The organism is Hydrogenophaga sp. (assembly GCF_030651625.1).
Classification (GTDB): Bacteria; Pseudomonadota; Gammaproteobacteria; order Burkholderiales; family Burkholderiaceae_C; genus Hydrogenophaga.
Map to the genome: position 1 here is coordinate 280,521 of NZ_JAUSCF010000039.1, position 56,586 is coordinate 337,106.

The 56,586-nt window shown below is 63.6% G+C and carries 52 protein-coding genes and 1 tRNA gene (2 of these 53 running past the window's edge); 13 read left to right on the forward strand and 40 right to left on the reverse strand.

Translation table 11 applies throughout. The features are described 5' to 3' along the window. The 14 genes from Q7V46_RS19680 to bchF form a co-directional block, all read right to left on the reverse strand. On the reverse strand, positions 1-787 hold the 5' portion of the coding sequence (locus Q7V46_RS19680) for a phytoene/squalene synthase family protein (RefSeq protein WP_304915262.1). Its footprint begins 395 nt before the window's first position; only the first 787 of its 1,182 coding nucleotides appear in the window; it begins with the start codon at positions 785-787; its stop codon lies off the left edge, out of view. Next, positions 780-2,363 carry a phytoene desaturase gene (locus Q7V46_RS19685; protein ID WP_304915263.1) on the reverse strand — a complete coding sequence of 528 codons (1,584 nt, stop codon included), beginning with the start codon at positions 2,361-2,363 and terminating at the stop codon, positions 780-782. Before Q7V46_RS19685 ends, Q7V46_RS19680 begins: the two co-directional genes overlap by 8 nt. Continuing rightward, the gene (puhE, locus tag Q7V46_RS19690) at positions 2,360-3,196 is read right to left on the reverse strand and encodes a putative photosynthetic complex assembly protein PuhE (RefSeq protein WP_304915264.1); all 837 of its coding nucleotides are present in this window, start codon (positions 3,194-3,196) and stop codon (positions 2,360-2,362) included. The genes Q7V46_RS19685 and puhE overlap by 4 nt, the downstream gene beginning before the upstream one ends. A gap of 223 nt (positions 3,197-3,419) precedes the next feature. Next, complete coding sequence (gene acsF, locus Q7V46_RS19695; RefSeq protein WP_304915265.1) at positions 3,420-4,535, reverse strand: magnesium-protoporphyrin IX monomethyl ester (oxidative) cyclase; 1,116 nt, start codon at positions 4,533-4,535, stop codon at positions 3,420-3,422. Between the two features lie 27 nt (positions 4,536-4,562). Beyond that, complete coding sequence (gene puhC, locus Q7V46_RS19700; RefSeq protein ID WP_304915266.1) at positions 4,563-5,018, reverse strand: photosynthetic complex assembly protein PuhC; 456 nt, start codon at positions 5,016-5,018, stop codon at positions 4,563-4,565. After that, positions 5,015-5,725 carry a photosynthetic complex putative assembly protein PuhB gene (puhB, locus tag Q7V46_RS19705; RefSeq protein WP_304915267.1) on the reverse strand — a complete coding sequence of 237 codons (711 nt, stop codon included), beginning with the start codon at positions 5,723-5,725 and terminating at the stop codon, positions 5,015-5,017. Before puhB ends, puhC begins: the two co-directional genes overlap by 4 nt. Then, positions 5,722-6,483, reverse strand: coding sequence for a photosynthetic reaction center subunit H (puhA, locus tag Q7V46_RS19710; protein WP_304915268.1), 762 nt, complete (start codon positions 6,481-6,483; stop codon positions 5,722-5,724). The genes puhB and puhA overlap by 4 nt, the downstream gene beginning before the upstream one ends. 46 nt (positions 6,484-6,529) lie before the next feature. Continuing rightward, the gene (locus Q7V46_RS19715; protein ID WP_370690395.1) at positions 6,530-7,960 is read right to left on the reverse strand and encodes a BCD family MFS transporter; all 1,431 of its coding nucleotides are present in this window, start codon (positions 7,958-7,960) and stop codon (positions 6,530-6,532) included. Then, positions 7,957-8,670 carry a magnesium protoporphyrin IX methyltransferase gene (bchM, locus tag Q7V46_RS19720; protein WP_304915269.1) on the reverse strand — a complete coding sequence of 238 codons (714 nt, stop codon included), beginning with the start codon at positions 8,668-8,670 and terminating at the stop codon, positions 7,957-7,959. Before bchM ends, Q7V46_RS19715 begins: the two co-directional genes overlap by 4 nt. Positions 8,671-8,684: 14 nt before the next feature. After that, positions 8,685-9,602, reverse strand: coding sequence for a ferredoxin:protochlorophyllide reductase (ATP-dependent) iron-sulfur ATP-binding protein (bchL, locus tag Q7V46_RS19725; protein ID WP_304915270.1), 918 nt, complete (start codon positions 9,600-9,602; stop codon positions 8,685-8,687). Continuing rightward, complete coding sequence (locus tag Q7V46_RS19730; RefSeq protein ID WP_304915271.1) at positions 9,599-13,453, reverse strand: magnesium chelatase subunit H; 3,855 nt, start codon at positions 13,451-13,453, stop codon at positions 9,599-9,601. Before Q7V46_RS19730 ends, bchL begins: the two co-directional genes overlap by 4 nt. Beyond that, positions 13,428-15,062 (reverse strand): ferredoxin:protochlorophyllide reductase (ATP-dependent) subunit B, encoded by a 1,635-nt coding sequence (gene bchB / locus Q7V46_RS19735; protein WP_304915272.1) that lies wholly within the window; start codon positions 15,060-15,062, stop codon positions 13,428-13,430. Before bchB ends, Q7V46_RS19730 begins: the two co-directional genes overlap by 26 nt. Further along, positions 15,062-16,405: a ferredoxin:protochlorophyllide reductase (ATP-dependent) subunit N gene (locus Q7V46_RS19740; RefSeq protein WP_304915273.1), complete on the reverse strand. Its 1,344-nt coding sequence runs from the start codon at positions 16,403-16,405 to the stop codon at positions 15,062-15,064. Before Q7V46_RS19740 ends, bchB begins: the two co-directional genes overlap by 1 nt. Next, a complete protein-coding gene (bchF, locus tag Q7V46_RS19745) occupies positions 16,402-16,911 on the reverse strand; it encodes a 2-vinyl bacteriochlorophyllide hydratase (protein WP_304915274.1) in 510 nt (169 codons plus the stop codon). The genes Q7V46_RS19740 and bchF overlap by 4 nt, the downstream gene beginning before the upstream one ends. Before the next feature lie 318 nt (positions 16,912-17,229). Here bchF and Q7V46_RS19750 point away from each other — a divergent pair, with 318 nt between their 5' ends. The 6 genes from Q7V46_RS19750 (at position 17,230) to Q7V46_RS19775 (ending at position 23,840) form a co-directional block, all read left to right on the forward strand. Beyond that, positions 17,230-18,171, forward strand: coding sequence for a B12-binding domain-containing protein (locus Q7V46_RS19750; protein ID WP_304915275.1), 942 nt, complete (start codon positions 17,230-17,232; stop codon positions 18,169-18,171). Positions 18,172-18,232: 61 nt separating this feature from the next. Continuing rightward, positions 18,233-19,693 (forward strand): transcriptional regulator PpsR, encoded by a 1,461-nt coding sequence (gene ppsR, locus Q7V46_RS19755; protein WP_304915276.1) that lies wholly within the window; start codon positions 18,233-18,235, stop codon positions 19,691-19,693. A 168-nt stretch (positions 19,694-19,861) separates the two neighbouring features. Beyond that, on the forward strand, positions 19,862-20,737 hold the full coding sequence (gene chlG / locus Q7V46_RS19760) for a chlorophyll synthase ChlG (RefSeq protein WP_304915277.1): 876 nt from the start codon (positions 19,862-19,864) through the stop codon (positions 20,735-20,737). Between the two features lie 133 nt (positions 20,738-20,870). Further along, a complete protein-coding gene (locus tag Q7V46_RS19765) occupies positions 20,871-22,304 on the forward strand; it encodes a BCD family MFS transporter (protein ID WP_304915278.1) in 1,434 nt (477 codons plus the stop codon). Then, entirely contained in the window at positions 22,301-23,515 is a 1,215-nt protein-coding gene (locus Q7V46_RS19770) for a geranylgeranyl diphosphate reductase (RefSeq protein WP_304915279.1), read from the forward strand. The genes Q7V46_RS19765 and Q7V46_RS19770 overlap by 4 nt, the downstream gene beginning before the upstream one ends. A gap of 34 nt (positions 23,516-23,549) precedes the next feature. Next, positions 23,550-23,840 (forward strand): hypothetical protein, encoded by a 291-nt coding sequence (locus Q7V46_RS19775; protein WP_304915280.1) that lies wholly within the window; start codon positions 23,550-23,552, stop codon positions 23,838-23,840. Here the strand turns inward: Q7V46_RS19775 and Q7V46_RS19780 are convergent. Next, positions 23,827-24,081: a high-potential iron-sulfur protein gene (locus Q7V46_RS19780; protein WP_370690402.1), complete on the reverse strand. Its 255-nt coding sequence runs from the start codon at positions 24,079-24,081 to the stop codon at positions 23,827-23,829. The genes Q7V46_RS19775 and Q7V46_RS19780 overlap by 14 nt on opposite strands. Positions 24,082-24,313: 232 nt before the next feature. Here Q7V46_RS19780 and hpnD point away from each other — a divergent pair, with 232 nt between their 5' ends. The 3 genes from hpnD (at position 24,314) to Q7V46_RS19795 (ending at position 27,345) form a co-directional block, all read left to right on the forward strand. Then, a complete protein-coding gene (gene hpnD / locus Q7V46_RS19785; RefSeq protein WP_304915281.1) occupies positions 24,314-25,180 on the forward strand; it encodes a presqualene diphosphate synthase HpnD in 867 nt (288 codons plus the stop codon). A gap of 150 nt (positions 25,181-25,330) precedes the next feature. Then, positions 25,331-26,710: a hydroxysqualene dehydroxylase HpnE gene (gene hpnE, locus Q7V46_RS19790; RefSeq protein ID WP_304915282.1), complete on the forward strand. Its 1,380-nt coding sequence runs from the start codon at positions 25,331-25,333 to the stop codon at positions 26,708-26,710. Between the two features lie 179 nt (positions 26,711-26,889). Further along, positions 26,890-27,345, forward strand: a complete 456-nt coding sequence (locus Q7V46_RS19795; protein WP_304915283.1) for an SH3 domain-containing protein — start codon at positions 26,890-26,892, stop codon at positions 27,343-27,345. A gap of 63 nt (positions 27,346-27,408) precedes the next feature. Here the strand turns inward: Q7V46_RS19795 and Q7V46_RS19800 are convergent, their stop codons facing one another. The 4 genes from Q7V46_RS19800 to Q7V46_RS19815 form a co-directional block, all read right to left on the reverse strand. Then, positions 27,409-28,455, reverse strand: coding sequence for a glycine betaine ABC transporter substrate-binding protein (locus Q7V46_RS19800; RefSeq protein WP_304915284.1), 1,047 nt, complete (start codon positions 28,453-28,455; stop codon positions 27,409-27,411). A gap of 216 nt (positions 28,456-28,671) precedes the next feature. After that, complete coding sequence (locus Q7V46_RS19805) at positions 28,672-29,007, reverse strand: glutathione S-transferase family protein (protein WP_304915285.1); 336 nt, start codon at positions 29,005-29,007, stop codon at positions 28,672-28,674. A gap of 12 nt (positions 29,008-29,019) precedes the next feature. Continuing rightward, positions 29,020-29,337, reverse strand: a complete 318-nt coding sequence (locus tag Q7V46_RS19810; RefSeq protein WP_304915286.1) for a glutathione S-transferase N-terminal domain-containing protein — start codon at positions 29,335-29,337, stop codon at positions 29,020-29,022. 41 nt (positions 29,338-29,378) lie between these two features. Further along, on the reverse strand, positions 29,379-30,122 hold the full coding sequence (locus tag Q7V46_RS19815) for an HAD family hydrolase (RefSeq protein ID WP_304915287.1): 744 nt from the start codon (positions 30,120-30,122) through the stop codon (positions 29,379-29,381). Positions 30,123-30,141: 19 nt separating this feature from the next. Here Q7V46_RS19815 and hemH point away from each other — a divergent pair, with 19 nt between their 5' ends. Continuing rightward, entirely contained in the window at positions 30,142-31,233 is a 1,092-nt protein-coding gene (hemH, locus tag Q7V46_RS19820; RefSeq protein WP_304915288.1) for a ferrochelatase, read from the forward strand. Between the two features lie 55 nt (positions 31,234-31,288). On the opposite strand, the gene Q7V46_RS19825 is transcribed toward hemH, so the two are convergent. The 8 genes from Q7V46_RS19825 to Q7V46_RS19860 all read right to left on the reverse strand — a co-directional run bounded on the left by Q7V46_RS19825 (position 31,289) and on the right by Q7V46_RS19860 (position 40,672). Further along, the gene (locus Q7V46_RS19825; protein WP_304915289.1) at positions 31,289-32,155 is read right to left on the reverse strand and encodes an alpha/beta fold hydrolase; all 867 of its coding nucleotides are present in this window, start codon (positions 32,153-32,155) and stop codon (positions 31,289-31,291) included. A gap of 49 nt (positions 32,156-32,204) precedes the next feature. Next, positions 32,205-33,356 carry a branched-chain amino acid ABC transporter permease gene (locus Q7V46_RS19830; protein WP_304915290.1) on the reverse strand — a complete coding sequence of 384 codons (1,152 nt, stop codon included), beginning with the start codon at positions 33,354-33,356 and terminating at the stop codon, positions 32,205-32,207. 135 nt (positions 33,357-33,491) lie between these two features. Then, the gene (locus Q7V46_RS19835; RefSeq protein WP_304915291.1) at positions 33,492-34,478 is read right to left on the reverse strand and encodes a branched-chain amino acid ABC transporter permease; all 987 of its coding nucleotides are present in this window, start codon (positions 34,476-34,478) and stop codon (positions 33,492-33,494) included. 70 nt (positions 34,479-34,548) lie between these two features. Then, positions 34,549-35,283 carry an ABC transporter ATP-binding protein gene (locus tag Q7V46_RS19840; RefSeq protein WP_304915292.1) on the reverse strand — a complete coding sequence of 245 codons (735 nt, stop codon included), beginning with the start codon at positions 35,281-35,283 and terminating at the stop codon, positions 34,549-34,551. Further along, on the reverse strand, positions 35,280-36,047 hold the full coding sequence (locus Q7V46_RS19845; protein ID WP_304915293.1) for an ABC transporter ATP-binding protein: 768 nt from the start codon (positions 36,045-36,047) through the stop codon (positions 35,280-35,282). Before Q7V46_RS19845 ends, Q7V46_RS19840 begins: the two co-directional genes overlap by 4 nt. 32 nt (positions 36,048-36,079) lie before the next feature. Next, positions 36,080-37,594, reverse strand: coding sequence for a PHB depolymerase family esterase (locus Q7V46_RS19850; protein WP_304915294.1), 1,515 nt, complete (start codon positions 37,592-37,594; stop codon positions 36,080-36,082). Positions 37,595-37,819: 225 nt separating this feature from the next. Then, the gene (locus Q7V46_RS19855) at positions 37,820-39,022 is read right to left on the reverse strand and encodes a substrate-binding domain-containing protein (RefSeq protein WP_304915295.1); all 1,203 of its coding nucleotides are present in this window, start codon (positions 39,020-39,022) and stop codon (positions 37,820-37,822) included. A 183-nt stretch (positions 39,023-39,205) separates the two neighbouring features. Continuing rightward, positions 39,206-40,672, reverse strand: a complete 1,467-nt coding sequence (locus tag Q7V46_RS19860) for a sigma-54-dependent Fis family transcriptional regulator (protein ID WP_304915296.1) — start codon at positions 40,670-40,672, stop codon at positions 39,206-39,208. Between the two features lie 372 nt (positions 40,673-41,044). On the opposite strand from Q7V46_RS19860, the gene Q7V46_RS19865 reads away from it, so the two are divergent. Continuing rightward, complete coding sequence (locus Q7V46_RS19865; RefSeq protein WP_304915332.1) at positions 41,045-41,503, forward strand: RNA-binding S4 domain-containing protein; 459 nt, start codon at positions 41,045-41,047, stop codon at positions 41,501-41,503. A 29-nt stretch (positions 41,504-41,532) separates the two neighbouring features. Here the strand turns inward: Q7V46_RS19865 and Q7V46_RS19870 are convergent, their stop codons facing one another. Next, positions 41,533-42,444 (reverse strand): DMT family transporter, encoded by a 912-nt coding sequence (locus Q7V46_RS19870; protein WP_304915297.1) that lies wholly within the window; start codon positions 42,442-42,444, stop codon positions 41,533-41,535. A gap of 467 nt (positions 42,445-42,911) precedes the next feature. Further along, entirely contained in the window at positions 42,912-43,223 is a 312-nt protein-coding gene (locus Q7V46_RS19875) for a hypothetical protein (RefSeq protein ID WP_304915298.1), read from the reverse strand. A gap of 992 nt (positions 43,224-44,215) precedes the next feature. Between Q7V46_RS19875 and Q7V46_RS19880 the strand changes: the two genes are divergently transcribed. Together Q7V46_RS19880 and Q7V46_RS19885 are read left to right on the forward strand one after the other, a co-directional pair. After that, a complete protein-coding gene (locus tag Q7V46_RS19880) occupies positions 44,216-44,548 on the forward strand; it encodes a hypothetical protein (protein ID WP_304915299.1) in 333 nt (110 codons plus the stop codon). Positions 44,549-44,572: 24 nt separating this feature from the next. Then, positions 44,573-45,043: a hypothetical protein gene (locus tag Q7V46_RS19885; protein ID WP_304915300.1), complete on the forward strand. Its 471-nt coding sequence runs from the start codon at positions 44,573-44,575 to the stop codon at positions 45,041-45,043. An 896-nt stretch (positions 45,044-45,939) separates the two neighbouring features. On the opposite strand, the gene Q7V46_RS19890 is transcribed toward Q7V46_RS19885, so the two are convergent. The 11 genes from Q7V46_RS19890 to cysS form a co-directional block, all read right to left on the reverse strand. Further along, a complete protein-coding gene (locus Q7V46_RS19890; protein ID WP_304915301.1) occupies positions 45,940-48,483 on the reverse strand; it encodes a primase-helicase family protein in 2,544 nt (847 codons plus the stop codon). Beyond that, the gene (locus Q7V46_RS19895) at positions 48,440-48,715 is read right to left on the reverse strand and encodes a hypothetical protein (RefSeq protein ID WP_304915302.1); all 276 of its coding nucleotides are present in this window, start codon (positions 48,713-48,715) and stop codon (positions 48,440-48,442) included. The genes Q7V46_RS19890 and Q7V46_RS19895 overlap by 44 nt, the downstream gene beginning before the upstream one ends. Then, the gene (locus Q7V46_RS20050; protein WP_370690397.1) at positions 48,712-48,960 is read right to left on the reverse strand and encodes a helix-turn-helix transcriptional regulator; all 249 of its coding nucleotides are present in this window, start codon (positions 48,958-48,960) and stop codon (positions 48,712-48,714) included. Before Q7V46_RS20050 ends, Q7V46_RS19895 begins: the two co-directional genes overlap by 4 nt. A 52-nt stretch (positions 48,961-49,012) precedes the next feature. Then, positions 49,013-49,477, reverse strand: a complete 465-nt coding sequence (locus Q7V46_RS19900) for a hypothetical protein (RefSeq protein WP_304915303.1) — start codon at positions 49,475-49,477, stop codon at positions 49,013-49,015. An 86-nt stretch (positions 49,478-49,563) separates the two neighbouring features. Beyond that, positions 49,564-50,781 (reverse strand): integrase arm-type DNA-binding domain-containing protein, encoded by a 1,218-nt coding sequence (locus Q7V46_RS19905; RefSeq protein WP_304915304.1) that lies wholly within the window; start codon positions 50,779-50,781, stop codon positions 49,564-49,566. Between the two features lie 232 nt (positions 50,782-51,013). Beyond that, positions 51,014-51,106, reverse strand: a tRNA-Ser gene (locus Q7V46_RS19910). Between the two features lie 57 nt (positions 51,107-51,163). Beyond that, positions 51,164-52,444 (reverse strand): aspartate kinase, encoded by a 1,281-nt coding sequence (locus Q7V46_RS19915; RefSeq protein ID WP_304915305.1) that lies wholly within the window; start codon positions 52,442-52,444, stop codon positions 51,164-51,166. A 57-nt stretch (positions 52,445-52,501) separates the two neighbouring features. Next, on the reverse strand, positions 52,502-53,497 hold the full coding sequence (gene tilS / locus Q7V46_RS19920; RefSeq protein ID WP_370690398.1) for a tRNA lysidine(34) synthetase TilS: 996 nt from the start codon (positions 53,495-53,497) through the stop codon (positions 52,502-52,504). A 9-nt stretch (positions 53,498-53,506) separates the two neighbouring features. After that, positions 53,507-54,496 carry an acetyl-CoA carboxylase carboxyltransferase subunit alpha gene (locus Q7V46_RS19925; protein ID WP_304915306.1) on the reverse strand — a complete coding sequence of 330 codons (990 nt, stop codon included), beginning with the start codon at positions 54,494-54,496 and terminating at the stop codon, positions 53,507-53,509. Positions 54,497-54,591: 95 nt separating this feature from the next. Continuing rightward, positions 54,592-55,242 carry a DNA-3-methyladenine glycosylase gene (locus Q7V46_RS19930; RefSeq protein ID WP_304915307.1) on the reverse strand — a complete coding sequence of 217 codons (651 nt, stop codon included), beginning with the start codon at positions 55,240-55,242 and terminating at the stop codon, positions 54,592-54,594. Beyond that, positions 55,242-56,586 carry the 3' portion of a cysteine--tRNA ligase gene (cysS, locus tag Q7V46_RS19935; RefSeq protein ID WP_304915308.1) on the reverse strand. It continues 53 nt past the right edge of the window, so 1,345 of the gene's 1,398 nt are visible here — the last part of the coding sequence; its start codon lies off the right edge, out of view; it ends in the stop codon at positions 55,242-55,244. Before cysS ends, Q7V46_RS19930 begins: the two co-directional genes overlap by 1 nt.

Here is a 56,586-nt window from a genome sequence, read left to right on the forward strand (position 1 = left end):
CTTCGGTGGAGCGGGCGTAGAGGCGGTCGGCCTCTGCCAGCAGGCGGGCCACCACGGTTTGCAGTGCAGGGGTGCATTGCGGGTTGCGCAACCAGGCTTCGGGCTCCATGCCGGCGGCCAGCAGCCACTGGCGCGGCAGGTACAGGCGGCCGTTGCGGGCATCTTCGCCCACGTCGCGGGCGATGTTGGTGAGCTGCATGGCCACGCCCAGCTCGCAGGCACGCGCCAGGGCCTGGGGGTGACGCACGCCCATGATCCAGCACATCATGGCCCCCACACTGCCGGCCACGCGAGCGCCATAGTCGTGCAGGACTTCCAGGGTCTCGTAGCGGCGGCCCTGGGCGTCCCAGGCGAAGCCGTCAAGCAAGGCGTCCAGCAAGGCGCGGGGCAGTTCATGCTGCTGCACCACGATGGCCAGGGCCCGGTCCTCCACGTGGGGCAGCGGCTGGCCTGCGTAGATGCGGTCCAGCCGGTGGTGCAGCAGGGCCATGGCCTCGGTGATGCACATGCCGCCGTCGTCCACCAGGTCGTCGGCCACGCGGCAGAAGGCGTACAGCGCGATGCTGGACGCGCGCACCCGCGCGGGCAGCAGGCGGCTGGCAGCAAAGAAGGTTTTGGAGCCGGTGCGCATGAGCGCCACGCAAGCGTCGAGATCGTGCTGTCGGTGCGGCGGCTGCCGTGTTGGCTTGGCGGGAAACGAGGGCGAGGCGCTGGGCAATGACGCAACGACAGGCTTGGCCGCACGGGTAGCGACCTGAGGGCGGGCGGCGGTAAGGGCTTCAGGCATGACGGGCAGATCTGGCAACGAACTGGTTCGCGTGGGGCACCACCGAATCCAGCGCCTTGGCCGACATGAGCACACCCGGCACACCCGCGCCCGGGTGCGTGCTGGCGCCCACCATGTAGAGGCATTCCACGTCTTCGCTGCGGTTGTGCGGGCGGAACCAGGCGCTCTGCAACAGCAGCGGCTCCAGCCCGAAGGCCGCACCCTTGAAGCTGAGCAGGCGATCGTGAAAGTCTTGCGGGGTGGTGATGAGCGACGCACTGATGTGCTTCTGGAAGCCGGGCAGCAGGGTGCGTTCCAGCACCTCGGCCACAGCGCGGCGCATGGGTTCGGCCTGGGCGCGCCAGTCGGTGCCGCTGTCCAGGTGGCTCACCGGGGCCAGGGCATAGAACGTGTCGTGACCTTCGGGCGCCATGGAAGCGTCGGTCGCGGTGGGCCGGTGCAGGTAGAGGCTGAAATCTTCGGCCAGCTTGTGGCGCTTGAAGATATCTTTCAGCAGTTCCTTGTAGCGTGGGCCCAGCAGCATGGTGTGGTGCGGCACATCGTTGTACTGCCGGTTGGTGCCGAAGTACCAGACGAACAGGCTCATGGAATAGCGGCCGTTGTCAATGCGACGATCGGTCCAGTGGCGGCGGTGTTGCGGCTCCACCAGGTGGCGGTAGGTCCAGGCGGTGTCGGCGTTGGAGACCACGATGTCGGCGGGAACGAATTCGCCGCTGGCCAGCGTCACCCCTTCGGTGCGGCCGTTGCTGATTTCAATGCGGCGCACCTCGGCGCGGCAGCGCAGTTGGCCGCCCTGCCCGGTCAACAGCTTCACCAGGCCCTGCACCAGCTGCCCGGTACCGCCCACGGCCCAGTGCACGCCCCACTGGCGTTCCAGCGCGTTGATGAGGCTGTAGATGCATGTGACTGAAAACGGGTTGCCGCCGATGAGCAGGCTCTGCAGGCTCATGGCGGTGCGCAGCTTGGGGTGCTTGAGGTGGCTGGCCACCATCTGGTGCAGGCTGCGCCAGCCCCGCATCTTGAAGATGGCTGGGCTGGCTTTGATGAGGTCACCCACGGTATCAAAGGCCTGGGCACCCAGGGCCTCGAAGCCCAGCTGGTAGCAACGGTCGGCCTCGGCCATGAAGCGCTCGTAGCCGGCCGCGTCGCCAGGACTGATGCGGCGCACTTCGGCACGTTGCTTGTCGGGGTCGCCGCTGTAGTTGAAGTGGTCACCGTCGTTGAAACGGATGCGGTAGAACGGGTCGAGCGACTTCAATTCGATGTCGTTCGACAGCTTCTGCCCGGCCAGCGCCCACAACTCTTCAAACAGGAAGGGCACCGTGATGATGGTGGGGCCAGCGTCGAACACGTGCCCGTTCTGGTGGTGCACATAGGCGCGGCCACCCGGTGCGTCCAGCTTTTCCAGCACGGTCACGCGCCAGCCTTTGGCGCTCAGGCGAACGGCCGACGCCAGCCCGCCAAAACCGCTGCCGATGATCACCGCGTGCGGTGTGCCGGGCGGGTGGCGCTCGCTGGGTGGCTGGCTGGAAGGCGGCAGTTGCCACCGGTCTTCAGGGGTGCGGAAGGCGTTCATGGGCTGTCCGGTTTGATGGCCGCACCCAGGGCTGAAGGGGTGCGACCAGGCATGACCGGAACGTCCCGGTGAACATCGGTTTTTCCTTGCGACATGGCCCAGCCCCAGAGCTTCTGCATGGGGGTGGGAAACGCCATGATCACGTGCTCCACGATGGCCAGACCCAGCAGGGCCGCCAGCAGCACCCAGCCGGTGGAAATGGCGGTGCTGCCAGCAGCCACCTGCCACACCAGCCAACCCCAGGTGGCACAGGCCAGCGCCACGGTGACGTAGAAGAAGGCCGTGAGTGGACCGCGCTTGAAATAGCTGCCCAGGTAGACGAGGTGGCGCGGCAGGTACTGCTCGCCGGTTTCGGGGACGCCAAAAAACAGGTTGAGCTTGGCGGAGGCCCGCATGCACCACAGCAAGGCGTAAGTGCAGATGGCCACATGACCGGGTTGCCCTTGCTGCATCCACATCAGCACGCCGAAGTTGGCCAGCAGGGCCAGTTCGTGCCATAGCACCGCGCCCAGCGACTGCCGAAAACGCAGCCAGCCTCTGGCCCCGGGCTGCAGCGGCACGCGGCGCGGGCCGGCGAGCCAGCCGGTGAGAAACGCCATCTCGTGCCAGCTCCACATCACGATCACGCTGGCGAACGCCAGGTAGGCGCTGCCAACGGTGTGGTCCTGCATGCTGAGCCAGGTGGTCCACAGGCTGCCCAGCAGCAGCAGACTGAGCGCACCCATGCTCCATGGGAAGGTGCGGGGCGCGCGCCGCACCAGCCACAAAATGGCACCCGTGCCGAACCACCAGCACAACAAGGCAAACAGGGCGGGTGCGAGCAGTTCGCTCATCCGTGCACCCAGGGTCCGTGAATGGGTTCTGGCCGGGTTCTGGGTGAAGGCTTCGACGAGCTCAGCCCGAACGGGGATTTCGTGTGCGCGAACCACCCCCCTCCGTTCGCCCTGAGCCTGTCGAAGGGCTCATGCGTAGTCTCAGGTGAAGGCTTCGACAAGCTCAGCCCGAACGGGAACGGGGTTCGCGACATGGTGTTTGCCTGTGTGATTTTTATGCTGGTCACCACACCGGCTGCATACGGATGTCTTTGGGCAGCTCGCGCTTGATCACGGGCAACAGGAACAGGCGACCGAAGGTGAGCGCGGCCTTGGCACCACAGAGCCCCACCTGCAATTTACCCACCAGACCACCGCGCTTCCTGGCGCGATCAGCCGCCAGCGAAATCGCCAGCATCCGCTCCATGCATTGGCGGAACACCGGGTTATCGATGTCCACCTCCACCGGGAACACCTGGCGGCAAATGTCGTTGGTGATGCGGAACACCTCGTAGTCGTAGGTGGTGGACTCGAGACCCATGGCTTCGTGCAGCAGCGGGCGCGTGTGGTCGCGCACGTACATGGTGGCGTAGACGGCCAGGATGAAGAAGCGGATCCAGAGCTTGTTCACGCCCTTGAGCAGTTCAGGCTGCGAACGCATGATGAGCGCGAAGGATTCGCCGTGGCGGAATTCGTCGTTGCACCAGCGTTCGAACCAGCGAAAGATGGGGTGAAAGCGCTTGTCGGGGTTGCGTTCAAGCTGGCGGAAGATGGTGATGTAGCGCGCGTAACCGATCTTCTCGCTCAGGTAGGTGGCGTAGAAGATGTACTTGGGCTTGAAGTAGGTGTAGGCCTTGGTGCGCTTCAAGCTGCCCAGATCAATGCCCAGGTTGAAGTCCTTGAGCGACTGGTTGATGAAGCCGGCGTGGCGCGATTCGTCGCGCGCCATGTAGGTCATCAACTGCTTGATGTCGGGGTTGCTGACGTTCTTGCGGATCTCGTTGTACAGGATGCAGCCGGAAAACTCCGACGTGAGCGAACTGATGAGAAAGTCCAGAAATTCCTGGCGCATGGCGGGCGAGAGCTGCGGCATGAGGGTGCGCACTTCTTCGACAAAGGCGGCATCGCGCTGGAAGTGGTCGTGGTTGTTGTCGCCTTCGTACTCCTTCATCATCACGTCCCATTCCGTGCGCACGCTGGACACATCCAGGGCGTCCATGGCCTTGAAGTCGGTGGTGTAGAAGCGTGGCGACAGCACGGTGCTTTTCACGGCCTTGGCGTTGGCGTCTTCGGCGCTCTCCACGTTGTCCATCAGGAGGGCCACATGGTCGATGTCGGCGCTGGCGGTCTGGGTGTTCATGGGTTGCTCCTGGGGATCGGGAAAATTTCAAAGAACGGGCTTGGCCCACTGCAACTGCGAAAACACGCCCGAGTTGGTGGGACCGAAAGATTCGAGGCTGATGCGCTGACCGGTGGCCCGGTCCAGCAAGGTGAGGCGCCCGTCCACATGGCCAAGCAGGTGAAACGGTGCTTGTGGACCCAGGCCACTCAGCTTGCGTTCGCGGGCCAGGGCGCGCAGGCTGCCGCGCAGGAAGCCTTGTTCGCCCTGGAAGCGCGCCACTTCTTTCTGGGTGCTGGCGTCGAGCACGGCAATGTCGCCATTGGGGCGGTCTTCAAAGCGCAGTTCGCGCTCCCACTGCACGGCGGGCAGGTCTTCCACCGTGATGCCGGAGCGGTCCACCTTGGTGCTGGCCACCCACATCAGGGTGCCCAGCAGCACCGCACCCAGCAGCCAGAGCGGCCAGGGCGATGTGCCCAGCGGGGATGGGGCGACAACTCTCATGCAACCACCGTGGGCGACAAAGCGCGATCGCGCGAGCGGCCCGATGGCGCTGGGTACTGAGGGGGCTGGACCGGTTGCGGCATGGCCACAGGGCTGTCTGCGGCACCCACCACAGCCTGTGCTTCCGGATTGGCGGCGCGCCAGGCGCGCAAGACGCGTTCGCTCACCTGCTGCGCCTGCGGCAGGCAACGCAGGCTGGGCTGCGGCTGCTTGAGTTGCCAGGCGCGTGCGTGTGGCCACAGGTTCAGGTAGGCAATGCGGTCCGGTCCCTTGAGGCTGAGTGCGATGTCGCCGTGGCCCTTGGCCTGCGGACGCAGCGCGGCTGCGCTGATCTGCTTCAGCGGCAGATTGAAGGTGAGTGTGAGCACAATGCCAACGCGCATGATCACGCGCCGGTCGGTCAATGTGTACAGCGTGGTACGGGCCGAAAACCAGGCGATCGCAGCCAGCAAGGTCAACGCCAGTGCGGCCAGGCCGCCACTCATGAGCAGCGGCTGCAGCACGGCGGCACCGGGCTGGCCCGTCAGGTACAGGGCCTGCAACAGGAGCATGGCAGTGAAATAGATGGCCAGCTTGCGCACATGGAAGGCGTGGATGGCCAGCGTGCGCCAGTCCGGGCTGCCCTGCCACAGCAGTTGCTCACCGCGGGGCAAAGGCTCAGGCAGGCCCGGCGCGGCCTCGAATTCGTGTTCGTGGTGCGCGTTCACAGCAGCGGCTCCTGGCGATCAGGCGTGGCGTACAGGGTGCCCGCGCCATAGTAGGCGGTGATCTTTTCTTCTTCCAGCAAGGTGATCTGGTCTGGCACCTTCGTGGTGGGCACATTGACGAACTGTTCGGCCAGCAGCGCATGCACGTACACGCCATCGCGTCGGATGCGCGAGAAGGTCATGGGCAACAGCACCGTGTTGCCTGAAGGCAGTTGCACTTCGATGTAGCGGAACATCATTTCGGAGCGGTCCACCCACATGTCCTTGACTGTTCCGGCCTGCTCGCCGTCGGCACCGAACACGGGCAGCCCGCGCGGGTCGGTGTCCTGGATCGCCACGCCGTGGTCATCGGCCACGCGCAGGGGCACGATCTTCACGTGGCCTTCGAAGGTCATGTCGGGGTGGTCGGCGCGTGCAGCCCAGGCGCCCGGACCCACACCCGCCAGCAGCGGATCTCCCACCGGCTCAAGCGGTGCACCAATGCCCCGGCGGCTGGGCTGGGCACTGTAGGCGCCATCTGGCCGGTTGTGGTCGGGGCTGAGGAATTCACGGCCGTCGGCGAGCTTGTAGGTCTTGGATGGCGGCACCTTGGGCCAGCCACCGGTGACCGGACCGTTCTCTCGACCGGGGTCCATCGGGTAGCCCTCGCGGTGGCTTTCTCGCAGCAGGTAATAAACCAGCCCGAAGAAAAACAGCCAGAAGGCGTAAAGCACGAGTTGTGCAACGTCAACGTACTGGGTAATGGCGCCTGTTTCCATGGTGGATCTCCTTCGGTGGGTGCGGGCTCGGGTGTGCGGGTGCAGTTCAGCTGGGCATTTCTGCCAGGCCAATGGGACGTGGGGTGTGGTTCTGCTGGCCACTGCGCCGGACCAGCGGGCCCAGTGCGATCAGGACCACGAAGAGCAGATAGATTTCCAGATGGAAGACGAAGCTGTAGCCGGTGGCCGGCGTGTTGAGGGCGGTACCCAGCCAGCCGCTGCTGGCCAGGCTGGAAACCACGTCGCGCAACACGCCACCAATGGCCATGGACACACCGGCCGCCGTGGCCTGCACGGCACCCCAGGCGCCCAGCACCAGGCCAGTGAGTTCACGCTCGGGCAGGTCCATGGCGGTGAGCAACATGCCCACCGAGAACAAGCCACCGGAAAACCCGATGAGCGCGGCGCCCACCTGGAACAGCAACGGGGATTCCATCGGGGCAGAAAAGATCACGCAGGCGAATGCCGGCAAGCCCAGCAAGGCACCCAGGGCCGACATGCGGATGGTGTCCAGCCCGCGCTTCATGAACCGGGCCGACAAAACAAAAGCCAGCAAGGCACCACCGGCACTCATGGCGGTGAGCGTGCTGGTCAGGCTCACATCCATGCCCAGCACCTCGCCGCCAAAGGGTTCGAGCACGATGTCCTGCATGCTGAAGGCCACGGTACCGAGGCCCACGGTCCACAGGAAGCGGCGGATCTTCGGGATCGCCATGAGGCGCTTCCAGCTGCGCGAGAAACCATCGGCCTCTCGCGCGCCACGGCGCGCCGAACGCGGCTCCTGCTTCCATAGCGAGATGATGTTCAGCACCGCCACCAGCACCGCCGCGCCCTGCACCACCTGCACCAGGCGTGTGGGGCTGAAGTCGGTCAGCACCCAGCCCAGCAGGCCGCTGCCCAGGATCATGCCCACCAGCAGCATGCTGTACAGCAACGCCACCACACGGGGGCGCTTGTCTTCAGGGGCGATGTCGCTGGCCAGTGCCAGACCGGCGGTCTGCGAGATCTGCATGCCCGCGCCCACCAGCAGGAAGGCCAGCGCCGCGCCAATGCGACCGGCCCACACCTCTTTCCATAACGTGGCGTCGACCGACAGCAGCAACAGGGCGAACGGCATGATGGCCAGCCCGCCAAACATCAGGATGGTGCCGATCCACATGTACGGCAGGCGCTTGAGGCCGAGCGCCGAAGGATGCGTGTCGCTGCGGTAGCCAATGAGCGCGCGCAGCGGTGCAAACACCAGCGGCAGCGCCACCGAGAACGCGACCCACCACGCCGGCACGCCGAGTTCCACGATCATCACCCGGTTCAGCGTGCCCACCAGCAGCGCCAAGGTCATGCCGATGGAGAGCTGGAACAGCGAGAGGCGGAACAGCCGCGCCAGCGGCAGGTCGGCCGACGCTGCGTCGGCGAACGGCACGTACTTCTGCGTGAGCCGCATGGCCCAGGCAGGAGACAGCAGCCGGTTCAGGTTCACCGCGTCCACTCCCAGGCTTGTGAAGTGTAGAAGCCGCCGGACACGCGCTGGGTGCGCCCCTCGATCCAGCCGGTGTCGCCGATGCCCTTCACCAGCAGCGTGCGCAGCCTGGCCTGCGACACGGGGGTGAGCGCGGGCGAGCGGTCGCTGCTCGGGAAGAAGCGGCCCATGGTGTGGGCCACGCTCAGCAGCGGGCTGCTGGGCGCAATGGTGAAGAGCACGCTGCCGCGGGTACGCGCGGCCAGGCGCTGGATCGCGTGGGCAATGTCGGGCGTGTCGTAGTGGATGACGGAGTCCATCGCCACCACATGGTCGAACTGGCCCAGCGCGTCATCGAGCATGTCGCCCGAGCGGTATTCGATGCTGCCGCCGCGCCCGTTGGGTTGCAGCGTGGCATTGCGTTCCCGGCCCAGTTGCACCAGCGTGGGTGACAGGTCGATGGCCACCACCTCGGCGCCGCGCTGCATGGCTTCCAGGGCCAGCGCTCCGGTGCCGCAACCGGCATCGAGCAGGCGCAGACCCTGCATGTCCGCTGGCAACCAGCTCAGCAGCGTGTGGCGCATCTGGTCGCGCCCGGCACGCACCGACGCGCGGATGCGTCCCACAGGTGCGGTGGAGGTCAGGCGTTCCCAGGCCTTGGCAGCCTTGCGATCGAAGTAGTTTTCAATCTCGGACCGGCGTTCGATGTAGTTGGCGTTGGAGGTTTTCATGGGGGTACCTCGATTCAGTCGAACCCGAGCAGGTCAAAGATGTCGCGGTCCTTCATGGGCACCGCCGCCAGCGGCTCCACGCCCAGCCACAGCGACGCCGCCAGTCGCATGTATTCGGCCTTCACCGCTTCCAGCTCGGGCGAGGTTTCCATCTCGAACAGCGTGCACTTCTTGAGCCGGCTGCGGCGAATCACGTCCAGGTCGGGGAAGTGCGCGGCCAGCTTCAGGCCGATCTGGTTGTTGTACTTGTCGATCTGGTCGGTGGCGGCGCTGCGGTTGGCGATCACCCCGCCCAGGCGCACGTTGTAGTTCTTCGCCTTGGCGCCGATCGCCTGCACGATGCGGTTCATCGCGAAGATGGAATCGAAGTCGTTGGCGGTGACGATGAGCGCGCGGTCGGCGTGCTGCAGCGGGGCGGCAAAACCACCGCACACCACGTCACCGAGTACGTCGAAGATCACCACGTCGGTGTCTTCCAGAAGGTGGTGCTCTTTCAGCAGCTTCACGGTCTGCCCCACCACATAGCCGCCGCAACCGGTACCGGCTGGCGGGCCACCGGCTTCCACGCACATCACGCCGTTGTAGCCGGGAAACACAAAGTCTTCCACGCGCAGTTCCTCGGCGTGGAAGTCCACCGTTTCCAGCACGTCGATCACGGTGGGCAGCATCTTCTTGGTCAGGGTGAAAGTGCTGTCGTGCTTGGGGTCGCAGCCGATCTGCAGCACACGTTTGCCCAGGTGCGAAAACGCGGCCGACAGGTTGGAGCTGGTGGTGCTCTTGCCGATGCCGCCCTTGCCATAAATGGCAAATACCTTGGCGTTGCCGATCTTCAGCGACGGGTCGAGCTGCACCTGCAGGCTGCCCTCGCCGTCTTCGCGGCCACGGCCACTGGCGCGCCTCAGGTCGGTCAGGGGAATGGTGGTTTCCATCATGCGGGGACTCCTTCAAATACGCCTTCGAGCCGGTCTTCCAGCTCTTCGCTGGCCTGTCGGAGCGCCTGCAGAACATGGGGGTCGGGTTGCCAGAATTGGCGATCGCTGGCTTCAAGCAGCCGGCTGGCCACCCTTGCCGATGCGGTGGGATTGAGCTGTGCCAGCCGGGCACGCATCTCGGGATCGAGCATGAACGCCTGGGTGAGCTGCTCGTACACCCAAGGCTGCACCTGCCCTGTGGTGGCCGACCAGCCCATGGTGTTGGTGAGGTGCACCTCGATCTGGCGCACGCCTTCGTAGCCGTGCTTGAGCATGCCTTCGGTCCACTTGGGGTTGAGCATGCGGGTGCGGGTTTCCAGGGCCACCTGTTCGGTGAGCGTGCGCACCGCGCCGCCGCCGTGGGCGTCGCGCGTCTGATCGCCGATGTAGACCGGGGCCACCTGGGCACCCTGCCCGTCGCGCTTGGTCTTGGCACTCTGGATGGCGCGGCTCACGCCACCAAGGGTGTCGAAATAGGTGTCCACCGTGGTCACGCCCAGCTCCACCGAATCCAGGTTCTGGTAGGCCAGTTGCACATCGGCCAGCACGCTGCTGAGCAGCTGCGCGTGCTGCACCGGCTGCCCGGCGCGGCCGTAGGCAAACCCCTTGCGACGGCTGTAGGTTTCGGCCAGCTCATCGGGGTCTTCCCAGCGGCTGTTGTCGACCAGGCTGTTCACATTGGAACCGTAGGCGCCTTCGGCGTTGCCGAACACGCGCAGCGAAGCGGTTTCCAGGTCCACCCCATGCAGCGTCTGGTAGGCCAGCGCGTGGCGGCGCACCGCATTGAGCTCCAGCGGCTCGTCGGCGCTGGCGGCCAGGAAGGCGGCTTCGGCCAGCAGGCGAATCTGCAGTGGCAGCAAGTCGCGAAAGATGCCGGAGAGCGAGATCACCACGTCCACCCGAGCCCGGCCCAGTTCGACCAGCGAGAGCAGCTCGGCACCGGCCAGTCGGCCATAGCTGTCGAAGCGCGGGCGCGCACCCATCAGGGCCAGGGCCTGGCCGATGGGCCCGCCTTCGCTCTTGAGGTTGTCGGTGCCCCAGAGCACCATGGCAATGGACTCGGGGAAAGCGTTGCCGTCGGCCATGTGCCGCTCGATCAGGCGCTCGGCCTGACGCGCGCCGTCTTTCACCGCGTAGGCGCTGGGAATGCGGAACGGATCAAACCCATGCACATTGCGGCCGGTGGGCAGGATGGCCGGCGTGCGCAGCAGGTCGCCGCCGGGTGCCGGGCGCAGGAAGCGGCCATCCAGGGCGCGCAGCATGCCTTCGATTTCATGGTCATCTGCCAGCAGCGCATCGGTGGCGGCCAGTTGCTGAAGCTGGGCCAGCAGCTTGGCAGCTTCCTCGGCGTCGGGCGCTTGGCCGGCCACACTGAGCAGTGCGCCCTCGGGCAGTGCGCCGTCCACCAGGGCCTGAATGGCCGGGCGCAGGCGCTGCTGCGCGGCACCGGGTTCACCCATGGACGCATCGGCACACGACAACAACAGGTCCACCCGTTCGGCCACAGTGGGGGCCTGTCCCACCACGTGCAGGCCGTAAGGGATGAGCGTGTATTCGAGTTCCAGCACCGCGTCGTTCAGCGCGGCGATGCGGGCATCGGCTGTAGTACCCCAGGCGGCTTCGTCGGCACACAGATCCAGTTCGATGGCCTGGGCCTGCACCATGGTGGCGATCTCCTCGCGCTCGGCCTGCGCTTCGGGCTCCAGGGTGCGAAAACGCTCCAGCAGGTCCTTCAGCTCCATCAGGCCCTTGTACAGACCGGCCTGCGCCACCGGCGGCGTGAGGTAGCTGATGAGCGTGGCCGCAGCCCGGCGCTTGGCGATGGTGCCTTCGGACGGGTTGTTCGAGGCGTACAGGTACATGTTCGGCAGGTCACCGATCAGGCGGTCTGGCCAGCAGTGGGCGGTGAGACCGTTCTGCTTGCCGGGCATGAACTCCAGTGCGCCGTGGGTGCCGAAATGCAGCGCGGCGTGGGCGCCAAAGTCTTCGCGGATCCAGCGGTAGAAGGCTGAGAACGCGTGTGTGGGCGCAAAGCCGTGTTCGAACAGCAGGCGCATCGGGTCGCCTTCGTAGCCGAAGGCGGGCTGGATGCCCACGAACACGTTGCCGAAGCGTTCACCCAGCACAAAGATGCGGCTGCCGTCGCTCTGCTGCTGGCCGGGAGCCGTGCCCCACTGGGCCTCGATCTGCTTGAGGTGCTTCTCGCGCCGCACATGGTCGTCGGCGTCGATGAAGGCATGCACGTTGGCTGCCGCACCGTAGGTCTGCGCGTTGCCATTGATCAGGCGTTCGCGCAGTTCGTCCACGCTGCCGGGCATGTCCACCGTGTAGCCCTGGGCCTTCATGGCCTGCAGGGTGTTGAACAGCGACTCGAACACCGCCAGAAAGGCAGCGGTGCCGGTGTTGCCCGCGTTGGGCGGGAAGTTGAAGATGACGGCCGCCACCTTGCGCTGGGCACGTTCGCTCTTGCGCAGGTCGATCAGCTTGCCCACCCGCGCGGCCAGCGCGTCGGCGCGTTCGCTGCAGGTCTGCATGTCGTGCGCGCCTTCCAGCGCTTCGAAGCTGCAGTGCTTGTCGCAACCGGTGCAGCTCACGTGCGCCGCGCTGCCGCGACCGCCGTACACCATGGAGCCGGTGGCACCGTCCAGCTCGGGAATCGCCACCATCATGGTGGATTCCACCGGCAGCAGGCCACGGGCCGATGCACCCCAGTGGTCCAGCGTCTGGAACTCCACCGGCGTCACCGCCAGGTAGGGCACGTCCAGCCGGGCCAGGATGTTCTCGGCCGCGTGGGCGTCGTTGTACGCTGGGCCGCCGATCAGCGAGAAGCCGGTGAGCGACACCAGCGCGTCGATCGCTGGCTGCCCGTCCTTGAAGAAAAAGCCGTCGATGGCGGGCCGGTTGTCCAGCCCGGTGGCAAACGCGGGAACCACCCGCATGCCGCGCGCTTCCAGGGCGGTGATCACGCCGTCGTAATGGCCGGTGTTGCCCGCCAGCAGGTAGGAACGCATCACCAGCAAACCCACGGTACCGCGCTTGCCGGTGATCGCCACCTTGGGCAGGTCGGCCACGGTTGTGCTCATTCGGGCCGGCATGCGCGGGTGGTACACACCCACCTCCGGGTACTCCAGCGGCGCACCCACCTTGAGCGCGCCGCGCAGCGCCCGGCGCGGGCCGTTGGCGTAGCGGTCCACCAGGAACTGCACCAGGTTCACCATGTTCTGCTCGGAACCGGCCAGCCAGTACTGCATGGTCAGGAAATACGCACGCACGTCCTGGGCGGTGCCGGGAATGAAGCGCAGGATCTTGGGCAGGCGGCGCAGCATCTTCATCTGGCGCGCGCCGGCGGTGCTTTTGTCTTCGGGCGATGTGGAGCTGTCGGCGGTGGACTTGCCACGCAGCTTTTTCAGGAAGGCCATCGGGCCGCTGGTGGGGCCGCTCATGTCGAACTTGCCCATGCGGGTGAGCTTGGTCACTTCGGCGGCCGACATCAGGCACACCATGGCGTCGCATCGGTCGCGCCTGGCCTGCAGCGCGGGCAGCACCGGCAGAAAGTGGTCCTCCATGAACAGCATGCTGCCGATCACGATGTCGCCCCGGCCGATGTCGTCGATGCAGTTCTTCAGTTTGGCCGGGTCGTCGCTCCATTCGGCCGCCGCGTGCACGGTGAGCGAAAGCCCCGGCACCGACTTCGACAAGCTGCGGTGGGCGCGCTCGGCCGCACTGGCCAGGTGGCTGTCCATCGTCACCAGCACGACCCGCAGGCCGGGTGACATGACCTGACCTTCAGCGGCTGAAATGGGCTTTGGCATCGTAGAGCGTCTCCAGGGTGATCACGGGCAGGCCTTTGTCCCTGGCATACAGTTCGGTGTTGCGACGGGCCTTGCCGCGAACGAAAAATGGAATCTTCTTGAGCTCTTTTTCAGCCTCGGCACCCCAGGTGGCCACAGCGGCCTGTCCTGTGCCACCGGCTGCCACGGCGATGGCCTGTTCGGCAGCGGCACTGGCGGCCAGCAGGGCGGTGGCTTCTGCCCCCATGGGTTCGACCGGCTCAGCCATTTCGGCTTCTTTGACCATGGCCCTTGGGGCGCCATGACCCAGGTGCGAAGGCGCTGCGTCCTCATGGAATTCGGCGTCGCCGCGGAACATGCCGATCAGGTGCTCTTCCAGCCCCATCATCAGCGGGTGCACCCAGGTGTCGAACAGCACGTTCGCACCTTCAAAACCCATTTGTGGCGAATAGCGCGCGGGGAAGTCCTGCACATGCACCGGCGCGGAGATCACCGCACACGGCACGCCCAGGCGCTTGGCGATGTGGCGCTCCATCTGCGAACCCAGCACCAGTTCGGGCTGCAGTTCGGCGATGCGGGCTTCCACGTCCAGGTAATCGTCGCTGATGAGCGCGTCCACGCCATAGAGCGCAGCGGCTTCGCGCACCTCGCGGGCAAATTCGCGGCTGTAGGTGCCCAGGCCGACCACGGTAAAGCCCATCTCGTCTTGCGCGATGCGCGCGGCGGCCACCACGTGGGTGGCATCGCCAAACACGAACACGCGCTTGCCGGTCAGGTAAGTGGAGTCGACCGACTTCGCGTACCAGGGGGCGCGTGCTTCGGCGTTGGCCACCACGGCCGTTGGGTCCACCCCCGCCAGCGCGGCCACTTCGGCGATGAAGTCGCGCGTGGCACCGGATCCAATGGGCACCACCAGCGTGGCGGGCTGACCAAACGTGCGTTTGAGCCAGCCTGCGGCAATCGATGCGATTTCGGGGTACAGCACCACGTTGAAATCGGCATCACCCAGGCGGGCCATGTCGGCAGGTGAAGCACCCAGCGGCGCGGTCACGTTGATGTCGATGCCCAGATCGGTCAGCAGACCGCTGATCTCGCGCAGGTCGTCGCGGTGGCGAAAGCCCAGCGCGGCCGGGCCGAGGATGTTGCAACGGGCACGTTGACCGGCCACTCGGGGCGCGCGGCGCACCGACGTGTCGGCCAGGTGGCGCACCATCTGATAGAAGGTTTCAGCGGCACCCCAGTTTTCCTTGCGCTGGTACGAAGGCAGTTCCAGCGCCACCACCGGCACCGGCAGGTCCAGCGCCTTGCACAGACCGCCAGGATCGTCCTGAATCAGCTCAGCAGTACACGAAGACCCCACCATCATGGCTTTGGGCTGGAAGCGCGCAAAGGCTTCGCGCGCCGCGTTCTTGAACAGCTCTGCGGTGTCGCCGCCCAGATCGCGCGCCTGGAAGGTGGTGTAGGTCACCGGGGGGCGCTTGGCATCGCGCTCGATCATGGTGAACAGCAGGTCGGCGTAGGTGTCGCCCTGAGGGGCGTGCAGCACGTAGTGCACGTCCTTCATGGCGGTGGCGATCCGCATGGCACCCACATGGGGTGGGCCTTCGTAGGTCCAGAGCGTGAGCTGCATCAGACGGCCTCCAGCCGGGCGGGCTCAAACGGCTTCGGCACCAATGGCCTGACCGGCGGACCTGCCAGCTTGGCACGGCGCACCAGGGGCCGGGCAAACAGCTCGGCCAGATCCGCCGCCTGCTCGTAGCCCTGGATCGGCGTGAACACCAGCTCGATGGCCCACTTGGTGGTCAGGCCTTCGGCCTCCAGAGGATTGGCCAGACCCAGGCCACACACCACGATGTCGGGCTGCGCGGCGCGGCAGCGGTCCAGCTGGTTCTCCACGTGCTGGCCTTCGCTCAGGAACGTGCCAGCCGGCAACCAGGCGAGTTCTTCGGCCATGTGGCTGCGGTGCAGGTAGGGCGTGCCCACCTCCACCAGCGCCATGCCCAGTTCGCGCGAGAGAAAGCGCGCCAGCGGAATCTCCAGTTGCGAATCGGGGAAAAAGAAAATGCGCTTGTCCTGCAGCTGCGCGCGCAGGCGGCTCAGTGCGCCACTGGCCCGCTCGCGACCGGGTGCGGTCGCCGCAGCAAAACGATCGGCGTTCACGCCAAACCCAGTGGCCGCTGCCTGCAGCCAGGCCGTGGTGCCTTCCACGCCCAGCGGAAAGGGCGCCGGCAGGCGCTGCGCACCCCTGGCTTCCAGCGCCACAGCGGTGTCGGCCAGAAATGGCTGGGCGAGCAGAAAGCGGGTGTCTGGCCCCACCGCCGGCAACTGCGTGGCTCGACGCGGCGGAAAGAAGCTCACCGGGCCGAGGCCCATCTGGGCAAAGAGGCGGGCAAACTGGTCTTCCACCACGTCGGCCAGCGCACCCACCACCAACAACGAAGCCGGTGCATCGGCACTGGTCGCGGGCAGGCTCGGAACCATTGAGGCCAGGCAGGCGTCTTCGCCTTGGGTGAACGTGGTTTCGATGCCGCTGCCCGAGTAGTTCAGCACCCGCACATTCGGAGTGAAGCGCCCGCTCAGGCGCTGGGCGGCGCGCGACAGATCGAGCTTGATGACTTCTGACGGGCACGATCCCACCAGGAACAGCAGCTTGATTTCAGGCCGGCGCTCCAGCAGACGCGTGACCACGCGGTCCAGCTCTTCGTTGCAGTCGGCCAGGCCGGCCAGGTCGCGCTCGTCGATGATGGCGGTGGCGAAGCGCGGTTCGGCGAAGATCATCACGCCGGCGGCACTCTGGATCAGGTGCGCACAGGTGCGCGAACCCACCACCAGGAAGAAGGCGTCCTGTATCTTGCGGTGCAGCCAGATGATGCCGGTGAGGCCGCAGAACACCTCGCGCTGGCCCCGCTCCTTGAGCACAGGGGCATCAGAACAACCGCCGGACACCGCTTGAATGGGAATGACCGCGGTCATGCAGCGACCTTGATGGCAGCATCAACTCGCCCGCTTTCGAGCCGGGCCATGCGCAGCTTGTAGATGAACTGACCGGCGTTGATCACATAGGTGGCGTAGGCCGCCAGAGCCAGCCACATCAGGCCTCTGGCATCGAGCCAGCCGGTGGCCAGAGCCAGCAGGTAGGCGGTGTGCAGTGCCAGCACCAGCATGCTGAACACGTCTTCCCAGTAGAAGGCGGGCGCAAACAGGTAGCGGCCAAACACCACCTTTTCCCATATGCAGCCGGTGACCATGATGGCGTAGAGGGTGAGTGTCTTGACCACCACCGACACGGTGGCGGCCTGTTCGCCCTCACCGGTGGCCAGATAGCGCAGCACCAGCACCAGGCTGACCAGGAACACCACGAACTGCACCGGCGCCAGCACTCCTTGCACCAGTGTCCAGCCAGAGGCGTCGCGCCGCTGGCGCTGCTCGGGTGTGTACAAGGCGCGGCCTTTGGGTGGCCACTGGGTGTCTGGATGCATCTGGTTTGTCTCCATGGATCGCTCTGGAGCCCAATTTAGACGCTCTGCCGACTTGTGTCAACTTTTATTGACGTATCTTTTTATTGACATTTATGACCAACAAAGTAAAGTTGGTTTGAAGGTTAGTTCGAAATGTTTTGACGAAGTGTGGAATCCGGCTGTACAAACCGTGCAGGCGGTGGAGAAGACAGCTGAAAAGGCGCCCAACCAACGCCACGGGATGACATTACGCAAAATCTGATGGCGTAAGAAAGTCGCGACCACGACCGCGACCCATGCGTGAATCGGCACAAGCGCACAAGCGCAAGGAGACAGCACATGGGTTCGCAATCCAGGCAGCAGGTCCGGCAGGAGAACGATCTGCAGGGCCAACAGCAGCCAGACGCATGGCCGGCCAACGAAGGACCCGTTGGCCGAACGCCGGAAATCGGTGACCTGTTGCGGACGGATTCGGATCCCCCACCCGGCGGGCCCGCCCTGCAGGCGATGTTGCTCGCCAACGCGGTGGAATACGAGATCATTCCCCGCCTGATGCTGGCCCATCGCTTGCCTCTGGAGTGCGAAGCACTCGCAGAAATCGAAATCTCGAAAATCTCTCTGGGAGACATCGCCGACTTCGCCGCCATGGCGCTGCGCAGCGACGATACCGAGGTCCGCGCCAGCGTGCTGATCTTGCGAGACCGTGGTGTGCCCATCGAATCGATCTTCATGGACCTGCTGGCGCCGGTGGCCCGCCACCTGGGTGACATGTGGGAGCGGGATCTGTGCACCTTCAGCGAAGTCACGCTGGCGCTCGGCCGCCTGCAGAAGGTCTTGCGTGACAACAGCAGCGCCTTCGGTCGCCAGAGCGGCACCCACCCGAACTCGGAAGGCAGACGCATCCTGCTCATGCCCTGCCCGGGCGAACAGCACACCTTCGGGCTCTCGATGGTGGCCGAAATTTTCCACCGGGCATCCTGGGACGTGATCACCTGTTTCCTTCCCACCGACACGGCCGCCGCGATCGTCAGGAGAGAGTGGTACGACGTGGTAGGGTTCTCCCTTGGCAATGAGGCCGGCGTGACCCGGCTGCGGGAAGCCATGGGACAGGTTCGTGAGCAAAGCCAGAACCCCCTCGTCTCTATAATCGCCGGCGGTCCACTGTTCAATCTTCAACCGGAGATCGGCGCCCAGGTGCCGGCCGACGCCATCATCACAGACGGTCTCAAAGCGCCGGCCATGGCCGAAAAGCTGGTGGCCACCAGCAGTTTGCGCTTATGAAATCCATGCTCCAGCGTATTGGAGCCCCTGATTTCTGCGGGCACTTTCAAGAAAGATCCATATGTCGCTGGGAGCAAATGCCACGGTCGTTCGGCCCTTCGAGGCGCCCGGGCAGTTCCTCGCCAATCTTGACCTGGACACCGCCGCCGACCTGATCACGGCGGCCGCCGACGTGGTCCTCATCGTCGATGAGGAGGGTGTGATCCGGGACATGGCGCTCAGCGGCGACGACCTCGAAGGCAGCCTGCTGCTGGACTGGCGCGGCAAGCCATGGGCACAGACTGTCACGGCAGAGAGCCAACCCAAGATCGAAGCCCTGCTGAGAGACCAAGGTGGACTCACCGCCGACGGTGTGCGCTGGCGGCATGTCAACCACACCCTCAGCGACGGCGCCGAACTGCCTTTGTCCTACTCCGTGGTGCCTGTGCGCCGCCAGGGTGAAGTGGGCCGCCCGGCGTTCTGCGCTGCCTTCGGGCGGGACATGCGACCCCAGGCCGCGGTACAGCAGCGCCTGATTCGCGCCCAACAGACCATGGAGCGGGATTACTGGCGTTTGCGCCAGATCGAAACGCGCTACCGTCTGTTGTTTCAGACCGCGTCGCAGCCGGTCATCATCCTGCAGGGCTCGGTCGACAAGATTGAAGAAGCCAACCCGGCAGCGCACGACCTGTTCGGCGAAGCGGCCAAACAATCCGGCTGGACGCTGTCCGACAGCCTGGACGCACCCAGCCTGCAGGCGCTGCGCGACATGCTCGAACGTCTTCGCACCAGCGGTCGATCGGAACCTTGCAAGGTGCGCACATTGGTCAACCCCGAAGAACTGGAGCTCACCGCTTCACAGTTCCGGCAGGAAAACAAGCAGTTCTACCTGCTGCGCTTTGTCCGCTCGGCCGACATGGCAAAGACCAGCGTCTCTCAAGCCAAGCAGCAACTGCTTCAGGTGATGGAGAGTGCGCCCGATGCGCTCGTCGTGACCGATCTGGATGGCCGCATTCTCAGTGCCAACCGCGCTTTCCTCGACCTGGGACAGCTCGGCAGCGAAGACCAGGCCCGCAGTGAACTGCTCGACAAATGGCTGGGCCGCACCGGTGTGGACTTTCGCGTGCTGCTCTCCAACTTGCGCCAGCACGGATCGGTCCGGCTTTTTGCCACCCAGATGCGGGGGGAATACGGCTCCACCGCCGAGGTGGAGATTTCGGCGGTTGCGGTGAGCAACCCCCAGCCCTGTCTGGGTTTCACCATCCGCGACATGGGCCGCCGACTGAACGAATCCACCCGGGGCGACAAGGAACTGCCGCGTTCGGCCAGCCAGATGACCGAACTGGTCGGACGCCTTCCCCTCAAGGACATCGTTCGCGAGACCACCGACCTGATCGAGCAGCTCTGCATCGAAGCCGCGCTGGAACTCACTGGCGACAACCGGGCTTCTGCGGCCGAAATGCTCGGCCTCTCCAGGCAAAGCCTCTACATCAAGTTGCGCCGCTTCGGCATTCTGGAGAGCGCGGGCGAAGACGTGCACTGAGCGCGGGTTCCATGGTCCACCCGGAAACCGCCTGCCCAGGCGGTTTTTTTGTGGAAATTCAGTCTGACGCCGCGGTGGAGGGTCTTCGAAAAGATCTTCTGCCACCACCCATCACCGAGTGTCAATCTCTATTGACACTTAAATGTGTAAGGCGTACAAACTGGCGGCATGAGCCTGCCTGCCCTTTCCGCCATCACCGAGCTCTTCAAACCCATCACCTGGTTCCCGCCCATGTGGGCGTTTGCCTGCGGCGTGGTGGCATCCGGTATTTCAATGGACGGGCGCTGGCTGCTGGCCATCGTTGGGGTGGCTTTGGCTGGCCCGCTGGTGTGCGCCACCAGCCAGGCCGTCAACGACTGGTACGACCGCCACGTGGACGCCATCAATGAGCCACAGCGTCCGATCCCTTCCGGGCGCATTCCCGGGCGCTGGGGGCTCTACCTCGCCATCGGCTGGACGGTGGTTTCGCTGCTGGTGGCCACGGTGCTCGGCCCCTGGGGCTTTGGTGCCGCCGCCGTCGGTCTGCTGCTGGCCTGGGCCTATAGCGCACCACCGGTGCGACTGAAGGAAAACGGCTGGTGGGGCAATGCGGCCTGTGGCATCAGCTACGAAGGCATTGCCTGGGTCACCGGCGCGGCCGTGATGGCCGGCGGTGCCATGCCAGGCGGCGAATCACTGGTGCTCGCAGCACTCTACAGCGCAGGCACCCACGGCATCATGACACTCAACGACTTCAAGGCGGTGGCCGGCGACCGCCTGATGGGCGTGCGTTCGCTGCCGGTGCAGCTGGGCATCCAGCGGGCGGCACAGGTGGCCTGCTGGTTCATGGCCGTGCCGCAGGTGGTGGTGATTGCCCTGTTGCTGACCTGGGGACAGGCCTGGCACGCTGCGACGGTGGCGGCGCTGTTGCTGCTGCAGTTCGTGCTGATGCGTCGCTTTCTGGCCTCGCCCACGGAACGGGCCCTCTGGTACAGCGGTTTTGGCGTGCCGCTGTTCGTGGCCGGCATGATGGTCAGCGCTTTTGCCCTGCGAGGGCTTGTTTGAAACACCCCCGCCGCGCTCCACGCGACCCCCTCAAGGGGGCGGCGCTGGCCGTCCGGCAGAGCCGGCCCGGCGGCGCCCTGGATGGCGCTGTTTCAAGCCTCTGCATGGCACTTCGGTGCCATGGAAAGCTGGCATGAAAATGCCAAAGTGCCAGCAGACTGAACAGCCAACTGTGTTTGGCTGGGCAAGCATCGCCCGCGTGGGCCTGGTCCAGGCCGCGCTGGGTGCCGTGGTGGTCATGACCACTTCCACGCTCAACCGCGTGATGGTGGTCGAACACGCCCTGCCCGCTTTGTTGCCCGGTGTGCTGGTGGCCTTGCACTACCTGGTGCAGATGGCGCGGCCGCGCATGGGTTTCGGATCCGACGTGGGCGGCAGGCGCACGCCCTGGATCATCGGCGGCATGGCCGTGCTGGGTCTGGGTGGTGTGGTGGCCGCGCTTGCCACGGCATGGATGGGCACCGACCGCTCGGCCGGCATTGTGCTGGCCTTGCTGGGCTACGCCCTGGTCGGCCTGGGCGTCAGCGCCAGTGGCACCTCGCTGCTGGTGATGCTGGCCAAACGCGTGCCCCATGGCCGGCGGGCCGGCGCTGCCACGCTGGTGTGGATGATGATGATTGCCGGCTTCGCCGTCACGGCGGGTCTGGCGGGCCACTGGCTGGACCCATATTCGCCCGCGCGCCTGGTGACCGTGACATCCGTCGTGTGCCTGTTCGCCTTCGTGCTCACGCTGGCGGCCGTTCGCGGGCTGGAAGGCCCCGCGATCGCACCTGGGGAACAGCCCGCGCACCGGCCCTATGGTGAGCCTCTCGCCAAACCCCGTTTTCGCGAAGCCTTGCGTGAGGTGTGGGCAGAACCCCTGGCGCGCCGCTTCACGGTTTTTGTGTTCGTTTCGATGCTCGCATTCAGCGCGCAAGACCTCATCCTTGAACCGTTCGCCGGGACGGTGTTCGGTTACTCGCCGGGCGCCTCCACCCAGCTCTCCGGTGTGCAAAACGGTGGTGTGCTGCTGGGCATGCTGCTCGTGGCCTTTGCGAGTGCCGCCGGTGCGCGACTGAGCCATCACCGAACCTGGCGCCACGTCGGCTCGCTGCGAGGGTGGACCATCGGCGGCTGCTTGGCCTCGGGCGCAGCACTGGCAGCGCTCAGTCTGGCTGGCATGCACGGCGAAGGCGCACCGCTGAAAACCATCGTGTTTGCCCTGGGCGTGTCCAACGGCGCGTTTTCCATCGGCGCCATCGGTTCCATGATGCGCCTTGCCAGTGAAGGGCGTCAGCAGCGCGAAGGTGTTCGCATGGGCCTCTGGGGCGCGGCTCAGGCCATTGCCTTCGGCCTGGGCGGACTGGTGGGCACCGGCGCCAGCGACCTGGCCCGCAGTCTGATTGCGTCGCCCGGCGAGGCCTATGCCCTCGTCTTTGCGCTGGAAGGTGGGGTGTTCCTGATCGCTGCCTTGCTGGCCTGGCGCATCAGTGCGCCCGCACCCGCCCGAATCGCGCTTCGTTCCTTTTCCCACCCAACAGCCGGCGCGGGTCTTTCCGCAGGCACTCCACAGAGGCAAACCACATGAACACCGACGAAATCTTTGACGCTGTCGTGATCGGTGGTGGACCGGCGGGCGCCACCGCAGCCCATGAGCTGGCCAGGCAAGGCCGTTCGGTGCTGTTGCTGGACCGGGCTGGCCGCATCAAGCCCTGCGGCGGGGCCATCCCGCCGCGCCTGATCAAGGACTTCGACATTCCGGACCATCTGCTGGTTGCCCGCGCAGAGAGCGCGCGCATGATTTCTCCGGCCAACAACCGGGTCGACATTCCGATCGACAACGGGTTTGTGGGCATGGTCAACCGCGACGCTTTCGACGAATGGCTGCGCGAACGTGCCCAGGCCGCAGGCGCGCAGCGCCGCATCGGCACGTTCAAAAGCCTGTCGCGCGACGATGACGGCGTGAGCGTGGTGCACTACCTGGCCCGTGAGCGACACCACAAAGGCGAAGGCGTACCCGTCAGCGTGCGCGCCCGCACCATCGTGGGGGCCGATGGTGCAAGGTCTGAGGTGGCACGCCAGGGCAAGGTGCCCGGCGTGGAGGACACCCGCTACGTGTTCGCTTACCACGAGATCGTGCGCGCCCCCACCGCCGACCAGCGCAGCGCCGACTACGATGGCACGCGTTGCGACGTCTACTACCAGGGCCGCTTCTCGCCCGACTTCTACGGCTGGGTTTTCCCGCACGGCGACACGCTGAGCATCGGCACCGGCAGTGCGGACAAGGGCTTTTCACTCAGGGGATCGGTGCAGCGCATGCGCGAGGCCAGCGGGCTGAGCGACACGGAAACCTTGAGGCGCGAAGGCGCACCTCTTCCCATGAAGCCGCTGAAGCGCTGGGACAACGGACGTGACGTGGTGCTGGCCGGCGACGCGGCCGGCGTGGTGGCACCGGCGTCGGGCGAGGGTATCTACTACGCGATGGTGGGCGGGCAACTCGCGGCGCAGGCAGCACACGAACTGCTGACCACGGGCGACGTGCGCGCCCTCAAACTGGCACGCAAGCGGTTCATGAAGCTGCATGGCACCGTGTTTCTGGTGCTGGGCATCATGCAGACCTTCTGGTACCGCAGCGAAAAACGCCGCGAACGCTTCGTCAAAATCTGCGAGGACCGGGACGTGCAGCAGCTGACCTTCGAGTCCTACATGAACAAGCAACTCACGCGCAAGAAGCCCATGGCGCATGTGCGCATCTTCTTCAAGGACCTGGGGCACCTGCTGGGCATGGCCCGGGTGTGAGGTTCATTGACAACGCCCGCTGAGGCCAGGCTTCATGCAAGCACTCTGGGAAAGCGGGCTCTGGCTCGACATCGCCATTGCCATCACCGCGCTGGAACTGCTGGTACTGGGTTCACTGCATGTCTTTACAAGACGGGGGCTGCACCCGAACGCCTGGGCACTGAACCTGTGCTCAGGCTTGCTGTTGATGCTCGCACTGCGCAGCACGCTGGGTGGCGCTGCGTGGCATTGGCCCGTCATGTGCCTGGCCGCATCGGGGGTGATGCACAGCGCCGACCTCTGGCGGCGCTGGCGTCTTCAGCAGCGGGTCATCACGCCTTCTTGACGTAGGCCGAGCACCAACCCTTGGCGGCCACATGCTTGCCGGGGAAGATGCCGCAAGGGCCACTGGCTTCGCCAGCCTTGCCCGAGTAGAGCGTGCAGTTGGAGCACAGTTGCGTCGAGGCGTGCTTGGGATACTTTTTGGCGTCGACCTTGGTGCTGTCGGCCGCATAGCCCAGTGCCTTGGCCTGGGCATCGTTTTCATCGACCACGGGAGCCGCTTGCGCATGCGCAGCACCCGCCATCAACACCGAACCGCCAGCGGCGACTTGCATCAAGAAAATACGACGATTTGAACCGTTCATGGAGGGCCTCGTGGAGAAATGCAATATTGCAATTTCATGCTACACCCGCCAGCTTAAGCACGGCTGAAGCCCCCACGAGCGCCTGACTTCCGCAGTCATCCATTGGGGGCAATCTCCATGCCGTTGGCGGCTTCTCCGCGGTGCGTACACTTGCCGGAAAAATTCCGGCTTCATGACTCCACAAGACTACGTCCAGCAAAAGGCCGCCGCCTCGGGCAGCAGCTTCTATTACGCGTTCCTGTTCCTGCCGCCCGAACGTCGCGCCGCCATCACCGCCTTTTACGCGTTCTGCAGGGAAGTGGACGATGTGGTCGATGAGGTCAAAGACCCCGACGTGGCCCAGACCAAGCTGGCCTGGTGGCGGCACGAGGTGGCAACGGCCTACGCGGGTGAACGCAATCACCCGGTGATGCAGGCACTCATGCCCCACGCCACCGCATTTGGCATTGAAGCTCGCCACCTGCTGGCCGTGATCGAAGGCTGCCAGATGGACCTGGAGCAGAACCGCTACCTGGACTTCGCCAACCTGCAGCAGTACTGCCACCTGGTGGCCGGCGTGGTGGGCGAGGTGGCCGCCCGCATTTTTGGCCAGACCCGGGAACAGACCACCGCGTACGCCCACCGGCTGGGTCTGGCGTTCCAGCTGACCAACATCATTCGCGACGTGGGCGAGGACGCCGCACGCGGGCGCATCTACCTGCCGGTCAACGAACTCCAGCAGTTTGACGTGAAGGCGCATGAACTGCTCAAGCGCAGCGCAGCCCCGGGCACCGACCCAGCCGATTTCGAGCGCCGCTTCACCGCGCTCATGCAGTTCCAGTGTGCGCGTGCGCTGAAGACCTACGACGAGGCCCTGGCACTGTTGCCGGAAGCCGATCGCCGCACGCAGAAGCCCGGCCTGATGATGGCCAGCATCTACCGCACCCTGCTCAAGGAAATCGCCAGCGAGCCGCTGCTGGTGCTGACGCAACGGGTCAGCCTCACACCCCTGCGCAAGTTCTGGCTGGCGTGGCGGGTGCAGGCGCTGGGCCGGCTCTGAAGCGCCCGGCCGACATCCCACACCAAGCGGACGCCCCCCACACATGCCACGTTGTCCCAACGCCGTCTCGGACGCGAGCAGCCCAGCCCAGACAGAGCCATGGCGGCCGTGGTGCGGGCGGCGCCGACTCGAAGCCGAGAACACCAACCCATGAAGGTCGCCATCGTGGGCGCGGGATGGGCGGGCATGGCTGCGGCTGTCACCGCCGCGGAACGCCCCATGGACATCACCGTGTTCGAGGCTTCCCGGACGCTGGGCGGGCGGGCGCGCGCCATGCCCGCCCAGAGGCCAGACGGCCTTCCTCTGACGCTGGACAACGGCCAGCACATCCTGATTGGTGCCTACACCGACAGTCTGGACCTGATGGAACGCGTGGGCGTGAACCTGGGCGAGGCGCTGTGGGCGCTTCCGCTCGCTTTGCCCTACCCCGACGGCCAGGGATTGCAGACCCCGCGCTGGGCGGCAAACTGGCCGGCACCGCTGGATACCCTGACGGCCATCGCCACCGCCAGGGGCTGGCGCTGGTCAGAACGCCTGGCGCTGGTGCGCACCTCGCTGGCCTGGCAGGCGGCCAGCTTCCGGTGTCCACCTGCACAAACCGTGAGTGAACTCTGCGCGCATCTGCCGCGCCGGGTGCTGGACGAACTGATCGAACCCCTGTGTGTTTCGGCGCTGAACACGCCCGCCGCACAGTCCAGCGCTCAGGTGTTTCTGCGCATCATGCGCGACGCCCTTTTCGGAAAAGGCCACGGTCGCCTGGGTGCATCGAACCTGCTGCTGCCCCGTGTGGACCTGACCACCGCTTTCCCGCAGACAGCACAACAATGGCTCGGCCACCACCACCCGTCATCGGTGCGGGTGCATGCCGGGACCCGGGTGGTTGCCTTGCATCGGTCGGCAGATGGCTGGGACCTGCAGGTTGAGCAGCAGGGTGCACTCCGCGAAGAGCGATTCGATCAGGTCATCTGGGCCACGGCTGCTGCGCCCGCTGCCCAGGCAATGCTCAGGGCGGCAGACACGGCACAGGCCCGTGCCGAGCATGGTGACATCGCACGGCAAGTGCGTGAATGGGCCACGAAGTGCCGGGCCCTGAACTTCACCGCCATCACCACGGTCTATGCCTGGTCCGCAGGGGCACGGCTGTCCGGCCCCATGCTGGCGTTGCGGGCCGAACCAGACGCCCACGCCGCCCCGGCGCAGTTCGTGTTCGACCGGGGCCAGTTGCACCCCCACGACGCTGGCGCCCAGGGCGTGCTGGCCTTTGTGGTCAGCGCCAGTGTCGGGGAACGCGACGACCTGCAGGCGCGGGTGCTGCGGCAGGCGGCCCGTCAACTGGACCTGCATGCGCTGCAACCAATCCAGACAGTGGTTGAAAGGCGGGCCACGTTCGCCTGCACCCCCCAACTTCAGCGGCCGCCACGGTTCATCGCACCTGGTCTGTGGGCGGCGGGCGACTTTGTCGAGGGCCCCTACCCTGCCACTCTGGAAGGCGCGGTGCGCAGCGGGACAGCGGCAGCAAAAGCACTCTGAACCTGGCAAAAGGCATGAAAACGAAATGCCACGGCCAGCCCACAAAGCCGCAGGATCCGGGTTGAGGTGAGACTGACAACAATCACCTGCCAAAATGGTGCCGACCCGGGAACCTCCAGGCGCAGCAGCCTTCAGACCCGTGTCGTACATCTTTTAACCCGAACAAGGAGTTTTTACGCATGCTTGGAGCACCCACCGCACGCCATTTCGTGATCGCCGCCGGCCTTTGCCTGGCCACCCTTTCCAGTGCCATGGCCCAGAACATGGTGAGCGTCAAGGGCAACACGTTGAACATGCGCTCGGGACCAGGAACCCAGACCGAAGTGCTCTGGCAGCTCAAGCAGGGCTACCCACTGGAGGTGGTCAGGCGGCAGAACAACTGGCTGCAGGTCAAAGACTTCGAAGGCGACACCGGCTGGGTCGCCAGCTCGCTCACCAGCAGCACGCCACACCACATCGTCAAGAGCCCCACAGCCAATGTGCGCAGCGGCCCGGGCACGCAGCATCGCATCGTCGGCAAGGCAAACTATGGTGATGTGGTGCGCACGCGCGAGAAGCGTGGTACCTGGGTCCGGGTGGAGCGCGCCGGCGAGCCCAACGGTTGGATTGCCAAGAGCCTGCTCTGGGGCTGGTAAGCCCATCAACGTTGAGGGCCATGCAGGTGCGGCTCTGCGCCGCGCCTCAATTCATTCATCCCCTCAGAGTGCTGCCTTGATCTTGTCGGCCATCTCGTGGGTGACCCACACGTTCCACACCTCCGGCTGGGTTTTCAAAAAATGCTTCGCCGCCTCTTCGGCAGATGCTTTGTTCCCGCGCATCCAGGCCAGCAAGGCGTTGACCGTGTGGTTCTCCCAGCCGCGCACTTCCAGATACCGCACCGCTGGTCCGTCCTTCCTGTAGAAGCGGTCTGTCATCACGGTGAACACCTCCGACTGCGCCCAGTCGTTTCTGACGGGATTTGCGCAGCTGGCCATGGCGTTGCAGGTTTCCCATGCTTCGGTGTCGTGAGGCACGCCAGCATCGAGCTTGACCATTTCGTACCGACCCAGCATCGACGTGGGTGCCCAGTAGTAGCCCAGCCAGCCAGCCTCGCTCTCGTAGGCCTTGGCAATCGACTCGTCCAGCTCGCTGGCTGACTTCACGTCAACGAGTTCAAACCCTTTTTCAGCAGCCCCCCAGGCCTTGAACGCGTGCTCTGTGGGAACCCGGCAGTGCCAACCCGAGGGGCAGTTGTGCACAGCGCCGCGCTTCGGACCGACGGCAGATGGGAACAGTTCTGGATGTTTCAGTGCATCGTCGATCGTCTTGATCTCGGGATGTGCGTCGGCCACGTACTTCGGAATCCACCAACCTTCCACTCCGCCGTCCAGCAATGCCCTGGCGCCGAAATGCAACCGCCCTTCCTGCATGGCGGTCGCCAAGGGCTGCCGGGCGGCATTGATCCAGCCTTCGGGTGCCACATCGGGCTCTCCGGTTTCCATCATGGCGCTCAAGGTGGGCATGGTGTCTCCAGGCACCAGTTCAACTTCGCAGCCGTAGGCATGCGTCAGCACGAACCGGTCCACCTGGGCAAGCACCTCGGCCGATTCCCAGCCCATGCTCGCCACCGTCACCTTGCCGCAAGCTTGCTCGGCCGCTGTTTCGGACGCTGTATTGGGCTGCGCCCGGTCTTCGGTCTTGCCACAAGCGGCCAGCAACAGCCCTGCCGTGATCGTGGCCAGTGTCAGCCGAGATGGGTGATTCATGGTGGTCCTCCGTGTTGGTGTGAAGGGGCTGCGTGTGCAGACCCACACCCGACGACCTGGAAATGACCGAACGCTGCTGCAAACCTGGTGACCAGCCGCTCAACCACCGGGTGCCGGGTTGAAGTCAGCCCATTACTATACTTTTTTGAACTTGCCGCATGCAGACCGTCCCACTTTGCAACGCCGGCAAGCGCGGTTCCGCCCTGCCCTACGCGGTCACGAAGGGTCGAGTGCCTGAACCACCTGATGGGCCGGTCGATGCACGCAGCGCATCAGCCAGGCGCGAGTGAGCGGGTGCGCCACCCACAGGCCGCTGGCAGGACGCGCCCAGTTCAAGACACTGGCCACGCACAGGTCGGCAACCGTGAAGCGCTCGGCAGCCAGATGAATCTGGCCTCGATCGTGCTGACGCTGCAGGTGCTGCTCGATCACCTTCAAAGGCACTGCAAGTCGACGTTCGGCTGCCTCGGCCAGTTCGGGCTTTCGACGCTCGGCAGGCATCGCCATGCGGTGCATCAACACCGTGAGCGCATCGGCCTCTGCCTCGGTCACGGCCCAGAAGCTCTAGCGAAGCGCCTCGGCATCTTCGCTGGCGTTTGCAGGCGTGATGCTCAGCCCGTCGGGCTGGCCATGGTGGCGAGCCAGATAAAGCGCGCACGCCATGCTCTCCCAGACCACGGTTTCACCGCCCTCTTCGGTCGAACGATGGTCCACCAGCACTGGAATGTGGCCATTGGGGTTGATGGCCAGGAACGCGGGGGTTCTCGTGCCACCACCGGTATACGGGGTGGCCACGTGCCTGAAGGCCAACCCGAGTTCGGTGGCGGCCCAGAGCGGCCTGCTGGCGCGAGAAGCAGGGATGCCGTGGATGGTCAGGCTCATGGTTCGGGTGCAGATTCAAGAAATGCGGTCAGGCCCATTCGCTACTTGCCCAGCGCGAGACAGAGCGCCGTCAGGTCTGCCACAGTCAGGTGCGGTTGAAGCGGGGCGTGACTCCATGCCTGCCCCTCGCGATTGAGCCAGGCCATCTGCATGCCCGCCTCCAATGCCCCCACACCGTCAAGGTGAGCATCGTCCCCCACATGCAGCACCTCTGAGGGATCCACCTCAGCGGCCTCTGCAGCTGCTTGGAAAATGCGCGCATCGGGCTTGCCCACACCAAATTCCCGCGCACTGAGCGCTGCCCGGAAATGGGCACCCAGCCCGACACGGTGCACATCGGCGTTGCCATTGGACACCGCCACCAGCGGATAGCGGCTGGCCAGCCACTCCAGGGCGGGCAGCGCATCTTCATACAGGGTCACGCACTGGCGCTCGGCAAAAAAAACATCGAACGCGGGCTCGGCCAGCGCAGTGTCGTCTCCTGCGCACTGCAGCATCAGGCGGATCGACTCCAGACGCAGTGCGCTCATGTCGTGGGCGAGATCCGGTCGGGTTGCTCCCATGTGGTTGCGAACAGAACGAATCACCCCCGGCGTGGCACTCCAGGCGGCCGTGGCAGGGGCATGTTCGGCCAGCCACGCGTGCAGCGCCGCCTCCGCACGCTCGATGGTGGGCCAGATGGGCCAAAGCGTGTCATCGAGATCGAGCGTGACCGCACGGATGCGGTCGAGGTCCAGGCCAGCGTCTTTGGCAACGCGACGGGAAGCGAACAAGGGGGTCTTCATGACTCAGCGAGAATAGCGCATGCCGTTTCAGCTCGAACCCACCTTTTCACATGGCCAGCCCGCCCGCACGGCCGTCGTACTTTGCAATCTGGGCACTCCCGACGAACCCACCGCCCCGGCATTGCGCCGGTACCTCGGGGAGTTTCTGGGCGACCATCGGGTGGTCGAGATTCCGAAACCGATCTGGTGGTTGATCCTGCACGGCATCATCCTTCGCGTGCGCCCCAGGAAGTCTGCAGAAAAATACGCCAGCATCTGGACGCCAGAAGGCTCGCCGTTGAAGGTCTGGACCGAAAGACAGGCCACGCTGCTGCGCGGCTACCTGGGCGAACGAGGCCACCAGGTCACCGTGCGCTACGCCATGCGCTACGGCAATCCCTCCATTCCGTCGGTGCTGGACGAGCTCAGGAAAGAGGGTATGACGCGCGTGCTTATCCTGTCGGCCTACCCGCAGTACAGCGGCACCACCACCGCCAGCGTGTTCGACGCGGCCGCCCAGTGGGGCATCAAGAGCCGCCACCTGCCTGAGTTCCGGTTCGTCAACCGCTATCACGACGACGCCGGCTATATCAACGCGCTCGCCAAACGGGTCCGCGCGCACTGGATGCATCACGGTCAGGCCGAGCAACTGGTCATGAGCTTTCACGGTGTGCCCGAACGCACCCTGGACCTCGGCGACCCCTACCACTGCGAATGCCACAAGACCGCGCGCCTGCTGGCCGAACGGCTTGGGCTCGCCAAGGAGCGCTACAAGGTCACGTTTCAGTCGCGCTTCGGCAAGGCCAAGTGGCTGGAGCCCTACACCGAGCCCACGCTGATTGCACTGGGTGAACAAGGCGTCAAGCGCGTGGACGTGATCTGCCCGGGCTTCACCAGCGACTGCCTGGAAACACTGGAAGAGATCAGCATGGAAGCGCGCGAGGCCTTTCTGCACGCCGGAGGCGAAGAGTTCCACTACATCGACTGCCTCAACGACAGCCCCGACTGGATCCGCGCGCTGGCCGACCTGACCGAGCGGCACCTGCAGGGCTGGCCCACAAAACAGGCCGATGACCCGATGGAACTCAGGGAGAGCCGCGAGCGTGCGCTCGCCCTGGGCGCAAAGGACTGAAAAGTCCCTCAGGCAGTGACCTGATGCCACCTCAGCCTCAAGGGATCAGCGATTTTCAGGCGTTTGCATCCGCCAGGAAGCGCTGCACCAGCCCCAGCTGCTCTGGCACATTGAGCGCTGGCGCATGGCCACAGCCGGCAATCGTGACCACCTGCGCTCGTGGGCCACGCTCTCGCATGGCCTCGGCGGTGTCTGCCCGCAGCAGATCGGATTCGGCGCCACGCAGACACAGCACCGGTATATCGATGCGGTCGTAGGTGTCCCACAGGCTGTAGTCTTCGGGGTGGTGCACGAACTGCTGGACCATGGCCGGGTCGTAGTGAGGCGTCACGCGACCGTCAGGCAGGCGGCGGGCAGAGCTTTCGGTGAGCAGGGTCCACTGCGCATCGGTGAGGAAGCCGTAGGGTTTGTACACGGTGCGGAAGTAGGTTTCCAGCTCCCCGATCGTGTCAAAAGCCGCCGGATGGCCGGCATAGCTGCGGATGCGTTCAACCGCCGCGTCGGCCAGCCTGGGACCGATGTCGTTGAGCACCAGTTGCTGAATGCGACCATGCAAAGGACCGGCCGCGCACACCATGCCGATGGCACCACCCATCGAAGTACCAACCCAGAAGAAACGTTCCAGTTTCAACTGGTCGACCAGCGCGGTGGCAATGCGGGCGTAGAAGTCCAGGCAGTATTCGGCTTTGGGGTCCGGGCTCCACTGGCTCAGCCCGCGCCCTATCGTGTCGGGGCAGACCACCCGGTAGCCGAGCGACGCAAGATGGGCCGCCAGAGGATCCATGTCGCGACCAGTGCGCGCCAGGCCGTGCCAGGCCACCACGGTCGATCCGTTGGGCGTGGCGGGCACCCAGTCCATGAAGTGGATTTCGCGTCCTTCGCACGCCAGGTAGCGCGATTGGGGAATGGGTGAGGTGTTCATAGAAACGTGGAAATGGGTTCACAAGCGCAGTGCGAGCGAAGGGAGCCAATCAGGGGCGCCGCGGAACCGGCTGCGCCGGGCTGCCGGGCCCACCACCGCTGGGCGCTTGCAAGGAACGCAGCGCTCTGGCGCTCCGTTCCCGCAACCTGCCCACGATGCCGGTCGGGAAGTGGTAGACCGACAGCACGAACAGCACCCCCAGCCACAGGAGCCAGCGGTCGGGTGTGAGCAGCGCGGGCAGCAGGGGAATGCCTTCGGTGGCGCTGCCTGCGACGCGCAGCAGGTCCTGCAGGTAGCTCTGTGCCAGCACGAACAGCACACTGCCGATCACCGCGCCGTACATCGTCCCCATGCCACCGATCACGACGATGAGCAGGATGTCCAGCATGATCTCGAACGACAGCGAGGTGTCCGGCCCGTTGTAGCGCAGCCAGATGGCCAGCAGACAGCCCGCCAACGTGGCAAAGCTGGCCGACAGCACGTTGGACAGCGTGCGGTAGATCACCGTGCGGTAGCCCAGCGCCTCGGCGCGGAAGTCGTTTTCGCGAATGGCCTGCAGCACGCGTCCGAACGGTGAGTTGACGATGCGCAGCAGCGTGAGGAAGATCGCCGTCACCGAGAAAAAGATGAGGTAGTAGGTGATGAAGCGTCCGTTCAGGTCCACCTCGCCCAGCGGCGTCACCAGTGGCTCCTCGCGCAAGGAGAAACCGGGTTGCAGCAGCTCGGGCACACGGAAAGTGAGACCGTCTTCACCACCGGTGAACTCGGAGAGCTGTGACGCCAGCGTGAGAAAAGCGGTGGCCACCGCCAACGTGATCATGGCGAAGAAGATGGCCTTGACCCTCAACGAGAAAAGTCCGATCACCAGCGAAAGCACCAATGACACCATCAGCGCGGCGAGCACCCCGGTCAGCAACGCGGTCCAGGTCGGCGAATCGGCTGAGCTGAGCGAAATGGCCACGCCATAGGCGCCAATGCCAAAGAACATGGTGTGGGCAAAACTCACGATGCCGGTGTAGCCCAGCAACAGATCAAAGCTCGCCACCAGCGCAATGAAGATCAGCACCTTGGCCGCCACATTCAGCGCCTTCACACCCGGAAACAGGAACGGTGCGAACGCCAGCCCCAGGAACAGCAACACCAGCAGCGCCACCAGCCAGCGGCTGCGCGGAAGGTCGTTGGAAAGCAATCTACTCAACATGAAAAGCCTCTCGGAAATTTAAGCCAACCCGCATCGAATGCGAACCCGCCCTCCAGCAGCAGCCGAAGATCCGGCTCCGCCGGTCCAAAGGCTGCGCCCCCTGGGGGGTGACGCCGAAGGCGGCGCGGGGGGTCTTCATCGACTCGTGATGGGATACACACCCTGCGGTCGCCACAACAGGATGGCCACCATCAGCGCGATGTTGGAAAACAGCGCCACTTTGGGCACCAGAAAGCCGGTGTAGTTGGCCATCAGCCCCACCAGCAGCGCGCCAATGAGCGCGCCCAGCGTGGAGCCCAGTCCGCCGATGATGATGACAATGAAGATCAGCACGTTGACCTGGTGGCCCATCTGCGGCACCACGCTTTCCTGGTACAGGCCCCACATCACGCCACCCAGGCCAGCGAGCGCACTGCCCACCACGAACACACCCACAAACAGGCGCTTGATGCGGTAGCCCAATGATTCGACCATCTCGCGATCCTGCACTCCAGCGCGGATCAGCAGGCCCACCTTGGTGCTGTTGAGCGTCCACACCATGGCGGTGAACACCGCAGCCCCCACGATCACGGCCAGCAGCCGGTATTTGGCAACCGCCGCATCACCCAGCAGGATGGAGCCGCGCAGCGCTTCGGGCAATGGCAGCGGGATCTGCTCAGGCCCCCAGAACACCTTGATGAGTTCTTCACCAATGATCATTCCGCCCATGGTGATCAGGATCTGCTTGAGGTGCATGCCATAGACCGGGCGAATGATGAACCGCTCGAACACCAGCCCGATGGCCCCCGCCACCGCCATGGCCACCAGCATCGCCGGGAACAGTGCCATGAGGTTGAGCCAGAGGCTGTCGCTGGTGGTGAAGCCACCCATGGTGCCCAGCACGGTGGTGGCCACGAAGGCACCCAGCGCAATGAACACCCCGTGGCCAAAATTCAGCACGTCCATCAGGCCGAATACCAGCGTGAGGCCCGAGGCAATGATGAAAATGATCATGCCCATGGCCAGCCCTGCCACCGTGAGCGTGAGCCAGGTGGAGGGACTGCCGGTCAGCGGCAGCGCGATCAGTGCCAGCGCCGGCACCAGCGCCATGGGCTTCCAGTCGAGTTCTTTGAGTTGGATCATGCGGTTTTTCCTGGGCCGGTCTGGAAGGCCAGCCCTGCGGTTATCGGTGGTGTGCGGTGAGCGCGGCGGTTCACTGGTGCGCTCCCAGGCTCAGGCCGAGCAGCCGGGCCTGCAGCGCTTCGTCAGCGGCGAGGTCGGCCATCAAGCCGCTGTGCACCACACGGCCGTCGTCCATCACGGCCACGGTATCGCCCAGCTGGCGCGCGAAATTGAAGTTTTGCTCCACCAGCAGGATGGTGGTGTTCGCCGCCTTGAGCTGGCGAAATGCCTCGATCATGTTCTGGATGATGGCCGGGGCCAGGCCCTTGCTGGGCTCGTCGATCAGCAGCAGCTTGCGCGGTTCGATGATGGCGCGCGAGACCGCCAGCATCTGCTTCTGCCCCCCGCTGAGCTTGCCGGCCGGGTGCAGCCAGAACTTCTTGATGGCGGGAAACAGGTCGAAGATCCATTCCAGCCGGGTGGTGTCGATGTCGTCCAGATTGCGCGCGCCACGCGCCGCCAGCAGCATGTTCTCGCGCACGGACAAATCCGAGAAGATGCCCATGCTTTCCGGCACGTAGGCCACGCCCGACTGTGCAATGTCCGGTGTGGGTTGCTGCGTGATGTCCTGCCCGTCGAGCGTGACGCTGCCCTGGCTGGCGTGCCACAAACCCATGATGGTGCGCAGTGTGGTGGTCTTTCCTGCGCCGTTGCGGCCGAGCAGCAGGGTGAGCTGGTTGGCAGGCACGACGAGGTCCACGCCGTGGAGGATGTGGTACGCGCCAATGTGCGTATGCACGTCCTTCAGAGTCAGTAGATTGCTCATGCGGTCGCCTCCTCTTCAGGGTTGATGCCCAGATAAGCCTGCTGCACCACCGGCGATGCGATCACCGCAGCCGGTTCGCCATCGGCCACGAGTTCACCGTTGTGCAAAACGATGATGCGGTCCGACAGTTCGCGCACCACGTCCATCTTGTGTTCCACCAGAAGGATGGTCTTGGTCCTGTCGGCCTTGAGGTTCCGGATCAGGTTCAGGATCACGGGCGCTTCGTCCACGCTCATGCCGGCCGTGGGTTCGTCGAACATGAATACCTGCGGCTCCAGCGCCATCAGAATGCCCACCTCCAGCTTGCGCTGGTCGCCGTGCGGCAGGCTGGAGGCCAGGGCATCGCGACGGTCCGACAAGGCCACTGCCTCCAGTACCTCGTCAGCCTTCTCAAGCAGGTCGCGCCGGTCGCTCCAGATGCGCCACAGATTCAAGCCCGCACCCGCCTTCGCCTGTACCGCCAGTCGCACATTTTCGCGCACCGTGAGATTGGGAAACAGGTTGGTCAGCTGGAACGCCCGTCCCAGACCGGCCTTCGCACGTGCCGGAGCACCCAGGGCAGAGATGTCCTTGCCGCCCAGCATCACGCTGCCGGCGTTGGCCTTGATCTGCCCGGAGATCAGGTTGAAATAGGTGGTCTTGCCCGCACCGTTGGGGCCCACGATGGCGGTGAGCGTGCCTGGCTCGAAAGCACAGGTCACGCTGTTGACCGCCACGTGGCCGCCAAAGCGCACGGTCAGGTCCTGGGTGGATAACAAACTCATGGTCTCCTTGGGATGGTAGTTGCCCCTGCCTCTCAGGGGCAGGTGCCAATCACGTAGTGGTTTGTGCCGGTCATCTTCAGCGTCCGGGTCGTGAAGACGTTCCACAGGCCCATGTTCTGGTTGGACCCGTTGGCGTAGGTGTACCCCCCGGCCACGTAAGCGCGACCTGCCGTGGTGTGGGCGTAGTTGCTGGCCGTGAAGCACGTGGCAGGGGGTGGTGCACTGCCCGTGGTGGTGCCGGTGGCGGCCGCAGACACGGCACCTTCGATGCCTGCCTCATTGGCCGCGCGCACCGTCCAGCTGTACTGCGTGGCCGCAGTCAGGCCGTTGTCGGTGAAGCTGGTGCCCATGACCGGCAGTGCGTTGGTCTTGTTGGCGTTGCGGTACACGTTGTAGCTGTCGGCACCGCTCACTGCGTTCCAGCTCACCGTCATGCTGCTGTTGGTGGGGTTGGACGTGGTCACGCCAGTAGGGGCGGGCAATGCCGGTGTGCCGCCACCACCCGAACCTGCACCGGAAGACACGCGATCCACCATGGCCTTGATGGCGGCCATCTGCGTGCCGGCCTTCTGCGCGAAGTTGCCGCCATACCAGCCGATCCAGTCCCAGCAGGCGTTCGGGTTGGCCAGCGAGCCGCTGGCTGCAGTGCTGCGGCTGGTGTTGTCGGTCCTGGTCTGAGGGAACAGCACGATGATGCTGTTGGTGTCGGCCCAGCGGCTGTAGCCCGTGTTCTTGACAAACCTGTCGCCGATCTTGTCGGTGCTCTGCTGGCAGCCGTGCAGCGCCACGTGCACCTTGCACTGGCTGCCGCTGGCGCAGTTGGCCGGCACATAGGCCCAGCCCGTCGCGGCCATGCCGGGGTTGTTGGTGAACTGCGTCTGGTTGAACTCGATGTAATTGCCCGCAGCTGGCGCGTTATTGCGCGGGTTCAGGCTGCCGTAGAACTTCTGCAACACGGCCTGGGCACCGTCGTAACTGCAGTTGCTGATGTAGGGCGAGGCGGCACTGCTGCAGCTGTTGTTGCCGGTGCTGTCAAAGTTGGTGGGGAAAGTGTGGGCGGCTCCGCTGCGCACCACATGCTCCATGTTGGCTGCGCTCACCCCGTTGTTGGTGTATTGCGTCTTGAGGGCGGTGGTGGGGTTCTGCCCCACGGTGGTGTCGCTGGTGCCGATGAACAGGAACACCTTCTGCCCGGCGATGTTGGCCTTGTTGTCGATGGCGCCACTGGCACTCCAGGTGTCGATGCGGTTCTGCATGTTGGCCAATGCCGCGCTGGAAATGCTGGCGTTGTACATACACGAGGTGTAGTTGCTCAGGCCCGCGCACATGTAGGGGCCAGCCGCAAACACGCCCACGCCTTTGAACAACGACGAATAGGCAATGCCCAGCTGGTTGGCCATGAAGCCACCCGAAGACAGACCCGACACCGTGGTCTGGCTGGTGTCCACGTTGTAGGCGGGCAGATTGATGGCTGCCAGCGCGGTGCCGGCGGAAAGCACTGAAAGTGCGGTGAAGGCGGTGAACGTGCGAACCGGTTTGAACGTCATTGAGTGGTCTCCTGGGGTGTTTTCAGACAAAACATCGCCTACCCCGGTGTGCCCCGGGGTTTCCTCTTTGAACTATCAGAGACAGTGGACGGCGCGCGAAACACCTGTCCAGAAACACGGCGGAACCGGCTTCGCCGGGCCGCTCGTGTTGTCCCCCTTCCAGGGGGAAGCCGCGTCAGCGGCGCAGGGGGTGGCAAAAAGCCCTGCGCAGGGGGTCAAGCGCTTTCAGCGCTTGTTCCTAATAGGAACGTCCATTTCCTCAGGCTTGATCTCGCGCACCAGTTCCGGCACGCCCCATGCAAACGCCGGGTCGACCTTGATCTTGAAGTGGTACATGCTCTGCATGGCCTGATGGTCTTCCTTGCGGAAGGTCATGGTGCCCTTGGGCGTCTCGAAGCTCATGCCTTCCATGGTCTGGATGAGCTTGTCGGTGTTGGTGTCGCCGCCGGTCTTCTTCAGCGCCGTGACCACGGCCATGGCGGCAGAGAAGCCACCGGCGGTGAAGAAGTCAGGCGGTGACTTGAACTGCTTGTAGTGCTCGGCCACCAAGGCGTCGTTGACCGGGTTCTTCGGCAGGCCGAAGTAGTAGTAGCTCGCGCCTTCCATACCCGGGAACTGTTTGTAGGCCGTCATGGCAGGCAGGATGTTGCCGCCGGTGGCGATCTCGATGTTGTAGCGCTTGAGGTCCAGATCAGCGATCTTGAACGGGTTGCCTGCGCCGGCCCAGATGATGAAGATCACCTTGCGGCCGGGCTGATCCTTGAGCTTGTCGATCAGGCGCTGTGCACCGGCGGTGAAGTCGGTGGTGTTGGTGGGCAGGTATTCCTCGTGGACCAGCTTCGCGTTCTTGATGGCGTCCTTGAAGGCCTTCACGCCGTCACGGCCAAATGCATAGTCTTGCGCCAGGGTGGCGATAGTGGTGCCGGGCTTGTCGAGTGCCACGGCGTTGGAGATGGCGTCCTGCGAACTGTTGCGGCCCGTGCGAAAGATGTACTTGTTCCACTTGTCGCCGGTGATGGAATCGGCCACGGCCGGCTCCACCAGCAGGATCTTCTTGTATTCCTCTGCCACCGGCAGCATCGCCAGCGCCACGCCGGAGCCGGTCGGGCCAATGGCGATGTCGGCCTTGTCGTCTGCGTAGGCCGCAGCCAGCTGGGCCTTGCCCACGTCCGGTTTGAACTGGCTGTCCTTCTCGATCACCACCAGTTTCTTGCCGTTGACCATCATCGTGCCCTGCGTGGCGTAGCTCAAACCCATCATCAGGCCGGTGTGCGTCTGCTTCGCGTAGGCCTCCAGGGGGCCGGTCTTGTCGTACACGTGGGCGATGCGGATCTCGCCCTTGCTCGCCTGGGCCGAGGCGATGGAAGTGGCAAGCGAGGCCGCGCAGGCGAGCGCAATGACCGCGAGGCGGCGGGTGGGATTTGTCATGTCTTGTCTCCTGTTGGTATGGATGCACAGCGCGAAGCGCCGTCCCTTGCTAATGCAGGCATCGTGCCAACACGGAAGTTGTTTGATTTTGTTTGTTTTTTCAGTTGTTCGATGATCGATATGACTGAAAATCAGACATATCAGGACATCAAATCCGTCTGAAACTTAAACACCTGTATGAAATTAAGACACTTCACGCATCTCTCCCAGCCGATCGTAGAGGCTTGCACGGGAGATGCCGAGCAAACGGGCGGCTGCCGCGCGGTTGCCATCGGTGCGCACCAGCGCGTCGAGAATGGCCCTTCGCTCCAGTTCCGCAATCTGCTCGGGCAGTGGCTTGAACGCCGAGATCGCCTTCGGCGCCGCCAGATCGGATGCCCCAGCAACCATCGGCGCCATCAGTGGCAGGCCGGCCTCTGCCAGCACCGCCCCCACCTGCGCGGCTTCAATGTGGTGGGAGTCACTTCGCAAGGCCAGTTGCTCGAGCACATTGCGCAATTCGCGGATGTTGCCGCGCCAGACCTGGGCCGCCAGCAGCGCCTGCGCGTCGGTGGTCAGCTCCAGCTGAGGTCCACCACCTCGGGCGGCGATGTCCTCGCACAAGGCTTCGATCAGCAAATGCATATCACCCTGACGTTCGCGCAGCGGCGGCACGCGAATCGGCAGCACGTTGAGGCGGTAGTACAGATCTTCGCGGAAAGCGCCGTCGCGCACCATCTGCTGCAGGTCGCGGGATGTCGCAGCAACCACGCGCACGTCGAAGCGCACGATCTTGTTGGACCCCAACGGCTCGATCTCGCCTTCCTGCAACGCGCGCAGCAGCTTCACCTGCACCGAAGGCGGCATGTCGCCCAGTTCGTCCAGGAACAGGGTGCCGCCGTCGGCCAGTTTGAACTTGCCGTCCCGGCCCTTTTTGTCGGCCCCGGTGAACGCGCCCGGCGCGACGCCAAAAAACTCGGCTTCCAGCAGGGTGTCTGGCACCGCCGCCATGTTGACGCTGACAAACGGGCGCCCCGCTCGGGGCGATGCGGCATGAATGGCGTGGGCCAGCAATTCCTTTCCAGTGCCGGTCTCACCCAGCAACAGAACGGGGCTCGACGACTGTGCGGCCCGCCTTGCCTGGCGCTTGACCTCCAGCGCGCCCGGGCTGCTGCCCACGAAACTCGCGAAGGTGTATTTGGTCCTGCGCTGGCTGGCCAGCTCGCGACGTGCCTCGTTCAGGTCCTGCTCCAGGCGGGCGAACTTGGTGATCAGAGGCTGCAAGGTCGTTTCGGGATGGTCGAACAGCACGATACCCAGCACGCCGATCACCTCTCCAGCGTCGTCCCGCAGCGGAATTCGACTCACCACGAAGGTGCCTGCCTTGTTGCTCAGAAGGTCGATCAGGATGGGCTTGCCGGTGGCCAGCACCTTGTGCATCTGGGTGTTTTGCACCACGCTCGATACCTGGTGTCCCAGAAAGTCTTCTTCCCGTTCGAAGCCCAGGGCGGGCAAAAAGCGGCGGTACTGGTCGTTGATCCATACCACCCGTGCGTTCCGGTCCACCAGCATCATGCCTTCGCTGGCGTTCGCGAACAGGTCGAACATGGACCGGGCGGCCAGCTCCAGGATGCTTTGCGCGTCGCGCGGCAGGCGATCGTCTTGGGTCATCCTAGAAGCCGCAGTTGGACGGGCCCGAGTGGGCTGTCAGGGAGCGCGCTGGCAAGGCGCGACGACGCAGCGGGCTGGTGCCCGCGAGGAGGCGTAACTGCCCCCACGCTCTACCGCTTGCGCGGTTCGCTGCCCCCCGAGGGGGCTGACCTTGCTTGGGGCGGCCCTGAGCAAGGTCGGCTGCAGCCAGCGCACGCCCTGGCGGCTCAATCGGGTCTGTAGCGCTTTCACCCATGAAGTGAATCTCGTCGTGGTCAAAGTTCTCAGTGCTCATGGGCATCTCCAGCGGAAGTCAGCGCGATCAACCGGGGTTTCTAGGATCATGTCGCCATGGTACCTTTCGCCCATGCCCACTCGCTGATGTCACGCCACATGCCCGCTTCCCCTGGCTCCGCCTCCCCGTCTGTTCGTGTCCGCCTCGACAAATGGCTTTGGGCGGCACGCTTCTACAAGACACGCGCGCTCAGCGCCGACGAAATCGACAAGGGTCGGGTCCATGTGAACGGCCAGAGCGCCAAGCCTTCTCGCGAAGTGCGCGCCGGCGACACGATCGAGCTTCGAAGCACCGACGGGACGAGGACCTTCGTGGTCCGCGGCCTGAGCGGCGTGCGCGGCCCGGCACCCGTGGCGGCCCTGCTGTTTGAAGAAACCGCTGCGTCCATCGCGCTGCGCATCGAGGCCGCCGAGCGTCGCCGACTGGCACCTGAACCTGCGCACTCTCAGCCAATCGGGCGCCCCACCAAACGCGACCGGCGCGACATCGACCAGCTGCGTGGCCGCCCCGGTGCTGCCCAGTGGGACGACCGTTGGAGTGCATCCGTGGACGACTGATGCAACAGCGGTCGCCCAGAATCACGACTTCAGTTCTTGCGCAGCCCCAGCCACATCACCGTGGCCACCACCACCAGCCCACCCAGCACTTGCACCGGCGCGATCGCCTGTCCCAGGATGGCCCACGCCAGCACCAGCGCAAAGATCGGCTCGATGTTCATGATGGCCGAATTCCCCACCACACCCAGGCGAGGCAGCACGGTGAACATGATTGTGAACGCCGTGCCGTACAGCACGGTCAGCCCCACCAGACCCCACCAACCTGCAACGGCCTGCGGCAGCTGAAAGCCGCCTTGGGTGGCCACGCCGGCGAGCGCGAGCACCGCCACGATGCCCATGGTGCTCGCCGTGCGCAGTCGACCATCGAGATCACCGGTTTCGTGCTGCGTGAGCACCAGTGCCAGCCCGAAGGTGGCGGCAGCAGTCAAAGCAAACGCCACGCCTGCACCAATCTGCTGCCACTGCCCGGAAGCGCCCAGGCCAGAAGATGCACCCAGCACATCCAGGGCGAGCGCCAGACCGAACAGCATCACGGGCATCGCACGCACCAGACTCGGGGGTGGCTTCTGGCCATACACCACGCGCGCCCACAGGGCGGTCCACAGTGGGTAGGTGTTGAATGCCAGCAGCGCTATGGCCACCGGCAGGCGAGCCACGGCCGAGTACAGACACAGGCTTTGCACACCGACGAGCAAGCCCATGGCAGGCAAGGCGCGGCGATGGCGTGCCGTCAACTGGATCGGCACCCGATAGATGCGAAGCAGTGCGACCACCACCAGCGCCGTGACGGCACTGCGGAACGTGACTGCCGTGGCCACATCCACACCGTGGTCGAACGCGATCCGTGCAGCCACGTGGTTCGCACCCATCATGAACGCGATGAGCAACAGAATCGCGAAGGCTGTGCCTGACAAGGCCATCAAGGGTGGCGTGGTGCGCATGGGGGCGTGGGTTCTGGATGCATGCCGAAAATGTACCGTTCGGCTGCCCGGGAAAAGCAGGGCAGCAAACAAGAAAAAAGCCTAAGTGAACAAGTCACTTAGGCTTCAGTCTGGCGGGCGAGAGGGATTCAGAAGAAGCCCGCATGCAATTGATTTCATTGCATTTTCTCAATCCGTCCGCGACCGATTACCCATTATCTTACCCTCACGCTCACTGCTGGGGCTACGTCAACCCTTTGGGCGGGCGTTTCATCCGGCGCAGCATCAGGTTATCACTGCGCACCCGGTACACCGCAAGCGCGGTGCCTGCTGCCCTCAGCACCACGTACCCCAAACCCTGCGCTGAGGCGTACCCGCTCGATTCATCCGGGGTTCCCTGACCGCCCGTATCAAACCATGCCGCCTTCGCCCGTCGCACCAATGCGGCCTGTGTTTCGGGGTCTGGGTCTTGGAAGCTATGAACCTGTTCAATCGGCACCGAAAAGAGCCTCATAGAAATTGAAAGTCTCTTGCAGTTTGGGTACGTGGTAGTGAGCCACGGCGTTCAGGGCTGCTATCGCGGCATCGTCCAGCGTGTTGCCATATTGGCGGATCACGCCTTCAATCAGACCCTGCACCGTCTGTGCTGTGTTGCCAGTGGACTCGGTAGCGAGTTCGCACAGTGCATCCATGGGCAAGCCTTTTGTGACCCCCGCCAAATCAAAGCGAATCCCGGCGGGCATCGCTAGCAGGGTGTCGAGTTCTTCAGCGGTGACTAGATTGGATGACGGCATTTCCATGGTGTACCCCACGAAGTTGATGAAGCTATCATTCTATCACAAACATAGTTTGTCAAACTATTTAATTGCGTGTTGTTGATGATGGTTGACGCCCGCCCTAATGTGTACCCCACCCCCACCCCCCCGGGTACTGGACCCACACAAATTTGACGGGGGGACGGGTCAAAGGATGTGCCTCGCGATGGGGACGTCGCTGGAAAGCCTTTCCGCCATTTACCCTGTAAAGTGGATTAACACGCCACAGCCCAAGAAGGAGAAAACGTATGCGAGAGCCACAGAATCCCGAGAGCCGTTATCCGACAGTGTTTGTGTCGCTGATCGAGAACTGCCCGATGGCGCTCGAATGTCGCCAGAAATGGGAGACGTTGACAGCAACAGCCAACCCCATCGTTCGGCACTGCGACTCGTGCGGCAAGGATGTCACCTTTTGCGCTACCCAGCAGAAGTTGGACCAAATGCGGGCTTCCGGGCAATGCGTCGCTTTCCACACCCGCCGCGAGAACCGACCGGTCACGGTCCTAGGCTTGCCCGGCAGTGCCCGCACCCCGCGCAGCAAGGGAGGCGACAGTGCCCCGGGACTGCGGTCGTTTATCGATAGCCTTTGACCCGTTGAAACCGTTCGCCAAAGTCTTTTCAGATGAAGAATCTTTTTTGTTTTTTAGTTTTTTTAGGTTGCCAAGGCGGTTGGTCTATCGCGCATGCTGATGACAGCTTGGATTGGGTGGACGAGTTCGTGGGGAAAATCCACTATGACCGCACCGTCTATGCTCAATGCCTTCTGGATGCAAACAGGGATTCGAAAGGGCTGAATTCAGCGGCTGTGCGGCTTGTGCGAGAGGCCTGCCAGACGAAAGCAATCCCGAAAAAATGTCGAGAGACTAAGCCGGGCACAATCAACTCATGCATTGCGGAATGCAAAGGAGCGGGCATGTACTCACGAAAATTTGGAGTGTGTTCGTTCAACTAAATTGGTGTTTGAAAAAGGAATCGTAATGAGTGACCCTGCGAACGAACCCGGAGCGCCGCCGACCAGCGGCTATTCAGTGATTGCGAACTGCCCCATGGAGTTCGAATGTCCGAAGCAATGGGAAACGATGGATGAAACATCTAGCCCTGATGTACGGCACTGCGACTCATGCAACAAGGATGTGCACTTCTGCGCAACTGAAGAAAAGCTGGAACGGATGGCAGCTGCTGGTGAGTGCGTCTCGTTTTTCACCGTGCGTGAACAACGGGTGCGCCGTCTTTCGGGTTCCCTCCGCCGTGACGATTTCGACGAACCTACAAATCCCGCTGTGCTGCGGGCGTTCATTGATGGTATTTGAAAGTCAATATTTATGAGTTCACGAATGTTTGTCTTTTTTGCCGCGCTTTTCGCTGGAACGTTTCCTGCGATGCAAGTCCAAGCGGCTACATGGAGCGTAGATGGCACTCTCGCACTGACTTCGAGCTATTTCCCAAAATTGAAGGCTCTCAGGAATGTGACTTTTTCCATTGACTGGGACCGGCAGTCAAACTGTAAGCCAACAGTAAATGTGTATTTTATGGACGGAGATGAACTTGGCTCGTTTAAGTCAGTGAAAAAAGCTAGCGAACGCATGCGAGTGAAAATTGGGGAGAAGGTATGGACTGGGGACACCTTGTTAGCAGAACACTCCGGCGGGTATGCGATGGTTTTCTACGCGCAAGATGATCTGGTGAAAAAAATACCTACGGCCAGCTCTATCGCCGTTAAGGTTTTCACAGACGCCCCGTGGCTTGATTTTGATGGGCGCGGGTCAGAAAGCGCTCTAGCTCGCGCGAAGGCGAACTGCCGGTAGCCAGATGCGGCCTTTGAGCTATTTCCATGCAAACCGGGACACCCGCTTTCGCGTCCACCGAACCAGTGCCGTCCTGGCGCTGTCCCCCATGGTCCCATCCCTGCGGCTCAAGGTCAGCAGTCCTGTTGCAACGTGGTCGATCAATTCTCGGTGCCGAATCACAAACTCCCGGGTCACGTTGCGCATGCGGTTGAGGTCGCCGCCGTCGCGCACGAAGTCTGAGTGGGGGCCTTTAATCGCGTTCTCAAGGTCGAAGCGCCCATAGTACGGGTCGCCGTATTCGCACTCCCACTCATACCCTGCGAGAGTCACGAAGCAGGCCTCATCTGTGCGCGTTTCGACGCTATCCACACCCCCCCATCCCAACCCTTTGCCCTTGGTGGGCACTTGGACCCTCCAAATGTGGGACCCCGGGCAGGCGCATGCGGCAGTGAAATGCGCAGCCTCATGCCTCGCTGTGTGCCAGCGTGCATCGATCTGGGAAGGTGTCAGGGGGTGACCGTTCGCGATGACCTCGGGGGTGACTTGGAAGGTCGGGAGTTTATCTAGCTGGGTGACTGTCAGGTATGGCATGTGTGTTCCAAATAATGTTTGTTTGTGAGGTGGTCCAAGTAAGGACCCGTGTGGTCCGGGTATTTTTTGGACCCCGGACCGGCTGGAACCCGCATAAACACTGGGCTGGTCCGGGATGTCCAACTGGTCAGCCCTTTTTCGCAAGTTCAGCCACGGCGGTGCACGCGCGTGTTGTGGTGGGGGACTGGTATTTGTTCTTTACTGATTCTTCAAAATGGTTAGACCACTTAGACCAGTAGGACCAAGCAAGGAACGGCGCGGCTTCCAGCCGGTCCGGGTAAAGCGCGAAACAACTGCCATCCCGGACCACTTGACCACTTGCGCTACGCCCCGCCATCGAAGCGCACCTTGGTTTGTTCGGTGAATCTGGACCTCAACAACTCCAGCGGTGCCAGCACCTCGACCCACTCCCGCCCCCTGCCGGCCCGCTTCCGGGTCTTCACAATCCCACCGGGTCCCGCCCAATCGGTCAACTTGCGCGAAACCGCCGACCAGTCGGTAACGGCCCGCCCCCTTGCCGCAGCACTTTGCTCGTAAGACTGCCGCAGGCAAGCGCGTTCAATTTCTGTGTCGCCATCGCCAAGGTGTGCGATGCCATCACGCCAGCGAATCGCGCCCTCACTCAGGCACTGGTGCCACCACGCCGCCGCCGGGTCGCGCAGTGCGGTCAGTTCGATCTGTTTGCGCAGCGCTTCACCCTTTGGGATTTGGCGGGGGTTGTAGTCCGTGAGGTCAACCGTTTGCAGGTGGTGCAGGAGTGCGCTGGGTCCTTGGCCGCTGGCCCACTGGTGGTACCGCTTCCAGAATTCGAGATTCCCCCGCAACGACTCGCCCACGTCCACCACCACGGCACGGCGTTCGTCAGTGGTGGCCTGCCACACATGGGTGTGATTGGTCAGCATCACGTAGGCGCACCGGTTGATCCCCGCCACCGGGTCCATGCCTTTCTGTTCGTAGTGCATCACCTTGGCGGTCACACGTGACTTGGTACGGTCGGTCTGTCTTGGATCACCCACGAATATGGCCTCATCCAGCACCGCAAAAGCCAGGTTCATGAGATGCCCAGTGAACCGGCCCGCGATCAACTCCGGGTCGTCGGCCAACATGGCATGTTTGCCGAAGGCCGCTAGCAAGGGATCGAACAGTGAGTTTTTGCCGGTGCCCTTTGCGCCCCTGAAAATCAGGATCGTGTCGGGAACACCGCCGGGGTTTTGAACCTTCCACGCCAGCCACTTCAGGACATACTCGCGGTCGGCAGGACTTGGGACAAGCGCCCGCAGCACCTCAAGCCAAGGCCCCACGTCCCCCGGTACCGCCTCCACCGCAAACCCTTGCCACGTGTTCAGGATGTCAGCGGGCAGCGTTACACCGGGCGCAAAGGTCACGCCCTCGTATTGCCGCCTTTGGGGGTGCGAAAGCCATGCCGACGCGAGCGCTCGGGGTTTATCTTTCGGTGTTTCCAGCGGCGCAAACCGACCATTGAACATGGCATTAAATGCGCCACTGTCCAAGTACCCGAACCCTCGCGCCTTGCCGCTACCAGCGTTGTCGGGCGTCTCAAAATCGACCACTGCCATGCGTGACCCAACCCGCGCCAGCGCGAACCGCTGATTAAGTTCAGCCACCCACGTGGGCGCATCGTCGGTACCGTTCTCGTCGATGCCCGGTGGGCTTGTGTCTGTCATTCCCCCAAGCTGCACCGCCGGGTTTTTGATCTTTCCTCGGTACTCGCATGTCTCGCAGGGACCACCAGCACCGTAGGCGCTTGCCCATGTGTCACACCCTGCCGGTCCACCGGTAAGGCTGTCTAGCTTGGCGTCCGTGGCCGCCGCTTCATATTCCGGGTGCTTCGCGCTGATCTGGTGGGCAAAGCCCCTGCCCTCGGTGGACAGTTCGGCGGTCTTGACCGCAAGAATCCACACCGGGTAGGGGGTGCCCGAACCCCCATCCTGTGCAGCCCGTTGCATTGCTGCGCATTGCTTTGCCGCTTGCACATAGCTGAATGGGCCATGGTCGCCGGTCACGTCACCATTCACAGCAAGATTGAACTTGCTTGCTGGAGCGGTTGGCAATGACTCTGCCGAAGGTGTGTAGGCCGTTAGGGTGTCGAATTCCTCAAGCGAGTAAAGGGCCTCGCGCCCCCGTTGTGCTTTGACCAGTTCGCCAGTCTTCTGGTGAATCGACCCCGGAGCGCGCAGCACCCTTGCGGCGTCGGTGGTGACTTGGGCGTCAATGAGAAACCCGTGCTTCTCGGCGAGGGCTACCAACGCCTTGGCGCGTGGCAACCAGTCGTCTTTGCCAATCGGATCGACGAGCAACCAGTAAAGGTGCACCCCACCACTGCCAGTGCTGACCGCAATGTTCGGGGTGAACTTGGTGGCTTTGATGAAGGAGCGCACCGCTTCAAGTACCGCCCGGCCACCGTCGTAGCCTCCCTTTTCAATGGTGCTTTCCACGTCCACCCAAAAGCCGGGCAGGCTCCTGACATTTGCCGCCGTCCGCCCTTTGAAGTCCGACACGTTGTCCGGGTCGTATGCGGCGGGGGTGAAGTACGCGGGTTTCCGGTCCTTGACCTTCTGCGCAGCCCATTCGCCGAACGGCTGTGCCCTTTTGTTCCAAGCGTGAGCCGTCAAACCCCCGCCCCGGCCCTCAAAGACAACACCCTGAACGGTGCCCGGCGCGTCTACCGTCAGCAGCCCGTGAAACTCTGCCGATGTCATGTCCCTAGGCGAACTCCTGCGCGGCGCGTTTTGCGCCGATTCATCTACACTCATGTTTTGCACCTTTGGCCCCGCCCACTTCGCGGGGCTTTTCTTTTTGGGGTTACTTGATCGCGCGGCTTGCTGCCACTTGATGCATGCGTTCAATCGTTTCGCACGTCTTCAGGTCTTTTCGAAGCTGCGCCGCTCGGGATGCGATTCGGGCATTCACGTCCAACGCTGCGCCCGCCAACCTGTGACAGTCGGTTGGTGTCATGTGCCCCGCTGAGGCCTTCATCACGTCATCAATGAGCGTCAGCATTCGCTGCAACTGGTCGGAGCTATGGAGCTCCGCTTCCTCCACCAGTGCGAGTGACGTTTTCAGGTCTTCTGATTTCATGCGGCCCCCTCTGTAGTGGGGGCGTTGCGGTCAATCCAGCCCTGTGGGTCCCGTGCCCACTCGTCCACGTCTGCAGACGACCAGCGCGTGAATCTAGTCCCAAGGCGTACAGCAGGGGCTGGAAATTTTTGGCGGCGGACGAGTGCGAACAACTGCGATCTAGAAAAGCCGCAGATATGCGCGACTTCAGCGTAGGTGTACAACGCACGTTGAGGGGTAGCCCCTGATCGGTTTGGTACTTCCATTTGGGTGTCCTTGGAACTATGACACCCCGTATTCCAACCACCCCTCGTGGAATCAACCTCGGTCTTTTTTCCGGTAGTTGATTCCTTCGGGGTCCAGACGATACCCAGCCACGTACTTGATGGCTGTTCTGATTTCTGAGTCGGTCAGCCCAGCTTCACCCAAGCAGGCACGCATTACTGCGCAACGGTCGCTCACCCCGACCCTGCCACGCTCAAGTGCAAAGTCAACGGCTAGTGCAACATGAAACGCACCCGTTTTTACCCGCCTGCCATCTTGCTTTTGGACGTTCAATTTTTTATCGTTTAGCAGCGCACTGGCCCAGATGGCAAGTGAGTCAGCCCCCGCACGTTCAAGCTCTAAAAGCGCCTGTTCAAGGCGATGCTTCGCACGTGCAAGGTGCGCCGTTTGATCTGCGGCCCGCTCCACAATTTCGACATGTTTCGAGCGAAGGTCGAACACCCCGCTGGGAAGTTTTTCCAGTTCGGCACAGGCTGTGTTAGCGGTTGCAGCGTCCATGCCCAGACCCCCAGCGCTTGTCATGTGACGCCGTGCCGCGCTGATCAATCGTGTTTGTCGAGTGACCGTTGATGATCGGGAATCACTCACGCCGCAAGCCTCACCAATGGCACCACGTTGCCGCGCTGCATGCCGTCGATCAGGTCGCCCCAGTCCTGCATCATTCGCGCCCGTTGGGTCAGGTAGGTGGCGTGGTTGTATGCCGCTGAAACGGCGTTGCGTTCTTGGTGGGCTAGCTGCGCCTCGATGTGGGCATGTTCGTACCCGCGCTCGTGCAGGATGGTTGATGCCAGCCCCCTGAACCCGTGGCCCGTCATGGTGCCCTTGTATCCCATGCGCTCCAGCGCCTTCAAAATCGTGTTGTTGCTCATGGGTTTGCGTGGGTCGCGTTCCCCGGGGAACAGGTGCTCCCGGTGCCCTGTCACATCCTTGAGGATGGCAAGCACGTGAATAGCCTGCGTGGACAGGGGCACGATGTGCGGTGACCGCAACTTCATGCGTTCGGCGGGGATGTCCCAGCGTTGCGCCTCCAGGTCAAATTCTGACCACTTCGCCCCGATCAGTTCATTGGTACGCACAAAGGTCAGTGCCATCAGCTTCATCGCTAGCCGGGTCACTGGTGTGCCTTGATACCCTTCAATCTTGCGCAGCAAGGCAGGGAGGTCGCGAGCATCAACCCTTGCGAAGTTGACCGTCTTGCGAGGTGGGAGGATGTCCCCGGGTCGGATGTCGGTGGCGGGGTTTCTTGTGGTCCCGCCCAGCCCGTGAGCGATGGCATACCGGAACACCTGCCCGGACATTTGGAGGCATCGTTTCGCAATGTCTACCGCCCCCCGTGCCGCGATGGTCTTGAGCATGCGCACCAGTTCCGGGGCTTCAATTTCGGACATGGTGCGGCTACCAATCGCGGGGAACACATCGGCCTCCAAGCGGGCAAGAACGTACCCAGCATGGCGCGGGCTTTTCTCGGCTTTCCAGTGTTCGTGCCACTCCCGGGCCACCGACTCAAAGGTGTGCGCCCGTGCCGCAGCGCGTTGAATTTTCTCGGTGCGCTTGGCCGTTATCGGGTCAACGCCTTGCGCGATCAGTTTGCGCAGTTCGTCCCGCTTGGCGCGTGCCTCATTGAGGCCCACATCTGGGTAGCTTCCCAGTGAAGCGGTCTTCTCCCGCCCCTCATGCCGGTAGCGCAACTGCCACAGCTTGCCCCCGGTCGGTCTGACCAGCAGGTGCAGCCCTCTGTCGTCACTGAGTTTGAACGCCTTGTCGGCTTGCTTGGCCTTGCGAATTGCCGTGTCTGTCAACATTACTTACCCTTCGAAATGAGGGTAACGCGGGGGCATTGTGCGGGTATCCCGCATTTTTACCCTCACTGTTACCCGCAACGAACACCGGCTTCATGCGCACCCATGTGCACCGATGAAGACGGACCAAACTCAAGTGAGCGCGGGTAAGTAAGTAAATGGTCGCGCTTCAAGGCGTAAAAGCCCTGAAAACAACGACCCGGACCAGCTTTGCAACGGGTCCGGGTCAAATGAGTGGCGGAGCGAGAGGGATTCGAACCCTCGATGAGGCTCTACACCCCATACTCCCTTAGCAGGGGAGCACCTTCGGCCACTCGGTCATCGCTCCGAAGCTTCGCATTATGCCTCATCCCGGTAGCATGTCGGCCTCGCCCGGGATTGAAACTCAACCCGAGATCGTGTCCGCCGTCTGGTCGAGATCGAACTCGCGGTGCAATGCCCGGACCGCCAGTTCCATGTATTTCTCGTCGATGACCACCGAGGTCTTGATTTCGGACGTGGAAATCATCTGGATGTTGATGCGCTCTTCGCTCAGGCACTTGAACATGCGGCTGGCCACGCCCACATGGCTGCGCATGCCAATGCCGACGATGCTCACCTTGCAGATGCGTGTGTCGCCCACGACTTCGGCGGCACCCAGCAAAGGCACCACTTTCGCCTTGAGCAGGTCAAGCGCCTTCTGATAGTCATTGCGGTGCACGGTGAAACTGAAGTCGGTCAATCCACCCTTGCTCAGGTTCTGGATGATCACGTCGACCTCGATATTGGCCTCCGCCACCGCGCCCAGGATCTGGTAGGCGATGCCAGGGGTGTCGGGCACGCCCAGCACCGAGATCTTGGCTTCGTCGCGGTTGAATGCAATGCCGGAAACGACGGCTTTTTCCATGTCTTCGTCTTCCTCAAAAGTGATCAGGGTGCCGGAGGCGGCCTCTTCGGTCAGGTCGATGTCCCAGGGCGTGAAGCTGGAGAGCACGCGCAGGGGCACCTTGTATTTGCCCGCGAATTCCACCGAACGAATCTGCAGCACCTTGGAACCCATGCTGGCCATCTCCAGCATTTCTTCAAAGCTCACGCGTTCCAGGCGTCGGGCTTCAGGCACGACACGCGGGTCGGTGGTGTACACGCCGTCCACATCGGTGTAGATCAGACATTCGGCGGCTTTCAGGGCCGCCGCCACTGCCACGGCGGAGGTGTCGCTTCCGCCGCGCCCCAGCGTGGTGATGTGGCCAGCCGGATCGATTCCCTGGAAGCCGGTGACGATCACGACCTTGCCCGCATCCAGATCACCACGCACACGTTTGTCGTCGATGGATTCAATGCGGGCCTTGGTGAAGGCGCTGTTGGTCTTGATGGGCACCTGCCAGCCGGCATAGCTCACGGCTTCCAGCCCCTCGGCCTGTAACGCGATGGCCAGCAGCGCCGACGAGGCCTGCTCACCGGTGGCGGCCAGCATGTCCAGTTCGCGGTTGTGGTCTGCGTTGGTCTGGCCCGGCGCGAGTTCCTTCGCCAAGCCCAGCAGGCGGTTGGTTTCACCGCTCATGGCACTGGGCACCACCACCATCTGATGGCCAGCACGGTGCCACTTGGCCACGCGGCGGGCCACATTGCGAATGCGTTCGGTCGACCCCATGGAGGTGCCACCGTACTTGTGAACGATCAATGCCATTGAATGTGTCGGGGTGAGGCGCGGTTGTTCAACCACGCGGTCGGACAAAGCCTTTGATTATATCGGCGGCCCGTACGCCAGCCGGTCCCTGGACCGGCACACGAAAGCGCTGGCCACCTTCAGCTGGATGGCGTGCCCGCGCGTGGTGCAGTGGGCCACCTGGTCGAGCAGTTCGTCCAGTTGCGCTGCACTCGGTGCCACTCCGGCACTGGTTCGCAACCAGTGGCGCACCACGTTCGCCTGCCGCTCCCGGCTCAGGGTCTGCAACTCGGCAATCACGGGCGGCAAACCCACACGCTCCAGGTCGATGCGCGCGAGATCGTCGAGCAGTTGCTGAGCTTGCGCTGCATGCCGGGCGCTTCGCAGCAGCATGGGGCGGTACCCGGGGAAACAGCGCTCCCAGGCAGGTGCGAGCACGGCGCGAATGCGGTTGCGTGTGTAGCGCTCATCGGTATTGGTGGGGTCGTTCACATGGGCCATTGCACGCGATGCCACATAGGCACGCAAGGTGGACCCCGGCAGTTCAAGAAAGGGCCGGCCAAAACGCGTGCCGTGTCGCATGAAGACATCGGACATGGCCGCCAGTCCCGGCAGTCCGGCCCCGCGGCTCAGCGCAAGCAAGAGCGTTTCCACCTGATCGTCGGCATGTTGACCCAGCAAGACGCAGATCGCCCCTGCCTCCTTCGCCAACTGCGCCAACGCGCCATACCGCGCGATCCGCGCAGCGTCTTCCGGGCTTTGTCCGGACGAGGCGGAGGCATTTACCCGGGCTGTGTGCAGTTCGATGCCAAGCGATGTGCAGAGGACCTGTGCACAGACTTCGAAGCCATCGGCGGCATCCTGCAGGCCATGGTGCACATGCAGGGCCACCACCCTGCCCGGCCATTGGCGGTGCGCGGCGAGCAACAAGGCGGTGGAGTCGGCCCCGGCACTGTAGGCCACGGCGATCGTCGGGGCTGTTTCGGCCGCACAGTTGTCGGCATTCAGGTGGCGCCGACACCACTCACCCACCGCCTTTTCGCAGGTGTCGAGCGGCGCGGGCCGGGTGCTCACCTCAGCCTTTCAACGCTTTTCGTTCTTGCTGTCGACCTTGGTGTCGGTGTAGCGACCATAGCTGTTGAGTCGCGCATAGCGTCGATCCACCAGTTCCTTGACCTTGAGATCGGCCAGTTGGCGCCAGGCGTCGCCCAGTGCACGTTTGAGGAAGGCTGCCATCTGCTTGTGGTCGCGATGCGCCCCGCCCACCGGCTCGTTCACAATCTTGTCAACCAGTCCCAGCGCCTTGAGGCGGTGGGCCGTGATACCCAGCGCATCGGCGGCGTCGCTGGCGCGGTCGCTGGTCTTCCAGAGAATGGATGCACAACCCTCAGGGCTGATCACCGAATAGACAGAGTACTGGAGCATGAGCACCTGATCCGCCACCGCGATGGCCAGCGCCCCGCCGGAGCCACCCTCACCGATGATGGTGGAGATGATCGGCACCTCCAGTTGCGCCATCTCGAAAATGTTGCGCCCGATCGCCTCGGACTGGCCTCGCTCCTCGGCGTCAATGCCCGGATAAGCCCCTGGCGTGTCCACGAAGGTGAACACAGGCAGCTTGAATTTCTCAGCCAGCTTCATCAGGCGCAGGGCCTTGCGGTATCCCTCGGGCTTGGTCATGCCGAAGTTGCGCAGCCCGCGCTCCTTGGTGTCGCGCCCCTTCTGATGACCCAGCACCATGCAGGGCTGCCCGTTGAAGCGGGCCAGACCACCCACGATGCTCAGGTCGTCAGAAAAATGGCGGTCGCCGTGCAGTTCGACGAAATGCGTGAAGATGTCGCGAACATAGTCCAGCGTGTAGGGACGGTCTGCATGCCGGGCGATCTTCGTGATCTGCCAGGGAGACAGTGTGCTGTAGATGTCCTTGGTGAGCTGAAGGCTCTTGTTGGAAAGCTGCTCGATCTCGGCAGAGATATCCACCGCCGATTCGGTCTGCACATACCGGAGTTCTTCGATTTTTCCTTCGAGTTCGGCAATGGGCTGCTCAAAATCGAGAAAGTTCTTCTTGGCCAAGGTTCACTCCTGTGGTCTTGTGATGGTTCGCAGTCCCAATGTGCCGGCGAGGGGCATCTTGCGGGGCGTGAGGCTGCGACAACGACGTCTGCTGTTCAATATGCGACCGGGGCCGGGTCCAGTGAGCGCCAAATATACCAAGTCGCCACGCTGCAGAAGGGTGCCCAGTTGGCCGCCACTTCGCGTATCTCGCTGCGGCTGACCGGCTCTCCAGAAAAATAGCAGCGGCTGATGCCATTTTGCAGACCCACGTCATCCAGTGGCAACACATTGGGGCGCATCAGATGAAAGATCAGGAACATCTCGGCCGTCCAGCGACCAATTCCGCGGATCGCCACCAGTTCGGCAATGATGGCGTCGTCGTCCATGTCGGCCCAGGCGTTCACGTGGACCTGGTTGTTGGCAAAGTGAAGCGCGAGGTCGACCAGGTATTCCACCTTGCGGGCGGACAGCCCCGCAGCGCGCATGTCATCCACCTTGAGCTTGAGCACCTGCGCTGGCACCATCTTTTTGGGCAGTGCCTCAAACCGGTCCCAGACCGACTGAGCAGCCTTCACGGAAATCTGCTGTCCCACGATGCTGCGCGCCAGCGTCACGAAAGCATCGCCGCGCGACTGCAGGCACACGCCTCCGTGCTGGGGAATGAGCTTCTTCATCACCCGGTCGCGCTTCATCAGGTGCCGACACGCATCAGCCCAGTACCCAGGCGCTTCGTGCAGCGGCGCCAGCACGGTCACCGGCGTCATCAGGACCGCTCCCAGGTGGTGCCGGCAGGGCCGTCCTTGAGCACAATTCCCTGCGCTGCCAGTTCCTGGCGTATGCGGTCGGCTTCTGCGAAGTTCCTGGCTTGCTTGGCGGCGGCTCGCTGATCGATGAGGGATTGGATGTCAGCATCCAGAGGCCCCACGGGGGAGCTGCCAATGCCTGCCTGCAGGTAGCGCGCAGGATCGGCCTGCAGCAAGCCCAGAACGCCACCCAGCGCACAAAGCAGGCTCGCGTTGGCGCTGTCCTTGCTGCGATTGACTTCAGTCGCCAGTTCAAACAGGACGGCCACCGCCTCCGGCGTGCCGAAATCTTCGTCCATGGCCGCTTTGAACCGCTGGGCATGCGGCTGCTGCCAGTCAATGGCTTCCACCGGGCGCTTTTCAAAAGGCACAAGGCTGAGGGCGGTGTACAGGCGCTTGAGCGACGCACGCGCATCGTCCAGGTGCACATCGCTGTAGTTCAGGGCGCTGCGGTAGTGGGCACGCAGAATGAAGAAGCGCACCGTTTCCGGGTCGTACTTGGCCAGGACTTCGCGAATGGTGAAGAAATTGCCCAGACTCTTGGACATCTTCTCGTTGTCCACCCGCACGAAGCCGTTGTGCACCCAGAACCGTGCCAGCGGCTTGCCTGTGGCACCCTCGCTCTGCGCGATTTCGTTTTCGTGGTGTGGAAACTGCAGATCGGCGCCGCCGCCATGGATGTCAAAGGTCTCGCCGAGCGTTGCGCAGCTCATCGCCGAACACTCGATGTGCCAGCCGGGTCGTCCCTGGCCGAACGGACCGTCCCACCTGGCTTCTGCGGGTTCGTCGGGTTTGGCCGATTTCCACAAAACGAAATCCAGTGGGTCTTCCTTGTCCTGGGCAACAGCCACTCGCTCACCCGCGCGCAGATCGTCCAGCGACTTGCCCGACAGTTTGCCGTAGCCTTCAAACTTGCGCACCGAAAAATTCACATCCCCGTTGTCAGCCTGGTAGGCCAGGCCCTTGTCTTTCAATCGAGCGATCAGACTCAGCATCTGAGGAACGTAGTCGGTGGCACGAGGCTCCAGCGTGGGGGGCTCGATGCCCAGTGCACCAATGTCCTCGTGCATGGCTGACGTCATTTCGTCCGTCAGTGCGCGCAGCGAGATGCCCCGCTCCAGGGAGCGCCGGATGATCTTGTCATCAATGTCGGTGATGTTGCGAACGTAGGTGACCTTGTAGCCGCTCACCTTGAGCCAGCGCTGAACCACGTCGAAGGCCATCATCATCCGCGCGTGCCCCACGTGGCAGAGGTCGTAGATGGTCATTCCGCAAACGTACATGCGCACATGCCCGGGGTCGATG

Coding starts and splice junctions, on each gene's coding strand:
- Q7V46_RS19895 (WP_304915302.1), bottom strand. CDS start 48,715: ATGAAATCAGAAGACCTGAAAACGTCACTCGCACTGGTGGAGGAAGCG.
- Q7V46_RS19835 (WP_304915291.1), bottom strand. CDS start 34,478: ATGATCCAACTCAAAGAACTCGACTGGAAGCCCATGGCGCTGGTGCCG.
- bchF (WP_304915274.1), bottom strand. CDS start 16,911: ATGCATCCAGACACCCAGTGGCCACCCAAAGGCCGCGCCTTGTACACA.
- acsF (WP_304915265.1), bottom strand. CDS start 4,535: ATGAACACCCAGACCGCCAGCGCCGACATCGACCATGTGGCCCTCCTG.
- Q7V46_RS19800 (WP_304915284.1), bottom strand. CDS start 28,455: ATGAATCACCCATCTCGGCTGACACTGGCCACGATCACGGCAGGGCTG.
- Q7V46_RS19915 (WP_304915305.1), bottom strand. CDS start 52,444: ATGGCATTGATCGTTCACAAGTACGGTGGCACCTCCATGGGGTCGACC.
- Q7V46_RS19850 (WP_304915294.1), bottom strand. CDS start 37,594: ATGACGTTCAAACCGGTTCGCACGTTCACCGCCTTCACCGCACTTTCA.
- Q7V46_RS19930 (WP_304915307.1), bottom strand. CDS start 55,242: ATGACGCCGGTGACCGTGCTGGCGCCGCTGCACGAAGCGCCTGGGTAC.
- hemH (WP_304915288.1), top strand. CDS start 30,142: ATGCCGTTTCAGCTCGAACCCACCTTTTCACATGGCCAGCCCGCCCGC.
- Q7V46_RS19865 (WP_304915332.1), top strand. CDS start 41,045: ATGCCCGCTTCCCCTGGCTCCGCCTCCCCGTCTGTTCGTGTCCGCCTC.
- ppsR (WP_304915276.1), top strand. CDS start 18,233: ATGTCGCTGGGAGCAAATGCCACGGTCGTTCGGCCCTTCGAGGCGCCC.
- bchM (WP_304915269.1), bottom strand. CDS start 8,670: ATGAAAACCTCCAACGCCAACTACATCGAACGCCGGTCCGAGATTGAA.
- Q7V46_RS19875 (WP_304915298.1), bottom strand. CDS start 43,223: ATGGAAATGCCGTCATCCAATCTAGTCACCGCTGAAGAACTCGACACC.
- Q7V46_RS19765 (WP_304915278.1), top strand. CDS start 20,871: ATGAAAATGCCAAAGTGCCAGCAGACTGAACAGCCAACTGTGTTTGGC.
- chlG (WP_304915277.1), top strand. CDS start 19,862: ATGAGCCTGCCTGCCCTTTCCGCCATCACCGAGCTCTTCAAACCCATC.
- Q7V46_RS19685 (WP_304915263.1), bottom strand. CDS start 2,363: ATGAACGCCTTCCGCACCCCTGAAGACCGGTGGCAACTGCCGCCTTCC.
- Q7V46_RS19885 (WP_304915300.1), top strand. CDS start 44,573: ATGTTTGTCTTTTTTGCCGCGCTTTTCGCTGGAACGTTTCCTGCGATG.
- puhC (WP_304915266.1), bottom strand. CDS start 5,018: ATGAGAGTTGTCGCCCCATCCCCGCTGGGCACATCGCCCTGGCCGCTC.
- Q7V46_RS19870 (WP_304915297.1), bottom strand. CDS start 42,444: ATGCGCACCACGCCACCCTTGATGGCCTTGTCAGGCACAGCCTTCGCG.
- Q7V46_RS19810 (WP_304915286.1), bottom strand. CDS start 29,337: ATGAGCCTGACCATCCACGGCATCCCTGCTTCTCGCGCCAGCAGGCCG.
- puhE (WP_304915264.1), bottom strand. CDS start 3,196: ATGAGCGAACTGCTCGCACCCGCCCTGTTTGCCTTGTTGTGCTGGTGG.
- Q7V46_RS19845 (WP_304915293.1), bottom strand. CDS start 36,047: ATGAGTTTGTTATCCACCCAGGACCTGACCGTGCGCTTTGGCGGCCAC.
- Q7V46_RS19775 (WP_304915280.1), top strand. CDS start 23,550: ATGCAAGCACTCTGGGAAAGCGGGCTCTGGCTCGACATCGCCATTGCC.
- Q7V46_RS19825 (WP_304915289.1), bottom strand. CDS start 32,155: ATGAACACCTCACCCATTCCCCAATCGCGCTACCTGGCGTGCGAAGGA.
- Q7V46_RS20050 (WP_370690397.1), bottom strand. CDS start 48,960: ATGGAAGTACCAAACCGATCAGGGGCTACCCCTCAACGTGCGTTGTAC.
- Q7V46_RS19795 (WP_304915283.1), top strand. CDS start 26,890: ATGCTTGGAGCACCCACCGCACGCCATTTCGTGATCGCCGCCGGCCTT.
- bchL (WP_304915270.1), bottom strand. CDS start 9,602: ATGATGGAAACCACCATTCCCCTGACCGACCTGAGGCGCGCCAGTGGC.
- Q7V46_RS19750 (WP_304915275.1), top strand. CDS start 17,230: ATGGGTTCGCAATCCAGGCAGCAGGTCCGGCAGGAGAACGATCTGCAG.
- Q7V46_RS19840 (WP_304915292.1), bottom strand. CDS start 35,283: ATGAGCAATCTACTGACTCTGAAGGACGTGCATACGCACATTGGCGCG.
- Q7V46_RS19780 (WP_370690402.1), bottom strand. CDS start 24,081: ATGGCGGGTGCTGCGCATGCGCAAGCGGCTCCCGTGGTCGATGAAAAC.
- hpnE (WP_304915282.1), top strand. CDS start 25,331: ATGAAGGTCGCCATCGTGGGCGCGGGATGGGCGGGCATGGCTGCGGCT.
- hpnD (WP_304915281.1), top strand. CDS start 24,314: ATGACTCCACAAGACTACGTCCAGCAAAAGGCCGCCGCCTCGGGCAGC.
- Q7V46_RS19860 (WP_304915296.1), bottom strand. CDS start 40,672: ATGACCCAAGACGATCGCCTGCCGCGCGACGCGCAAAGCATCCTGGAG.
- Q7V46_RS19900 (WP_304915303.1), bottom strand. CDS start 49,477: ATGGACGCTGCAACCGCTAACACAGCCTGTGCCGAACTGGAAAAACTT.
- Q7V46_RS19730 (WP_304915271.1), bottom strand. CDS start 13,453: ATGCCAAAGCCCATTTCAGCCGCTGAAGGTCAGGTCATGTCACCCGGC.
- bchB (WP_304915272.1), bottom strand. CDS start 15,062: ATGCAGCTCACGCTCTGGACCTACGAAGGCCCACCCCATGTGGGTGCC.
- Q7V46_RS19815 (WP_304915287.1), bottom strand. CDS start 30,122: ATGAAGACCCCCTTGTTCGCTTCCCGTCGCGTTGCCAAAGACGCTGGC.
- puhA (WP_304915268.1), bottom strand. CDS start 6,483: ATGGAAACAGGCGCCATTACCCAGTACGTTGACGTTGCACAACTCGTG.
- Q7V46_RS19830 (WP_304915290.1), bottom strand. CDS start 33,356: ATGTTGAGTAGATTGCTTTCCAACGACCTTCCGCGCAGCCGCTGGCTG.
- Q7V46_RS19855 (WP_304915295.1), bottom strand. CDS start 39,022: ATGACAAATCCCACCCGCCGCCTCGCGGTCATTGCGCTCGCCTGCGCG.
- Q7V46_RS19905 (WP_304915304.1), bottom strand. CDS start 50,781: ATGTTGACAGACACGGCAATTCGCAAGGCCAAGCAAGCCGACAAGGCG.
- Q7V46_RS19770 (WP_304915279.1), top strand. CDS start 22,301: ATGAACACCGACGAAATCTTTGACGCTGTCGTGATCGGTGGTGGACCG.
- Q7V46_RS19880 (WP_304915299.1), top strand. CDS start 44,216: ATGAGTGACCCTGCGAACGAACCCGGAGCGCCGCCGACCAGCGGCTAT.
- Q7V46_RS19740 (WP_304915273.1), bottom strand. CDS start 16,405: ATGACCGCGGTCATTCCCATTCAAGCGGTGTCCGGCGGTTGTTCTGAT.